We start from the raw sequence: 54,078 nt of genomic DNA, 5'->3' as shown, positions 1-54,078 counted from the left end.
CTAACCTTATCACTTAAACATTAGATTCTTTTTCGTAGTAAGCTTTAATCCCTGCTACAATCGCATTAGCCAAAGTTTCTTGGTAAGCAGACGTCGTTAAGCGAGCTGCTTCTTGAGGATTTGACAAGAAACCTAGTTCTAGAAGGACTGCCGGCGCTGTTGTTTCTCGCAAGACCGCAAAGGTGCGACGCTTAACGCCCTGATTCTGAGCTCCAGTTGCGTTAATAAGGCTAGACTGAATAGCATTTGCCAGGGTATCACTCATGCTCAAACGAGTCGGATTGGCATGATAAGCCGCATTAATACGTGAAGGATATTCCGCAAAAGGTTGGTAATAATAAGTCTCGATACCTTGTGCTGCTGAACTTCCTGAAGCATTGATATGGATACTGACGAAAATATCTGACTCAGATGCATTGGCTGCACGAGAACGATCTGTTAGGTCGACAAAGGTATCACTTGTGCGTGTGGTGACTACTTGATAGCCTTCTGCTTCTAGTTTAGCTTTCACACGACTTTGGATAGCCAAGGTCAAGCTCTTTTCAGAAATGCCAAAATAAGAAGCCCCTGGATCATAGCCACCATGGCCAGCATCTAGATAAACAATCTTATTAAAGACATCATAGTTTCCTCGAGAAGCTGAACCGATTTTCTTAGGAGCTACCACGTCAACAGAAGTTGCACCAAAACCAACATTCTTACCCGATGCATCTGTCAAATATCCGTGAACGATGTACTTGCCTGAATTCCACTTGTGTTGGCTGGCAGAAACCGTCACCTTATAGGAACCATCCTCCTGTTTTGTAGCATTATGCCAAACAAGATCGTCTTGACCATTTTGGTCAGACCATACAGGGATAACGACACCTGTAATCCCCCCTGGATTGGTGAGATTAGTGATGACAACATCAAAAGTACCTCGATTTTTGTCGTTGTTGGTAATAGTTAAGGTTCCTTGAGTCTTGGTAATATCAAGGGTTACTTGTTTGCCTCCAAGGCCAATGAATTTACCATCATTATCAACCAAGTAGACATGAGAGTTATAGAGACCGCTATCACCTTTATGGTTGCTTGAACGAACGGTTACCTTATAGTCTCCATTAGCTTGTTTAGCTGCCTTGTACCAGATGATATCATCTTGACCATTCTTTTCTGACCAGGTTGGAACTAGGACTTCTTTAAAGCCGTATGGTGCAACCAAATTTGAAATGACAAGATCATAGCTACCAGTAGCATTGTTGAGACCAGTGATGGCAAGGTCTGCTTTTGGATTATGTTGAATTTCTATCGGATTGTCACTGATGTTAATCGCAGTATTACTTTCTTCATCCCACTCGTAGAGCTTATATGCTTCAATCAAACGAATAAGCTTGCCTGCATACCCTGGATCTGTTGCATATCCAGCATTTTTTAGTTCCTGGGCAGCAGTACTATAATCTGTTGCATTGATAACTTTTCTATAATTATTTTTTCGCCACTCTGTACTTGTGAAAAATTTTGCATGATCTACAACACTGTCATTCCACGATGAATATTTTCTAAAGGCAGCGTTAATGGTAATATAACGACCGTTAAGATATTCCTGAGTTGGTACCACTACCGTATCACCACCCCAATCATCCGAATCCTTAATGCCAAAGAGATTATGATTAGGTGCTTGAGCAAGGCTTGAGTTGCCCCAACCACTTTCTAGGATTGCCTGGGCTGCCGTAATTGATGGGAGCACTCCTTCCTTGGCTCCATCCATAGCTCCCTGTTTAATAGCATTAAGAAAATGACTTTGGCTCTCATTGGTACTGTCAACACTATCTGGCCCTTGATAAGCACTCCTAGTCACGGAATTATTGGTCAAATTAGAAGCTGCTATATAATCTGCTTTATCTTGAAATACTGTCTCCGTTGAGTTTTGGTCAACAGTGTTAAATGGAGCCTCAGCTGTCACTATCGTATACGAATTTTCAAAAGTAACTTCTGATGTTTGCTTTTCTCCTTTCGGTACAGTCTCAGAATTTGAAACAGTCGTTGAACTCGTCGTTTGCTCCTTTGATATTGGCTTAGTAGCATTAGCCTTTGAAGGATTTTCCATTACTTCATCAGCTCCTGCTGTCACACCACATGTCCCTAAGAATAACATGGTTAACATAACGCCACATAATCCATAGGTTTTATTCTTCTTAAATCCTAAGACATTTTTTTCTTGCATATTCTTTTCCTTTTCTACTGATATATTTCTGTTAATTCACTTCAAGTCTATTTCAATCTTAAATTAGCTGACGATAGCTCCCAGTATCAAAATGAATTACCAGTTATATATTCGCAAAAAAGCTAGAAACTTAACAAAAGTTCCTAGCTTTTTCAGTCATTAAAGAATATTAGTCAACATCAACAAAACCAAAATGTGACAGAGGGTACAATCGGAAAGAAATAACACCTTTAATTTGGTCTTTTTTAATAAGTCCGAACTTACGACTATCTTTTGTATTTCGACGATTATCGTTTAATACTAGGTATTGTCCCTTTTCAATCTTCGTTTGCTTGTTATCGGTCAACGTTGCAATTGAAAAATCATCTGTGAAAAAATTCCCAGGCGAAACAGTAGCCAAATAAGCTGATTTATCGTGGCTAATATAATTTTCTTCAATTGGCTTATCATTGACATAAAGAAAATCATCCATAGCTGTTACGCTCTTTCCTTCACCGGCAATAACACGTCCAATGTATTCCTTGCCATTAACGGTATAAAGGATAAAATCTTTTTTCTTCGGTTCAACGTTTTTATTGAAGGTAACATAATCACCTGCATGGATATAATTATTTGCCTGATTTTCAGTCACACGATGCGTTGAAAAAACAAAAGACCTCAGTAACAAGATCACTACGATGGCAAGAACTGCTATAATAATATTTCGAATTAAATCTCTCTTAACCATATCTACTCCTTATGGGTTCTAATAAAATCATAACATAAATAGACAAATAAAAAAAGAGGAAGTGAACAGACTTAACTTATCACATCCTCTATTGAGTTTATGCTTTCAAGAGTTTCGAAGACTAATTGTCATCAAGAAAGGTTTGCATATTAACATCATCTGGAACCAAGGAAAGATATTTTTCCGCCGTAACACGCGCTTGATCTCTGTAGCCAAATTCGCGCAAGATATAAGCGTAATCCTGTAAAAATTCAGGGTTATCAGACAAATCAGTAGATAGGTCTTGATAAATTTGAAAGGCTTTCTCTTCATCATCAAGTGCTTGATAAGCCTTGGCAATGTTCCAACGGGCCAAGACAGAATCAAATTCGTAATCGGCTAAAGCCACGAGATCATCGTAACGTTCTTCTTCCAAATAGAGAGTACTTAAGCGTAAAACAATCTCATCCTGATCCTCAGCTAGCGGCAAGGCTTGCTTCAAATAGGATTCAGCAGACTGAGTATCGTGCAATTCGTAGGATAACTGTGACGCTAACAAAAGTAATTGCACATTAAAGGCATTTTTAGAAATTCCTTGTTGTGCTATCCGTAAAGCTTCTTCGGTTTTATGTTCAGCATGTAACGATAAGGCGTAAATATACTCATACCCCTCAAAGTCTGCAGACATGGTTTCAATCTGTTTGAAGTAAAAATTAGCTTTTTGATACTCTTCCTGATCGTAAAGTAGTGTCGCTAATTCAAAGGCAATAGTATCATCGTATTCAATTTCAATAGCTTTTTCCAAAAATTCTCGAGCAGCTTCAAACTTACCAAGACTAGCATAAGCTTTACCAATACGTTCATAAGTAGAAGTCCCCGTAGCTTCAAGAAGCTCACGATTATCAAGTTTAGCATAATAATGAATAGCCTGCTCAAAGTTTCCAAGTTCAAACTCCATTTCAGCCAAACCGAAAATGATAATGGAGTCATCTGATAGTTGACTCGCCTCTAGCAACTTGTCACGGGCTACATCTGTTAACCCCTCCATTTGGTATAGATCTGCCTTCACAACTAAAGCAGACAAATAATCCTCGGAGTCCTCAGGAATAGCATCTAAATAGAGAAAAGCCTTCTCAATATCACCATCTTCAGCAGCAATTTGAGCTAGATTGACATTAACCTCTGGAAAATCAAAGCGAACTTTTTCATAAATTTCTTGAGCCTGTGGTAAAAAACCGATAGATTCAAGGTACTCAGCTAACTCTACGAGAACTTCAGCTGGATCTTCTTGCAGAGCTTTCTTAAAATATTTATCCGCATGATCTAAATCTTGGTTACCAATAGAGGCAACCATTTTCTCACTATTTAACATCTTCTTTTTGTCCTTCAATTTCTTTGTCATCATGGTAAAGATTACTTACTGACCGGTACCAATCAAAAATCTCTTTAACAACAACCTTGACGGAAGCATAGATTGGGATTCCTAATAATACGCCCCAGACGCCGTAAAGAGAACCTGCCGTCAGAAGAATAAACATAATAGTAATAGGGTGAATACTGAGTTTGTTACCCAAAACAAGTGGAGAAACAAAACGTCCTTCAATGGTTTGCTCAATGACAAAAATAATGAGAACCTTGATTAACATTGCGGGACCTTGTACCAACCCCATAATAACAACTGGTACCATGGCAAGAAAACTTCCAAGGTAGGGAACCATATTTAAGAAACCTGCCATAATACCAAAAGTCACCCCATATCGAAGACCCACAATTTTAAACATGATACAAAACATAATGGCCACAACGATAGCAACTGTAACTTGGCCTTGAACATAACCTTCTAACTGATTATTGATATCTGACAGCATTCGAACAGTCGTTTCACGAAAACGAGTGGGTAACACTGACACAAAGCCCTGCTTCATCTTTTGACTATCCCTTAGGAGATAAAAAAGAATGAAAGGAGCCAAAATAATAGCAACCGTAACCCTAGCCACAGTACTAGCAAAGGTTCCTACCCAAGTCAAAGCTGATGAAGAGAAATTTTCAGCATAGTTAACCATTCTCGCTGAGAAATCACTGAGCATAGCTTCTAAATCTCCACGGTAATTGGAAAGAAAAGGGAGATTTAGCCAGCGTTCGGCTTCACTATTAGCTCGGGCAATATAAGACGGTGTATTTCTAATCAAAATCAAAATCTGATTTTGCAAACTAGGAATAGCTGTTGAAATTCCCAAAACTAAGAGTAAGGCGAGAATAGCATAGATGACCAAGATAGACATCGTTCTACTTAAACCAGTTTTTTCTACTAAGAGAACCAAAGGTTTTATCAAATAGTAAAGGAGCGTAGAAATAACCAGAGGCAACATGATGATTGTCAAAAAATCAATGACTGGTGAGAAAATAGGACTAATCTTGGTAAAAATCAAAACCGTCAAACCAATCAACAGTAATATTAAAAAGGCCACTACAGCCTGATTATTCAAAACCCATTTAAAAAACCAAGTTTCTGAAAAATTTTCTGTCTTTTTTCGCTTCATAGTTCCTCCCTATTTATCATAAAAGGTCACAGTCTTGTCTACCAAGTTCTGGTTGGAATCATAAACAAACTTAGCAGAGAAGAAGGGTTTGTCTTCAAGAATCCACTTAAAGATCTCATAGTCACCTTCCCAAGTTGGCTTAGACAAAACCTTATCATAAGGAACCCACTCAAGCGTTCCCTCACGAGATTCCTCATCTGAAATGAGTTCTCCTTCAAAACCAGTCACCTTAAAGACATAGGTATACCAATCATGTCCCGGTGTAAATTCAGGGAAGGTAATCATCCCCTTGAAATCCATCTCTGTCACTGTAAAATGTGTTTCCTCGAGAATTTCACGACGGGCACACTCATCAGGTGTCTCTCCAGCTTCTAGTTTTCCCCCAACAGAAATCCACTTTCCTTCATGAACATCATTAGGCTTTTTATTACGGTGTAAAAGCAAAAGCTCTTTTCCATTATCAATATAACAAATGGTAGCTAACTTTGTCATAATGCATCTCTTTTCCAATGTTTTTTAAATATTATACCAAATCTGAGATTGGTTTTGGTCTTTGAGCCATGATTTTGAGATAAAGCTAGAATTTAGGTGTCATGAAGCATTCTGGATCGAAAAAAGAGAACCAAAATAGTTCTCCTTTAATCTCTTAGTATTTCAAATAACGGCGCATTGCCATACGAGACCCAACTGAACCGATAATAATACCGACTGCAAAGAGGGTTCCGATAACAGCGTAGACAAACCATTCTGGATCATACATAGAGACACCACCCTTAACAAAATCAGGATTTAAGGTTGAATAAACCATGTGGTACAAAAGATAGATGAGGCCAGAAGGAATGATGGCGCCTAATGCACCAATCCAAGCACCTTCCATCAAGTAAGGACGGCGAATATAGGAATTCTTAGCACCGACCAAACGCATGATGTGAATTTCAGTCGCACGTGACATGATGGTGATACGAATGGTATTAGAAATCAAGAGTACAGCCACAACAGTTAAGAGAGCTGTCGCAATAATTCCCCACAATTGAACACGTTTCATGGTAGACATCAGAATTTCACTATCTGAGCCACCAAAGTTAGAATTATCAACCCCCTGAATAGCCTTAGCTTCCTTAGCAACACGACTCACATCATCTGGTGTTTTAGTTTGAATAATGTACACATCTGATAGAGGGTTCCCATCTCCAGTAGCTGTTTCGAAACTTGACCCCATTGTTTTGATGAGTTCTTTCTTTTGTTCTTCTTTACTAGAGAAAGTAACCTTATCGACACCCTTTATCTTGGTCAATGCATCATAAACTTTATGGTAGTCTTTATTGGCAACAATTTGACCAGATATCTCTTTAACAGTTTTTGAAGCATCCGTCGAATCAGGCTGCAAGTACACATTGACCTGAATATTTTTTTCAATATCAGAAGCCAATTTTTGAGTGTTAAGAATAACAGAACCAAAAACACCTAAAAGTGACAGCACAATCATTACTGAGAATACCGCCGTAAGAGTAGACAATAGATTACGTTTGAGGTTCTTAATAGATTCTCCTAAATGGCGGAAAAAGCGTCTAATCATGGTAACCGTACTCTCCTTCCTCTTCATCACGAACAATACGTCCCTCTTCAATCGCTATGACACGATGACGAAGGTTATTAACGATAGTTGAGTTATGGGTTGCCATTAAAATGGTCGTTCCCTGCAGATTAATACGTTCAAGAACTTGCATAATTTCCCAAGAAATCTCAGGGTCCAAGTTCCCTGTTGGTTCGTCCGCAATCAAAACTTTTGGATTATTTACGATAGCACGCGCAATAGCGACACGTTGCTGCTCACCACCAGATAATTGGTTAGGGAAAGAACGCATCTTGTGCTTAAGTCCAACCAATTCGAGAACCTCTGCGACACGTTTTTTTATGTGACGAGGGCGCTCACCGATGACCTCCATCGCATAAGCAACATTTTCAAAAGCTGTTTTCTTTGGAAGAAGTTTATAATCCTGGAAAACAACCCCGATAGAACGTCGCAAGAGTGGAACATCTTTTTTACGAAGATGGGTTAAATCAAACTCCCCTACCTTCATAGAACCACTCGTTAATTTTTCTTCTTGGTAAAACAAGCGAATTAAACTTGATTTACCGGCACCAGAAGGTCCAACTAAGTAAACAAATTCCCCTGAGTTAACAGACAAATCAATGTGTCTTAGGGCAGTTGTCGACTTATCATACTTCTTAGTAACATCTTTTAATTCAATAAGAGCCATAATGTCAGTATTCAACTACTAAAATAGCTGAATGCCTTCCTTTCATTGAGATAAAGTATCTAAATACTTAAAAATAGTATATCATTACTATTCTTCCATACGCCACTTGAGGTAGGCATCGATGAAGCCTTCAATATCTCCATCCATTACCTTATCAACCTGGGCAACTTCATAGCCTGTACGATGATCCTTAACCATAGTGTATGGGGTGAAAACGTATGAGCGAATTTGGCTTCCCCAAGTGATTTCTTTCTTATCACCTTTCAAAGCATTCACTTCTTCTGCTTTCTTTTCTTGCTCCATTTGATAGAGTTTCGCTTGAAGCATCTTCATCGCACGGTCACGGTTTCCATATTGTGTACGGTCGACCGTTGAAGCTACAACAATACCTGTTGGAATGTGGGTCAAACGCACACCGGTAGAAACCTTGTTGACGTTCTGACCACCTGCACCACCTGAACGGAAAGTGTCCATCTTGATATCATCATCACGAATATCAACTTCAATGGTATCATCCAATTCAGGCATGACTTCCACAGAAGTAAATGAGGTATGACGACGTTTGGCAGAGTCAAAAGGTGAAATACGAACCAAACGGTGGACACCCATTTCTGACTTGAGGAATCCGTAAGCATTAGGACCTTCAAAAGCAAGGGTTACAGATTTAATACCAGCTTCATCACCCGCCTGATAATCCAAAGTTTCAACCTTGAAACCTTTGGCATTTCCATAACGTTGGTACATACGGAGCAACATATCAGCCCAGTCTTGAGCCTCTGTTCCACCAGAACCTGGGTGAATTTCCAGAATGGCATTGTTATGGTCATATGGTTCAGACAAGAGTAAGGTCATCTCGTAACTTGTCATAATCTTATCAAGTTTTTCGAGCGTCTCTTCGAGTTCCTCTTGAACACTGCTATCTTCTTCCAACATCTCCAAATATAGTTCTGTCTCGTCAGAGAGTTCTTGCATATTGTTGAAAGTTTCGTATTTCATTTTGAGCTCGTTCAACTCTTGAGAAGTTTTTTGAGCCGCAATATTATCATTCCAAAAATCAGGCTCAGTCATTCGGTTTTCAAGGAGCGCAATGTCCTCTTCCAAACAATCTAAGTCAAAGAGACCTCCCGAAGCTCACGAGCTTCTCTTGATTTTCAGAGATTTTTTGGCGAATTTCTGCCACTTCCATGGATAGGTTTCCTCCATTTTATAGTATTATGCTTAATTCTAGCATAAATCGCCTAAATTTGCCATTTTGCACATACAAGCTCCCACTCAGCTTGGGCTTCTTTATCTTTGGGTGAAAGTCCTCTCATATAGTCTAACATAGCTTGATCTGGCTTCTTAACTATCTCACCGAGAGCCCAAATAGCCGTTGCCGTATGGATGGGATTATTATTCTTATCAATAATCTCCATCAGTTTGACAATGGCGTTGCGATCATGTAAGTTGGCCAAGGCAATAATGGCATTTCGCTGAAGAATATTCTTACCACGCCAAGAACCGGCGATCATTCCAAACTTCTCTTTAAAAGACTTATTAGTCAGCTCTAGAAATGGGAGCAATTCAGGCATGGCAAGCTCAGGGTCAATATCTGAAGCTAAAGGATTGTCAATACCTCTGTTATATGGACAGGAAATCTGACAAATATCACAGCCATAGATAACAGTCTTGATCTTCTTTCGAAACTCCATATCCATCATGCCCTTATCTTGGGTTTGGAAGGAGAGGCAACGACGAGCATTCATAGTCCCATCACCAATGAGACAAGATGTCGGACAGGCATCCAGACAACGACGGCAATCCCCGCAACCATAGTCTACCTCATGATCAGGTTCAATCTCTAGATTCGTGATAAGCTCCCCAAGATACATGTAGGACCCGTATTCTTTCGAGATAACCAGTCCATTCTTACCAATAAAACCAATTCCTGCTCGCTTGGCTACTGCAGTATCGACCAAGGCTCCAGTGTCCACCATACCTTTATATTCGAAGTTTTCTGTCAGTTTTTCAATGCCTTCTGCCAGGCGTTTTAGTTTATCCTGCAAAACATAGTGATAATCTAGACCCCATGAATTTGGAGTGATTTTGCCACGCTTATACTCTGTTTTTTGGGGTTGTTGTGGCAACTTATGCGGATAGGCAACTGCAATGGAAATGATGGTTTTAGCTGATTCCAAGCTCAATTTGGGGTAAATACGCTCTTCAATATTTTTATGCTCAAATCCTGTCGTTCGCCCTTCTTCAACGCCCAGTCGAAGGGACTTTTCCAGATAGGCGAAATCATCGGCTGTTGTAAAACCAATTTTTGAAATGCCAATCTCCTTGGCCATCTTTTGTATTTCTAACTTGATATCCATATTCTTATCATAATGAAAATGTAGCCCTAGGGCAAGTATTTTCCACTATCTTCGTTTAAAGACAAGACACGACCTTTTTGTTACAATGTTTCTATGACAAGACTTGCAGTAATGAGTGATTTACATATTGATTTGAATCACTTTGAGACATATGAAATTGATACTCTTATAAAATGTCTAAAAGATCAAAAAATCAGCCACCTTCATATTGCTGGTGACATTTCTAATCATTATTTTAGCGACACTAAACCATTTCTACAAAAGCTTTCCAAGGAGGTCAAGGTCACCTATAATTTAGGCAATCATGATATGCTAGATTTAGAGGATGACCTTATTGATAAGCTTGATTTCCAGCTGATTGATTTAGGTAGTAAGACATTATTGGCTTTTCATGGCTGGTATGATTATTCCTATTCAGATGAAAAGTTGGATAAAATTCTCAGGCGTAAGAGACAGCTTTGGTTCGACAGACGTCTCAGACGATTGGGGACTGATCCAGAAATCTGTCAAACTAGTCTCAAGAAGCTAGATAATGTTTTAAGCGAATTAGATACGAGCAAACTCATTGTTGCCATGCATTTTGTTCCTCACAGCCGTTTTACCATGACGCACGAACGTTTTAAACCTTTTAATGCTTATTTGGGATCAGAAGAGTTCCATCAGATTTTCGTCAAACACGACGTTAAAGATGTTGTTTTTGGTCATGCCCACAGGAGTTATGGGGCGGTAAAGATTGACGGTGTAACCTATCACTCGCGTCCTCTTGGATACCGTCGAGAATGGGATTTAACCATTAACTTTGTTTCCAATCACCCTGAACTCAATCCAACTGGAACATGGAACCTCTCCAAACGTTACAACCTAGTCAAGAAACTCCCAGAGTTTTTAGAGTATGAAAAAAAGGAACTAGCAAATGAGTTCCTTTCATCCATGACATTATTAGATATATAGAACGGCTCTATGGGAGTCGTTTTTTATTCGGTGAAGAATCCCTGCTTTTGAAGATCCTTCAAGGTATTTGCACGATTAGCGACAGATTTATCCATAGTCTTTGCAATCTGAGTCGTAAATTCATCAACTCTGTGATTAAGATCGCGAAGGTCATAATACTCATGGACGTCAGCATCGTAGTCTTTAAGTTCTTCCAAGGGATTTTCCAAATCCTGATAGTAATTTTCCATATGGATGACGTGACGTGGCAAACGAGGTTTCAGCTGTGGTTCTTGATCTGGCCAACCAACTGCTAAGCCCACTGCGGGATAAACATACTTAGGCAGTTTAAGAAGCTCTGAAAGTTTAGCATTATCATTTAAGATACTACCCAAGTAAACAGCTCCCATACCCAAACTCTCAGCAGCTACAACCATGTTTTGAGTAGCAATCATAGCATCTGAAAAAGCTGAAATAAAGCGTTCGGGGCTACCTTGCACCAAGGCCTCAGCGCCTTTTGCTTCCGCAATCAAGGTATTACGTCTTTGATCCACAACAACTACAAAAAGATGCCCAGCCTTTGGAATATAGGGTTGGTTGGCAATCTCTGCAATTTGTTCCTTCAACTTTTCATCAGTGATGCTTATAATTGAATAAGCCTGTCTAAAATTACTCGTTGATGTATGTCTGGCAACATCAACCAAGAGATTGACTTCTTCCTGTGTCAGAGCTTTGGGTTTAAACTGACGAATACTACGGTGATTAAGTTGTGTCTTAATGGTTTCGTTCATATGCTTCTCCTTAAACTAGTCATTACTTCCCCTCAATTATAAACAAGACATCTGACGAATTCAAGATGTGATAAGAAAAAGCTCACGACCTAATCTCTGTTCAAAATGTCGAAAAATGTCCTTAAAAAATCTAGTAAACTAAGAAGCTTTACTAAAATCGGAAAAGACTCTTTATTTAGCGACTGTACGGTACATATTCCGAGCCTTTCCGACGTGATAAAAACGACTGAAACATAAGAGTTTCAGTCGTTCGGAAATTTGGAGACTTTAGGCTCGAAACGTAGTCATAGAACTTCGAAGAAGTTCGCTGACGTCCGCTATCACATAAGGAAAGTCTCAAAAATAGACCTTTATCTCTAATAAAAGCCAGAGACCTGTATCTCTGACTTTGTATTTTATATAGCGTCTTTATCCTTGCCAAGGGCACGTTGAGTGGCTTTAACTAATTCAACAAGTACCACAATCAAGAAGGAACCTACAATAACCGCAAGCCATTGTGTTAGACTAAGGTGTGACACATGGAAGAGATTATTAAATCCAGGAACCACGATAGTTGCCATCAGAAGAACAAAGGCTACTGGAATGGCCCAATTGAAAGTCTTGTTTCTGAAGAGACCAACTTTAAAGACTGATTGATACACAGATTTAACGTTAAAGGCATGGAGCAACTGAATTAAGCCAAGTGTTGCAAAAGCCATTGTAAGGGCATCTGCGTGAATGGCTCCTTGCGTATGGTGCTCTGGGAAGACAAGACCCCAACCATAAACGGCAAGAACAAGGATAGTTTGAAGAATTCCCTGATAAATAATAGCACCGAAGACACCACCATCAAAGAAGTTTGATTGACGTCCACGAGGTTTGTGAGTCATAATACCTGGTTCAGCTGGCTCAACCCCAAGTGCGATGGCTGGAAGGGTATCAGTTACTAGGTTAATCCAGAGAAGATGAACTGGTTGAAGCACATCCCATCCAAACAGTGTAGCGAAGAAGATAATGAAGACTTCGGCCATATTGGCTGACAAGAGGTACTGGATTGATTTTTGGATGTTTGAGAAGACCTTACGACCTTCTTCTACAGCGACGATAATTGTAGCAAAGTTATCATCGGCAAGAACCATGTCAGAAGCTCCCTTAGAAACCTCTGTACCAGTGATTCCCATACCAATACCAATATCAGCTGTCTTAAGTGAAGGCGCATCATTAACCCCGTCACCTGTCATGGCAACAACCTTGCCATCATTTTGCCATGCCTTAACAATACGAACCTTATGTTCAGGAGACACACGCGCATAGACAGAGTATTGTTTGAAGACTTTTTGGAATTCTTCATCAGAAAGTTCATTCAGCTCAGCACCAGTGAAGACATGGTCTTCTGTGTCATTTGGATCGATGATACCAAGACGTTTAGCAATAGCTTCTGCTGTATCTTGGTGGTCACCTGTAATCATGATTGGACGAATACCCGCTTCTTTCGCCACACGAACAGCTTCTGCTGCTTCAGGACGTTCTGGGTCAATCATACCTACCAAGCCTGAGAAAATCAAATCAGACTCAACAACTTCAGATTCCAAAGTAGGAATGTCACTCGTTGTCTTATAAGCCATCATCAAAACACGAAGGGCTTGTTTGGCTAAATCTTTGTTAGTCGTAAGAATAGCTTGTTTATCTGCATCCGTGATAGGACGAATCTCACCATTGATTTCAATACGAGTCACACGTTTAAGCAATTGATCAGGAGCACCTTTAACGGCTACAAAGTAAGACCCATCTGTTTCTTTATGGATAGTAGACATGAGCTTACGGTCAGAGTCAAATGGCAACTCTGCCACACGAGGCTCTAATTTCAAGACGTCACGCACATCAAAGTTGTGGTCCAAACCAAACTGTACCAAAGCAGTCTCTGTTGGGTCCCCAATTAGCTTACCATCTGGGTCCACCTTGGTATCATTGGCAAAGTTCATAATACGAAGGGTCGTATTGTCCGCACCAAGTTCTGTGTCAGCGCTTTGCAATTGACCGTTTGTATAGACTTTTTCAACGGTCATTTGGTTCATTGTCAAGGTACCAGTCTTATCAGATGCGATAATTTCTGTTGAACCAAGTGTTTCAACAGCTGGCAATTTACGCACAATCGAATTGCGTTTAGCAAGTGTCGTTGTTCCCAATGATAAGAGGATGGTTACAATAGCAGGCAAACCTTCAGGAATGGCTGCAACAGCAAGAGCAACGGCAACCATCAAACCTTCAAGGGGCTGTTCGCCACGAATGAAGACACTCACCAAGAATGTCACCAAAGCAATCGCAACAATAAGGTAGGTTAAACTCTTAGATAATTGTTCTAGGCTTTGCTTCAAAGGTGTTTGTGATTCGTCCGCATTAGCCAACATATCAGCAATTTTACCAACTTCAGTATACATACCAGTATTGGTAACAACACCTGTACCACGACCATAAGTCACGTTAGAGTTTTGGTAACCCATATTTACACGGTCACCGATACCTGCATCTGCTGCAACCGTTTCAGTAATATCCTTTTCAACTGGAACAGACTCACCTGTAAGGGCAGCCTCTTCAATCTTGAGTGAGGCAGCTTCAAGCAAACGCATGTCGGCCGGAACAACATCACCTGCTTCAAGCAAGACAATGTCTCCAGGAACCAATTCACGTGAATCAATCTCAACGATATTGCCATCGCGACGAACACGAGCTAGAGGACTTGACATGTTTTTAAGCGCTTCAATAGCAGCTTCTGCCTGTCCTTCTTGATAAACACCAAAAGCAGCATTCAAAACAACGACAGCTAAGATAATGCAAGCGTCTGTCAAACCATGCATACCTTCCGTAATGACAGAAAGGGCAGCAGCGACAAGCAAAATGATAATCATCAAATCTTTAAACTGGTCGATGAATTTTGACAAGAGGCTACGTTTTTCACCTTCATCCAACTCGTTATAACCATAGGCATCTAAACGTTCCTTGGCTTGTGCAGTTGACAAACCATCAACAGAAGTGTCCAAGCTTTTTAGGACTTCTTCCTCTCCTTGTGTGTAAAACAAGGCTTTACTTTGTTCTTTCGACAAAATAATCTCCTCCTTCTATATAGGGAAAAATGGCTATCAAGGCTCTTTTCATATAAAAAATGATACAAAAAGAGACTTGTTTCCTTAAAAACAAGTCTCGCTGTTTAAGAATATGCCGGAAATGTAAAATTTCGTAATGACGACATAATCGCAACCTTTAATCAAATCTATTGACTAAAGTCGCCTGCTACTCCCTTGATATACCCTTACATTTTATCATAATTTAGGGCTTTTTCAAGCCAAATGACTCAATTTTTTCACAAATTAAAACCATGAAACCTCTAATTCATAATCAGCAAAGACGTCTTCCGTTTCTGGATGTTGCAATTGATAATGAATATCAACTGTTTGGCCATCAGGATCATAGGCAAAAAGGCTCGTAACAGTTTGAAAATGCTGAGTACCAAGCGGCGTCGGAATGTGAACCAAGGCAGGTACCTTGGCTGAAAAACGCATGATTGATTTAGGCTGAGAAAAGCGTGTCATAATGAGCTCTTCCTGATTCAATTTTATTACCACTTTTTCTTTCTCGGAATTATGGTGAATAAGATAGAGATAGTCTCCTTTTTCCGTAACCTCACAAGGGTGGATTTCCTCAATGATTTCCGTTTGATCTGCTACTTTAATTTTATTTTTGATTTTAATTTCCATTAATTACTCCTTTTTCCAATTCTAATGTGATACTGACAGCAGACACATTTTCAAATTCTTCTAATAACATTAGTCATTCTTTCTGTTTCAGGTAAACCACTTGGGTTTGTTTGACAAAACCAATCTTTTCATACAAATGCTTGGCTCCCACATTATCATCTTCCACTGCAATTTGGAAGGACTTGTCATTTTGCGCAATGAGCTGATTTACGACTGATTTTGCCAGGTAGCTTCCATAGCCTTGACCACGATAGGCTTCTGCTACAGCAAGCCCGTAAAGGTAGTTGCTATTCCCAGATAAATCAACGGTACAAAGTCCGACTACCTGACCTTCTTTGAGGAGGATGTAAAGTAGGCTATTGGAATCTTTCAAAGCCTCAGCAATATATCTTCGACTCACCTCAAGTGTTTCCTCTGCATCAGAAAAGGCTTGGTGGTGAAGTTGAGCAATTTCTTCAAGATAAGAGGTGTCTGCTAAGAGCACCTCAACATCTGAACGGGAATCCAGAGTATAAGAGGTTCTATCTTTTCCTAGCCAGGTTTCAGTGGCTGCATCTTCAACTAGACCCCAATGACTTGCCAAATCAGGATGACCATCAAGAAAAACACGTTCTGTCTGAAAGGTCACTGATTGAATAGGATAAGATGTCGTTTCCTTCTGAAATTTGTCAAACAAACTTCTCGCAATGCCTTTTCGGCGATAATCTGGGGCAACTAAAATCGCCACTTCAACATCTTCATTGTCCGCATAAACCGATAATAAACCAAGCAACTCTCCCTCTTGATAATAGAGGAAAAAGGCCGGCATGGTGGGATCAAAATTAAGCATATTGGAGAGATAAGGTTCTCGAAAGGTGTGGTCATTAGCTTGACAGCTAGCAATCAATACTTTTGCTTCCTTACGTTCTTTATCGGTCAATTGGTTGGTAAATCGAATCACTCTTGTCTCTCCTTTATTTGTCTGACCTTATTTTACCAATTAAAAAGCATTTGGGCAATTCTTACTAACAAACCGTTCTATACAGTTTGGACTTGGCTTTAATAGTTTTCAATTCACCAATATCATTTTTCTCAGGAAGAACTATGACAAAGCGCCCAAATTTTAGTAAAATAGAAGGGAAACTAACTTAATGAAACAGGTATTTATATGTCTATTAAACTTATTGCTGTTGATATTGACGGGACGCTTTTAAATAGCCAACGTCAAGTCACACCTGAAGTCTTTCAAGCGATTCAAGAGGCCAAGGCTGCGGGTGTTAAAGTCGTTATTGCGACTGGTCGTCCTATTCCTGGCGTGCTTCCACTTCTTGAGGAACTTAATCTTAACCAAGATGGTGACTATGTCATCACTTTTAATGGTGGTCTTGTCCAAGAAACGTCTACCGGTAACGAATTGATTCGTGAAACGCTCTCATACGAGGACTACCTTGATATTGAAGTTTTGGCCAACAAGCTTGGTGTTCATTCTCACGCTATCACTAAAGATGGTATCTACACAAGTAATCGAAATATTGGACGCTACACTGTTCATGAATCTACGCTTGTTCATATGCCTATTTACTATCGTACACCTGAAGAGGTTGCTGACAAGGAATTTGTTAAGGCCATGTATATTGATGAACCTGAAATTCTTGATGCAGCCATTGCCAAACTTCCACAGGAATTTTACGACCGCTTTACCATTGTAAAATCAACACCATTTTACCTAGAAATTCTCAAGAAAACAGCCAACAAAGGAATTGCCGTTACGCATCTTGCCGAGAAACTCGGTCTTTCTAAAGAAGAAACAATGGCTATCGGTGATGAAGAAAATGACCGTGCTATGCTGGAGGTCGTCGGTTCTCCTGTCGTTATGGAAAATGGAAATCCAGAAATCAAGAAAATCGCGAAACACATCACAAAATCAAATGATGAATCTGGTGTCGCTTATGCTATTAGAAAGTGGGTTCTAGACTAATATGTATACCTATAAAACTGGTCTCAGTACTTCTGAGCATGACCGCTTTGTGATTGATAGTCCTCAAACCAACTTATTACAAAGTAGCTCATGGGCAAAAATCAAGGATAGTTGGGGCAATGACCGTCTAGGTTTCTATAAAGATGACAAACTTGTTGCCGTTGCTAGTGTTCTTATTCAACCACTGCCTCTTGGCTTCTCTATGATTTACATCCCACGAGGCCCTATCATGGACTACCACGATAAAGAGTTAGTCGCTTTTGTCCTGGCTTCACTGAAAAAGTATGCCAAAACAAAACACGCCCTCTTTGTTAAATTTGATCCAAGCCTCTTTGTCACTAAAAATTTGATTTCTCAAGAAGTTAGCATCAACGAAGATACTATGGCTATTGCCAAAAACATCCAATCTCTTGGTGTTGAATGGACTGGTCTCACTGAAGACATGGCTGAGAATATTCAACCACGCTTCCAGGCTAATATCCATAAAGAAGATTTCACTGAAGAACAGCTCTCTAAGAGCACCAAGCAGGCTGTTCGTACTGCTCGAAACAAAGGTATTTCGGTTCAATTTGGTGGCACTGAGCTTCTTGAACAATTCGCTTCTTTGATGAAGAAGACTGAAGCTCGTAAAAACATCCACCTTCGTGGCATTGACTATTATGAAAAGTTGTTGACAACTTACCCAGAATCGTCTTACATTACACTCTCAACACTAGATTTGCCAGCCCGTCTTAAAGATCTTAATAAGCAACTTGAAAAGAACATTGCTGATGCTGCCAAGTTCACTGAAAAAACCAAACCTGGAAAAGTTGAGAACAATAAGCAAGAGCACAAACGTCTCAAAGAAGAAATTGCCTTTCTCCAAGAAAAAGTAGATGCTGGAAATCAGACAGTCCCACTCTCTGGTACCCTAGTTCTTGAATTTGGTAAGACGTCTGAGAATATCTACGCTGGTATGGATGAAGACTACCGTCGTTATCAACCAGCTATCCTGACATGGTATGAAACTGCTAATCATGCTTTTGAGCGTGGCGCTGACTGGCAAAACATGGGAGGTATTGAAAATTCCTTGGACGGTGGCTTGTATAACTTCAAATCAAAATTCAACCCCCGCATTGAACAGTTCATCGGTGAATTTAACCTTCCGGTTAGTCCTCTTTATGGCTTAGCTAACTTTGCCTATAAAGTCCGTAAAAAAATAAGAAGCAAACATTAATCATTATACTAAAAACGAGACTTCCAAGAGGAGTCTCGTTTTTTGATACTAGCTTAGTCTTTATCAGGAATAACCTTAAATAAATAATAGGTGATGAAAAGTGTCAGACAGAAGAGTCCAATTTTCACCCAAAGAATAGGAGCAAAAAAGATTGAAATCCCCATCAAGACATAGATTTGAATGATAATCTTTTTCTTTCGTTCTTTAGCAATAGATTTGGTTTCTCGAAAATCAGCTACATAACTTTGATACAATTTAGTGTGATATAACCATTTTTCAAAACGTTTAGAACTTCTAGCAAAGCAAGCAATGGCTAAAAGTAGAAAGGGGGTTGTCGGCAATATTGGCAGAGGGATTCCTAGAATACCTAAACCAAGCGAGATAAAACCTAAGGAGAGATAAATGACTTTCATATAAATAATCCTTTCAAAAAGAGCCACACTAAACTTATTAGTGTAGCTCTTTCACTATTTCTCTAAATATCAGTCAGTGGAGTGGCTGTGTCTGGAGAGGTATCAAAAACCTTAAAGTCAGTACCAACACCAAAGTCCGCACGTGCCAACTGATTTTCCATCGTCATATGGGCCAATTCCTTGATATTATTTTCTTTGGAGAGGTGACCCAGATAGATCTTTTTAGTTTTATTACCGATGGTACGAATCATAGCGTCCGCCCCATCTTCATTACACAAGTGACCTTGATCAGAGAGGATACGTTGCTTGGTTGACCATGGGTAAGAGCCTGCTCTCAAGATTTCAATATCATGATTAGACTCAATCAGATATCCATCAGCATTTTCAATAATCCCAGCCATGCGATCTGATACATAGCCCGTATCCGTCAACATGACAAAGCTCTTTCCGTCTTTCATAAAGCGGTAGAACTGTGGATCTATAGCATCATGACTAACTCCAAAAGATTCAATGTCAATATCACCAAAGGTCATAATCTTGTCACGAGAAAAAACGTGCTTCTGGCTATTATCAACCTTACCTAGCATATTTTTACTGTCCATAATCTGCCAGGTTTTCTCATTTGCGTAGATGTCCATGCCATATTTACGAGCTAGAACACCAACACCATGGATATGGTCCTTATGTTCATGCGTTACTAAGATAGCATCAAGATCACTCGGATCACGATCAATCTCAGCTAGCAAATTTGTAATTTTCTTACCTGACAAACCAGCATCTATTAGAATTTTCTTTTCTGGAGTTTCCAAGTAAAAAGAGTTTCCTGTAGAGCCTGAAGCCAAAATACTATATTTAAACCCTATATCTGAGGTCATTTCTACTACATCTCCCAATCATCAACCATCATAGCATCCTTGTCATATGGAAGAACAATAGTAAAGGTTGAACCCTTACCATATTCACTCTTAGCCCAAATAAAGCCATTATGTTGTTTAATAATTTCCTTGGCAATGGACAAACCTAAACCAGTTCCACCTTGAGCTCGGCTTCTTGCCTTGTCAACACGGTAAAAACGGTCGAAAATCAAAGGCAAATCTTTCTTAGGAATACCTAAACCTTGGTCGGAAATTGAAACGATTAATTGTGCATCTGTTGTCTTCATGGACACTGTAATCTTTCCACCATCGGGTGAATACTTGATGGCATTATTAAGAATATTATCCACGACCTGAGTCATCTTATCTGTATCAATTTCCACCCAAATAGAATTAACAGGATAATCTCGAATAATTTCATAATCCTTGCCAGTATTATTTTCTTGACTTTTGATTTGATCAAAACGATTCAAAATATAGGTCATAAAGGCCGTAAAATTGGTCATTTCAACATCAAGATGTGTGCTCTTATTATCAATATGAGAAAGGGCCAAAAGGTCAGAGATCATCCTCATCATTCGGTTGGTTTCATCCAAAGAAACCTTAATAAAGTTTGGAGCAATCTCTTCATTAAGGGCACCATCATCAAGAGCTTCAAGGTAGGATTTAACGGAAGTTAAAGGCGTCCGCAATTCGTGACTGACATTTGATACGAATAAACGACGTTCACGTTCTTCTTTTTCCTGTTCAGTGGCATCATGAATAACAGCAACTAAACCTGAAATAAAGCCAGACTCCTTACGAATCAGCGCAAAATTAACACGCAAGGTTACAAACTCATCGTTAGCGTCTCTACGTGACAAATGAATTTCCGGTGTCTTAGATAGTAATTCACTATAAGTATAAGGACTTTCACCATCTAACAAATCCAAGATTGACATCTGGGTCGCCGTTTCCCTATCGATATTTAATAAACGCTTGGCTGTACTATTAATCATGGTAATTTGACCACGACGATTGGTCGCAATAACTCCGTCACTCATATAGGAAAGGACTGAAGACAAGCGATTTTTTTCTTGGGCTAGATTTTCATGCGTCAGACGGAAAACGTCTGATAAATCATTCAAGCTATTTGCCAGCTCTAAGAGCTCCGAATCTCCCTTTAAGCGTAACTCTTCATTATAGTTTCCAGCCATCAAAGATTTTACTCGCTTAGTCAACTTCCGAATGTTCTTCACTTGACGGTAATCACGATAAGCAAGAAAAATAAAGTAAAAAGCAACAAATAAGAGAGTAAAGAGTAAGGCTAACTCAAAGCTCGTAATATTTAAGCCAATACTAGTCATAGTTCTTCATGTAGTAGCCAACACCACGGCGGGTCAAAATATACTCTGGACGGCTTGGTGTATCTTCAATTTTTTCACGAAGACGACGAATAGTGACATCAACCGTACGCACATCACCAAAATAGTCATAACCCCAAACAGTTTCAAGTAGATGCTCACGTGTCATGACTTGTCCCATGTGAGTTGCCAAATGGAATAGCAATTCAAATTCACGGTGAGTCAATTCAACTTCATTCCCACGTTTTTTAGCTACAAAGGCATCTGGAACGATAATTAATTCACCAATCGAAATTTCTTTCTTGCCTGAGTTTGAGCTCTCTTCAGCCGCTGCTGTTTCAATAGTCTCTGTTCGACGCAAATGAGCCTTAATCCGTGCTAACAACTCACGATTTGAGAACGGTTTAGTGACATAATCGTCTGCCCCAATCTCCAAGCCAATGACCTTATCAAACTCGCTATCTTTAGCTGAAAGCATGATAATCGGTGTATGACTTGTTTTTCGGATTTCCTTGGCTACTTCTAAACCATCTAGTTCAGGTAACATCAAGTCCAAGATAACTAAATCAGGATTTTCAGCTTCAAATTGCTCCAAAGCTTCACGACCATCAAATGCCGTCACAACTTCGTAACCTTCCTTGGTTAGATTAAACTTGATAATATCCGAAATTGGTCTTTCATCATCAACAACTAGAATTTTTTTCATACAAACACCTCATCGGTTTTCTTAGTTCATTTCAATTTAGTAAAGCAATCCACTTTACGTATCTATTCTATTATACCAAAAATTAGGTTAAGGACCAAGTTTGGGCTATGAGTTTCTAGCCACCATCAAGCTCTTAGGAAATTTTTGGATGGATTGGTGAAAGATCATCATTTGAGAATATTATCTATGATTGAATGTTCATACATTTTTTTCACTATGAAAATATATATTACATTTTCTTATTGTTACATAACATTACAAGATAAGGTATTTCTGACGCAATTACGAAACTATTCAAATCAAGAATAGCACCCTACTAACAAGCAAGTTTAACCATCAACTCATATGGTTAAGTTTTTGAATTTATAACATTAATCCTAAAAATGGAAAGAAGCAAGTAAGAGTGCAATTCTCTGGGAATATTTTTTATTTGTTCACATTTAGAAAAAATTATGGATGATTATGCAGTAAAACACGAACGTTTTTAATAAATTTTCAGAAATTTTTGACATCCAGCTTCACTTATGCTAAAATTTATTGTATGTTAGATTATCTAACAAGAATTCCCCATTAAAGGAGACTCGTATGGCACTCATTGAATTTAAAAATGTGAATAAATATTATGGAGACTATCATGCTCTTCGTGACATCAATTTAGAAATTGAAAAAGGACAAGTTGTGGTTCTCTTGGGACCTTCTGGTTCCGGAAAATCTACCCTTATCCGTACAATTAATGCTTTGGAATCTATTGAGAATGGGACCCTCATCGTTAACGGACATAACGTTACTGAAGCATCTGCCAAAGATTTGGTTGAACTTCGTAAAGAAGCTGGTATGGTTTTCCAACACTTTAACCTCTACCCCCACAAAACCGTCCTTGAAAATGTAACCTTGGCACCTATCAAGGTTCTCGGCATCAGTAAGGCTGAAGCTGAAAAGACTGCTGAAAAATTCCTTCGCTACGTTAACATGTGGGACAAGAAAGATTCTTACCCTGGTATGCTTTCTGGTGGGCAAAAGCAACGTGTCGCTATTGCCCGTGGTCTTGCCATGAATCCTGAGCTTTTGCTCTTTGACGAACCAACATCAGCCCTTGACCCTGAAACTATTGGTGATGTTCTGGCCGTTATGCAAAACCTTGCCAAAGGTGGCATGAACATGGTAGTTGTTACCCACGAAATGGGATTTGCCCGTAGTGTGGCTGACCGTATTATTTTCATGGCCGAAGGTCAAATTCTTGTTGACACTACTGATGTGGATGGTTTCTTTGACAACCCTACGGAACCTCGTGCTGTGCAATTCCTTTCTAAGATTATCGATCACAACTCTGATCGTGTTCAAGTCGACGCCTAAGGAGGTGGCCTATGATTTTCAAAAAAATCTTACGTTACCTGACAGTCGCCACTCTAGCTATAGCAACGGTTTTTCTTATCTCAAGTCATAAAACGGTGGCTGAAGATAAGAGCAAGCTCTTAAATAGTAAAGCAGTTCAAAAAATTGTTAAGCGAGGTACACTTAACGTTGGTGTTAAGCAGGACGTTCCTAACTTTGGTTACTATTCTGCTAAGACCAATACCTACGAGGGTATGGAAGTCGATCTTGCTAAAAAAATTGCCGATGAGCTCAAAGTGAAAGTCAACTATATTCCAGTAACAACACAAACTCGTGAACCTCTTATGGATAACGGAACAATTGACTTACTTATCGGTACTTATACCATCAATGATGAACGTAAGGCATCTTACGCCATCTCAAGTCCCTATTACTATGACCAAATTGGTTTCTTGGTTCTTAAGGATTCAGGTATTAACAAAATCTCTGATTTGAATGGTAAGACCATCGGAGTTTCTCAAGGTGCGTCAACTAAGGCTGCCTTGCAAGAATATGCCTCGGCCCACAATCTTAAGTTCAACTACGTTCAACTCGGTTCTTTCCCTGAATTGGCTGTATCTCTTTATGCTCACCGTGTAAATGCCTTCTCAGTTGATAAATCTATCCTTTCTGGCTATGAAAGCAAGAAGACAAAAACCTTGAAAGAAGGTTTCAAAACTCAAGAATACGGTATCGCTTCAAGTAAGTCTAACCAAGACTTGATTGACTATACCAACGATTTGCTGGCGAAATGGCAAAAGGATGGTAGTCTTCAAAAACTCTACGATAAATATCACTTGAAACCAGCTAAGGCTGAAGACAAATAGAAAGGAGTCCTGAATATATGTATCTTTTAACTGAAACGGCTAGTCCTTTCGCTCTTGAACGTTGGGCTGCTTTCTTCGCTAACTTTGGACAATTTGCTAAAGGCTTCTTCTACACCCTCGGTATTTCGATTGGTGCCTTGATTGTTGCCCTTCTTCTTGGGCTCATCTTTGGTGCCATGAGTTCAACTCATAACAAGGTGCTTCGTGGCATTGCTCGTGTTTATGTCGAAATCTTCCAAAACACACCACTGCTTGTCCAATTCGTGGTTGTCTTCTATGGGATTTCAATCTTGACGGACGGCCATATCATGCTTCCTATTTCATTGACGGCTATCCTCTGTGTGGGTATCTACACTGGAGCCTATATCTCTGAAATTATTCGTACGGGTATTGAGGCTGTTCCTAAAGGTCAAACCGAAGCGGCTTTGTCTCAAGGGTTTACCTATGCCGATACCATGCGTATCATTATCTTGCCTCAAGCTGTTCGTACTATCTTGCCACCACTTACCAACCAAGTGGTTAACTTGATTAAGAACACTTCAACAGTTGCCATCATCTCTGGTGCAGATATTATGTTCACGGCTAAGGCTTGGGCTTATGATACAACCAATTATGTGCCGGCCTTTGCTGGAGCTGCTCTTCTCTACTTTATCATGTGTTTCCCTCTTGCAACTTGGGCACGTCGTAAAGAAGAAGAGAATAAGAAAGCATACTAAGGAGGTCCACTATGTCAGAAGTTTTATCAGCTACTAACCTTAAATTCTTGGCACAAGGGTTGTGGACGACACTTTACTTGTCTTTCTTCATCATTGTGCTATCTACCTTTTTCGGAACCATTCTTGCGGTCATGCGTAACGGCAAAAATCCTATTCTTCGTTGGATAGCTTCTATCTATATTGAGTTTGTGCGTAATGTACCTAACTTGCTTTGGATTTTCATTATTTTCTTGGTCTTCCAACTTAAGTCTACAGCAGCAGGAATTACCTCTTTCACAGTCTTCACGTCTGCTGCCTTGGCAGAAATTATTCGTGGAGGACTCAACTCTATTGACCATGGACAAACGGAAGCTGGATTGTCACAAGGATTTACCAATAAGCAAATCTTTGTTTACATTATCTTCCCACAGGCTATCCGTAAGATGTTACCATCAATTATTTCTCAGTTTGTAACAGTCATCAAGGATACTTCTTTCCTTTACTCTGTTATTGCCTTACAAGAATTGTTTGGTAAGAGTCAAATTTTGATGGGTGGTTACTACGAACCAAGCCAAATTTTTACCTTGTACGGTATCGTGGCTTTAGCTTATTTCGTGGTTAACTTCGCCATCTCTAGCTACTCTCGCTACCTCTCTAAACAATGGGAGCAAGCTAGTGAATAAGAAACTCACCTTCGGGTGGGTTTTTCGTTTTTTGAACTTTAAAAATAACGACCCCAATTGGAGTCGTTATTTCTTTCTCTAATTCACTGTTACTTTACCTGAATAATAATCTAGGGTAATCCCCTCTTGTACATTAGGAACAAAGACATTGAACTCAAGGGATCCGTCAGCTGACTTGGCTTCAAGATGCGTTCCTGATGGTATAAGGTTATCTCCATCATAAATTAAAGTGACACGGTAACGGACACGTTTGTTTTTATCCTGAGCTTTCCGTACAAGACTTTCATAATAGTTCTGTCCTGTAGAATTATCACTATTGGCCTCGTTGGCCCAAGCTGTTTGAACTGCAATATTCTCAGGATTTGAAGTGGAGGCATCAAATCCCTTCAAACCTCCAACTAGTGCATAACCTAACAAATGCCCCCTGTCTACGGCATGACTATACTCTCCTGATAGATTTTGGACCTGGTGCCATCCAGCTGGTGTCCATGATGTTGATCCATTACCTGTTTCTTGACGGTTCTTATACTGTCTTGTCGCTTTACTTAACAAGGCATTGGCTACTGTAGGAACTGTTTGGCCTTGAACCGTTTTGACTTGGTTATTAGCATAGGGTTGGCTAGATACCTTAGCATTTAGATTTGTCTTGTTCCCATTAATAATATAGGCCCCTGCCCCATTCCATTCTATGGAGTTTCCAAGTTGACTCTTGACAGAGCTAGTCATCACTGTCTCAGCAAGCTGCTCTTGTGGTGTAGACTGACCACTTGTTGAACCGTTAGATTTTACGGAGTTATTGGATTTTCCCGAGAGTAGACTGGCTACCTGCTTGATTGGATTATTAGGCGAAAGCTTATTACTCGTCCCAATATAACCTAGAACTACTACCAAGACTGCTATCAGTAATGAGAAAATCTGACGTTTCTGTTTATTCGTTAAAGATGTCTTTCTTTTTGCCATCGTGTTCTTCCTATTTCTATGAATCTGCATAAGTAAAGGAGTAGGACGACAGCCCACTCCCTTTTATTTTCCTGTAAATTTAGCAACGATTGCTTGCCAGGTTTCTGGTTTTAAGATGTTTATTGGATCCTTACCCTCGCCTAAGACGGCATAACCAACCATTAAACCAAGGGCCAGAAAAGCAAGACTAACCAAACAAACGATTAAAACAAGCAATAATTGACGAAAAACATAGCCTTTACCAGTTTCCATACTAGCCCTCACTTACACGTGAAATATTTGCTCCTAGTTTAGCTAGTTTCTCATGGAATTGATAGTAACCACGATCCAAGTGTGTCAATTTACCAACTGTCGTTGTCCCTTCAGCAACCATCCCTGTCAAAATAAGGGCCGCAGATGCTCGAAGGTCAGTAGACATAACTTGAGCACCTTGAAGTGGCAAACCACCGTGAATCATTGCAGTATCTCGAAGAATTTCTGAATGAAGTCCCATACGACGCATTTCTTCCAGATGTTGGAAACGATTTTCAAAGACAGTTTCAATCATCGTTGATTCACCCTTAACCACTGCCATAAGCGCTGTGAATTGGGCCTGCATATCCGTTGGAAAACCTGGATGAGGAAGAGTTTTAACGGTTACTGGTTTCAATTTCGAAACATCAGATGTAACACGAATGCCTCCTTCTTCTTCCTTAACGTCAACACCCATTTCCAGTAATTTAGAAATCAAAGGACGGTTGTGCTCCCAGATGGCATCTTTGATAAGAATATCTCCTGACGTCATAGCTGCTGCTACCATAAAAGTACCTGCTTCAATACGGTCCTGAACAACCGCATGCTGGGTACCATGAAGAGATTTTACTCCTTTAATCACGAGTGTTTCAGTTCCAGCACCTTTGACATCTGCCCCCATTTCATTTAGAAGTAAAGCTAAATCAACAATTTCTGGTTCACGCGCGGCATTTTCAATAGTTGTGACTCCATCAGCCAAAGTCGCTGCCATCATAAGGTTCTGAGTGGCACCGACAGATGGAAAGTCCATATAAATTGTTGCACCTTTGAGTTTATCAGCAGTTGCTGTAATATCACCACCAACCTGGGTAATCTTAGCTCCCATAGCTTCCAAACCTTTGAGGTGGAGGTCAATCGGACGACTACCGATGGTACAACCACCAGGCATAGAAACCTTAGCATGACCATTACGAGCAAGAATAGGTCCAAGTACTACGATGGAAGCACGCATTTTACTAACATATTCGTATGGCGCTTGATCTAGAATCTCACCACTAGCATCAACTACTACAGTATTATTTTCTTCGTCAAAGTCTACAGCAATATCCAAGCCACGAACCACATTATTCATGGTGTAAACATCTGACAAGATTGGAACATTAGTCAAGGTTGTCTGACCTTCAGAGGCTAAAATAGTCGCAGCCAATAATGGCAAAACAGCGTTTTTAGCTCCTTCAATGACAACCTCACCACTTAATCGAGTGTTGCCACCCTGTACAATAATTTTATCCATAAGGATTCCTTTCAAGGGTCAATTCATCTTTTTGTATTATATCAAAAGTCTTTTATAATCACTAATTTAAGATATTGAGCTTGCTAACGATTGACATAGCGTTAAAACATATATAAAGAATGAACTTACTAGAAAACCAATGGCAATACTAATAAAAAGCAAGAATAATCTCAATTTCCCAGTGTTAACAATAACATTCTTGGTTATTTTTTCCCAATCAAAAAGCGTATTCACCATCTGATAAGTTAAACCAATAAAAACCAAGTGGCTCGCTAGAGGAACCATATCATTTAAAATAGTCATCAAACTATTATATCATAGAAGACTTACATAAAACATAAGAAGAATCATTAAAAATACGACTTTTTGCATTTGATTTCTTTATTAGTTTTCACCATTAAGAGCCATTGTTAACCAACTTAAGAACCTTTCAAAATGAGATTTTCCGTGCTCATTCGAGATTAAAATTTAATTTATTTTCAATCATTAGTCGTAAGAAAAAATCTTCCCTAATGCTACTGTTTCCAAATAACAGGTTTAGGGAAGATTTTGAGTCATTAGTTAACTATTACTTAGAAGAATTCCATGGCTACTAAAGTAATAATCGCAGAATCATAGTAATTCTTAACAGGAAGATCCTGCATAAAGACAATCTTATTCTGCTGAACTAATTTCAAGTACTTTTGATCCTTCTCAGCCGCAAAAGCAATTGGTGCTTTAAAACTTGCAGCTTGGTGGTCGTCTAAAAACTTACCAGACAAATTGTAATTTGAAAAGACATTTTTCTGAGTCATAAAGAAATCCAACATCTTATTAAGGACTTTCTGACTCTTTTCATCGTTACTCTGAGTAAGATTGTATGGAAGACGACAAGCATTATAAGAATACGTTGAATCAAACTGATTTGAGATGGTGTAAGGCTTAACCACACGAGCCCCTGATTCATCCACCCAGATAAAGTCTGGAATTAATCCAGTCTTCGTTTTAGAACTGATCGTTTCAAGACTACTTAACATCTTGTTATTAATATCCAACCATTTTTTATCTTTTGTAACTTCATAAAAAGCTTGGAACTGCTTAGGTACAGTATCTGAAGTTCTCATAAGATTATAATATTTGGAATCTTTGTTCGCCCAGTTCCCAACAGTCAAAATTCCAGTATTTTCATTATAGTTATACTTGAGAATATCCTGCAAGAGGGCCTTGGCCTGTGTTTGATACTCATCTTTATGGCTTGGCCATTGTTTTGAAGCTTCAATCAAGGCATAGGCAATATAAAGGTCCCCGTCAGTTGCATTGTGATCATCAACATTTTTAGCACTTTTTTGAACAATTTGTTCCCAAGACATCAATTGATTGCCTTCAATACGATGTGACAAATAATACTTGTAGAGTCTTTCAAAATCTTTTTGATTAGCTAAACCTTTCTTAGCTGCTCGCACAGTGATTAGCATTCCGTAACTTTGTGACTCGGAAAGAACAACATCTTTGTCTTTGTCATTAGTAGTTTTGACATATGCTTCGTTGCCTTTTTTGACCACGAAGTGTTTTTCCCATTTTTGATAAATTCTATCTTGAATATCAGTTTTCGTTTTCATTCTTATGGTAAACATTGAAAAAACAAATAAGCCAAGGATAACTACAAACCATAAATATTTAAAATATTTTGTTTTCATACATACTCCTATTCTGCAAAACGCTTAGTTTTAACCCATGTTGTTCCTTCACGATGAAGAATTTTATCCATGATAATAGACCACAACGAATCTAAAGAAACAATAATGAATAACTGTGCGTAACTAAAATAAGAGAGAATCGCTAACCAAATTTGTTTGCTGGTTGCTTGTCCAAATTGTGAAGCTAGGGCAACGTTGATTTGCAATAAATATAATCCAATCATCAAGAGCCAGTTAAACAACATTAATTGAGCAATGTAAATATTATTTGCATCAAAGGCAAACGGAATCTGCACGGTTGGGAAAAAGATATGTAAAACAATGGCTAAGACATTAGCAAAGAAGATTAAATCAGATAAGACAATTGCACCATTAAACCAGAAGAAAATACAAGAGTAATTCGCTACTTCTAGTTTTACACGCCAATTTCCTTTACCAAACAAATGTTTAAAGTTCGAGATAACAACTTCGTAATTACCTTTTGCCCAACGCTTACGTTGCATATAATAACTTTTAAGCGTTTCAGGTTCTTGTTGGAAGGCTTCAGAATTATATGCCAGGGCAATTAATTTACCACTTTGCATAATCTTGAAGGAAATATCGGTATCTTCGGTCAAGGCACCATTTCGCCAACCACCAATACTTTTAACGAATTCAGTTTGAATAATGAAGTTCGTTCCTGGAATACGACCAATTTTAAATAAATGCCACATTCCAACATGGTGAACACGTTGTGTGACAACAATCTCTTGATTGATACAACGTGTTAAGAAATTTTGTTTTGCATTTCTTGTTTTATTACGGCCAAAGGACGCCACTCTTTGTTCTGGATCCTTCATCACTTCTTTAACTAAGAAGTAAAGTGCATTAGTTTCAGGCATGGCATCCGCATCATAAATACAGATATATTCTCCATCAGCCATTTTAAGGGCATCGTTCAGAACACCTGCTTTACCACCAGTACCCTTACGATTAATAATGGTAATATTACGTCCAGCGTACTCTGGCATGGCTTGAACAGCTAAACACTCTTGGTAAGTATTATCTGAACAGTTATCCGCAAACAAAAGTAGCTCAACCTTGTCATGAGGATAATTCATATTCAAGATAGCTTGAGCCGTTTGAGAGATAACAACATCTTCATTATGGGCTGGAACTACAATCGTAACCTTAGGATAATAAGGAAGTTTCTCCTTATCAACCTTAAAATCACTATGTTTCAACCAAAAATGAACACCTGATACCAGAATAACAACACCCCAAATTAAGGAAATCCAGATGGATATTAGGGTGAAAATCATTAAAAACTGACTAACCATGTTTCACCGCCTTGAAATTATGAGAAACACGTTCATATATTACTGTATAAACAGTAAACAAAACAATGAAAGCAATCGCAAAAATAAGGCTAATACATAAAGCAAATACAAAAAACAAGTTTGTAATAGTCATAACTTCCCCCTAATACTCAACAATAATATCCGTTTCTAACTGACGGTTTAAATTACTCATTAATTCACTATAGTTATCAAATTTTTTGGAATTCTTTTTATCAATGACAAGAAAACCTGATTGAAATTGAATACCTTGATAACTACTTCCCCAAGTGAATGTCATTTCTTTTAGATCTTCTTCAAGACTAGTTTTATAAATCTTTTCTAGATTTCTCGATTTATTTTTTGAAAGGATTAAGTAGCTCCCCTCAGAAACATAAAAGACTTGCTCAAAGCGATCCAGCTTATCTGAAATCTGATGATAGATACTAGTAAGCAAATGGTTATATTCACGAGGACTCAATTCAAAGAATTGTTCTTCATGAGACCAATGTATCAAAAGTGCTTGAACAGGTTTTTTATCCCCTAATAAATCACGATAAGCGTTACTAGCCTTGACTTCTTCAATCTGAACAGATGAAATAAATTTATAGAAGTAATACTTAATCTTTGAAAGTATCCCCATTAACAAAGGAAAACTGAATATAAGAAATAATGTATCATTTAGTGGAAGATAGACAACACCACTAACCAATACAAAGATACTTAAAGCAAAACTTAAAATGATTAGCCAAGTAATCAGAATCTCTGTTAAGAAACATACTGCAGCAATACCTAAAATCAGAAAGAAAGCTTCAAACATGAATAAATTAGGATTGACTTGATTACAGTAGAGAAATAGTAATGCTTCAAAGAAAATCAAACATAAAATCCAATACCAGATTTTTTTATCTCTTTTCACACTCAATTTCCTCCTTCGTGAAACTCTGATACAGAATCTTCCAAATTAAAGTACACTTTAATCGCTTGAACAATTCTCTCAGATGCTTTACCATCACCATAAGGATTAGGAGCTTCAGACATTTCTTTATAAAGAGCTTCATCAGTTAAAAGTGAAGTCATTGCTTCTTTCACCTTGTCTGGATCAGTTCCGACAAGTTTCAATGTTCCTGCTTTAACACCTTCTGGACGCTCTGTTGTATCTCGTAATACTAAAACAGGTTTTCCAAGTGATGGAGCTTCTTCTTGAACACCACCAGAATCTGACATAATAAAGTAACTTCTAGAAGCTAAATTATGAAAATCAAAGACATCTAAAGGTGCAATAAGATGAATTCTATCATGGTCACCTAAAATTTCCTTTGCTGCAGCTTGTACAGAAGGGCTCAAATGAACAGGGTAAACCACTTCAATTTCAGAATGCTCATCTACCATATGACGAAGAGTTTTAAATACTCGACGCATTGGCTCACCTTGATTCTCTCTTCGGTGCATTGTTACTAAGATAATTTTTTTATTCTCATCGATTTTATCGAGAACTTCATGATAATAATTATCTTTAACTGTAAGTTTTAAGGCATCAATCGCTGTGTTACCAGTGACATAAATTGCCTCTTTTTTATGATTTTCCGACAATAAGTTTGCTTTACTTTCTTGAGTAGGTGCAAAATACAAATCAGAAAGGCTGTCAGTCATCTGACGATTCATTTCCTCTGGATATGGTGAATATTTATCATAAGTTCTAAGCCCAGCCTCAACGTGACCGATACTTACTTTATTGTAAAATGCAACCAAACCAGCAGCAAATGTTGTTGTTGTATCACCATGAACCAAAACCAAATCAGGTTGTTCCTTCTTAACAACTGGATCAAAATTAGCCAAGATTTTAGAAGTAATTTCCTGAAGTGATTGGTTTTTTCCCATGATATCCAAATCATAATCAGGAACTATCTCAAAAGTCTCCAAAACTTGGTCAAGCATTTGACGGTGTTGAGCTGTGACTACTGTAATAGTATTAATGGTTTCTTGATGTTTTTTCAACTCAAGAATTAACGGCGCCATCTTAATTGCCTCTGGTCTTGTCCCAAAGACAACCATAATATTTAATTTTCCCATAAGATCCCCCCTATGACCTATACGAAATCAATATAATATTGACAAATAACACTCTACATTATCACTCTATTATCCCCAATAATAAGGAAAATGAGATATTCTTCCTCCAAAAGCATTAAAGGGAATGCCCTGGCTTATTGGTCATATTTCGAAATGATGTAAAGTAGACAAAGAAAAAGGTCTCAATAAAAAGACTATCATTACGTATAAAATTCAAGAAGTTAAGACAAAAGTCAACTCATATCACCCAAGGATATCAATGGTTTTGAGCTATTTAGTCTTCTCCCTCGAATTTAAAAATACACTATTTAATAAATAAAAAAAACTGCAGGAGAAAAAACGCTTTGCTAATAAAAGTGTTTTTGAATCCAGCAGTATTGCTAATTTACATATATTTCATAAAAACTTCTCCCCATTTTTAAAGAGCGTCCCCTTTACTTACGCTCTATCCCTATCTTACAAATCAAAATATCGGTATGATAACCCAATACCATATCAACTAGTACCAAGTACCAACATGTAATCGTTAAATACTCTCCCCAAAAGAGTCAATAGATTACAAACAAGTTGGCTTTAAGTTACTACTACCAATATTCCCCATTCATATAGACGCTATAATTATAACATGTTATTTTTATTTCTCAACCTTTTTTTCAATTTTTTATTATTTTAATGTATGTGATAACCATTATAATGAAGTCGTTTGAATTAAACGTTCCTACTTAACAAATACTAATCAAATGATATTTATCTATATTTTAATAAATAATAATTAAACAGGCTTTTGTATTTAAATGGCTTTGCACATAAAAAAATCAGAATTCCTATTAAAATTCTGATTTTTTATTTCTAATTCTATTTCTTAATGATTGACAGCTTCTTTCAACGCTTCAACCTTGTCCAATTTTTCCCACGGAAGATCAATATCTGTACGTCCCATGTGACCATAAGCCGCTGTTTGACGGTAGATTGGACGCTTAAGGTCAAGCATTTGAATGATACCAGCAGGTCGCAAGTCAAAGAGATCACGGACAGCAGCTTCGAGTTTGCTTTCAGCAACTGTCGCCGTTCCAAAGGTATCAACACGGACAGAAACTGGGTTAGCCACACCAATAGCATAAGCCAATTGCACTTCTGCTTTCTTAGCAAGACCAGCAGCTACGATGTTTTTAGCAATATAGCGAGCGGCATATGAAGCTGAGCGGTCAACCTTAGTAGCATCCTTACCAGAAAAGGCACCACCACCGTGTCTTGAGTAACCACCATAAGTATCAACAATAATCTTACGACCAGTCAAACCAGAATCCCCTTGAGGACCACCGATTACAAAACGACCTGTTGGGTTGATAAAGAATTTGGTCTCATCATCCAAGTATTCTGCTGGAATAACTGTCTTAATAACTTTTTCAATAACATCTTGACGAATTTGATCGTTAGTTGCTTCAGGATCATGTTGTGTAGAAATAACGACTGTATCGACACGTACTGGTTGGTCATTTTCATCATACTCAACAGTAACCTGAGACTTAGCATCTGGACGAAGGTAAGAAATTTCACCAGATTTACGCAAATCCGCCAATTTTTTAACCAATTTATGTGAAAGGCTAACTGGAAGTGGCATCAACTCTGGAGTTTCATCAATAGCGAAACCAAACATCAAACCTTGGTCTCCTGCTCCAATAAGATCAAGTGGATCTTGGTCACCAGCTCCACGCACTTCAAGTGCTTCATTGACACCTTGAGCAATATCAGGAGATTGTTCAATCAATGATGGGTGAACCCCAACAGATTCTGCTGCAAAGCCGTATTCTGCATTGTTATAACCAATTTCTGCGATAGTATCACGAACCACTCGGTTAATGTCCACATAGGCAGTTGTAGAAACTTCACCAAAAACATGGACTGAGCCAGTGTAGACAGCTGTTTCCGCTGCGACGTGTGCATCTGGATCTTCTGCTAAAATCGCATCAAGAATGGCATCTGAAATTTGGTCTGCAATTTTATCTGGATGCCCTTCAGATACTGATTCAGACGTGAAAAGTTTACGTTCTGACATATAAAATGTCCCCCTTTTAATATGAATAAATAATATCAGACAAAGCAAATCACATCGCCTTCTGATAGAAAAAAAGCTGACTCTACTATGAGTCTTACGCCGTTAAAAAGTTACAAAGAACCAACAGCCAAGCTAGGATGACTGCTGCCTTATCGGGACTTAATAACTAAATTCCATTATAACACGTTTTTCTTGTCTAGTCATATAGTTATTAATTATCAAGCCTTATCATTATCTTATAGCAAGCATTTTAGGGTATTTTAGAGTATACTTAAGATATGAAAACTTATGAACGTGTTTATGAAATATTAGCAAAGAGTCCTGATTTTGTTACTGGAGAAAACCTCGCTAAAGAACTTGGTATCTCACGAACAGCCATTTGGAAGGCTATTCAGACCCTTCAGAATCAAGGAATCGTCATTACAAGTGTCCGAAAAAAAGGCTACCGCCTAGAAAAAGGTGATATCCTTCTTCCACAAGACATTTCAGACCAGCTCAACTTTCCTGTCTACTTAAATCCAGATTCCACTTCTACCCAACTTGATGCTAAACATGGTATGGAAAGACAAGACCCTGTTCCTGCCCTTTATCTCGCTCCTAACCAAGGATCAGCCAAGGGACGCTTTGAACGTCACTTTTATACAACCCCTCACGGTGGTATCTATATGAGTATTCATCTTAAACCAAACTGTCATTATACTGAGTTACCACCTTATACCATGATGGTAGCGGCTGCCATTGTCAAAGCCATTCAGCGACTTACAGGCGTAGATACAGACATCAAATGGGTCAACGATATCTATCTGAACAACAAAAAAATGGCCGGTGTTCTTACCGAAGCCATTAGCTCTATCGAATCTGGTCGCATCACAGATGTCATCATCGGGGTTGGGCTTAACTTCTCAATCAGTGATTTTCCTGAAGAGTTAGCTACGAAAGCAACCAGTCTTTTTAATTCTGAAAAACCAAGCATCACTCGGAACCAGCTCATTTCGGAAATTTGGAAGCTCTTTTTAACTATTCCAACTGCGGACTTGGTCAAAGTCTATAAAGAAAAGTCCCTCGTTTTAGACAAACAAGTGACTTTTGAACAGGCTGGAAAATCTTATACTGGTATTGCCAAAGAAATTGGCGACAAGGGGCAACTTCTGGTCCTTACTGACGACGGTCAGAGAAAATGGCTGACCGCAGGCGAAGTTAGCCTTACTTCTTGGTAGACTTATTAGCTGCACGTGCAATACGTGAAACAATATAAGTGGTCCAAAGACGACGTAAGAGTAGATAACCAAAAAAGGCTGTAAAAAAATAATTTCCATGCTGTAAACTGTAATTAAAACAAACCGTTTCAAAGATAGTTTCAAGCGTTATAAACAATATTTGTTGTATCATACGTCCATTATATCAGATAAGCAGAGCCTAGTACAAGTAAACTAGGCTCTTTTCATTTTTACAACTGCTGGAGAGTAAGATATATTGGTTGACGCTTCAAATGTATGAGCAAAATTTTAGCTTTCTCATTTCTGGCTCGGACCTAAAAAGGGCCACTGGTCCTTCCTCGCTTTTGCATTTCTTGGCTCAGACCTAAAAAGGTCCACTGGTCCTTCCTCACTTTCTCATTTCTAGGCTCGGACCTAAAAAGGTCCACTGGACCTTTTTAGTCCTCTATTTCTACCACATCAGAGAGGAACTCAAGTTCTTTTGGGATGTACTCTTCACGATCTTCTTTTTCCAATTCTTCTTTGGATTTTAGGCTTCGTGCGAATTCTGTGCGAAGTTTTTCAAATTCTGCTTTCGGGACAGCCATGATATTAGGTGAAAAACCAGCCGCTGAACTCATAATATTTCCAAAAATAGCGTTAAGATTACTACGTTTCATCACCTGCTCAGCATTAAAAGCCGCATTAAAAGCCAGAATCGCATTTTCTTGGTTGGCAAGAACAGGTTCTGAACCATTCAAAAGCGCTCTATATTGTGGACTGATTGAATCCAAAATTTCAGACCAAGTTGCTTTAAGGGCATCCAAACATTGTCGTGACTTTTGTGGATTTTCCATAGTCTCACGCATGATAGTCAGTATTTTCTCAGAGTCAACCTTATACTGGTAGGTCGGTTTTGCCTTTCGAGTTGGCGCTGCTAGTCCTTGTCCCTGACTTTGACCTTCCTTGAGAGCCTTACGAAGTTCCTCTACCTCATGACGAAGACGGTCTAACTCTTCTTGTAAATTTTCTGGGATTTCTTGTGTGACTTGTGCATGTGTCTCAGACAGTTTAATCGTCAGCATTTCCGCATAAATTTTGGGATGGGTTCCTGTCTTAATTTGAGGTAAGGCGGTTGTCACAGTATCAATCATTTGAAAAAGGTGGTCTTGTCCTAAGGATAAATTTTCTTCAAAAAGAGGACTATGGTGACTATTTTCGCCACCTGCTTGGACAATAAGGAGATCACGGAAATACTCCAAGAGATCAGTCGCAAAACGACTCATGGATTTACCATTATCAAAGAGTGTTTCAAGATTTGACAAGGCTTGTGAGGTTTCCTGATTACGAACATTAGCAACAAAACTATCCAAGGCAGTCAGACCGATAGAACCTGTGATTTCTTCCGCAACAGCTTGACTGACATTATTGTCTGAAGAAAGGCTCAACGCCTGATCTAAAATCGAAAGGGCATCACGCATACCACCCTCTGCACGACGGGCAATGATGGTCAAAGCCTCGTCATCAAAGGTCATCCCCTCTTTCTTAAGAATTGAGGCCAAGTGTTCCTTTATAGCAGCTTGCTTAATAGCCTTAAATTCAAAACGTTGGACACGAGACAAGATTGTAGCTGGAATCTTGTGTAACTCAGTGGTCGCAAGAATGAAAACCACATTTTCAGTGGGTTCCTCCAAGGTCTTCAAAAGCGCATTAAAGGCACCTGTCGACAGCATGTGCACCTCGTCAATGATATAGACCTTGTAAGTGGCACGACTTGGGGCGTAGGTTGATTTGTCACGTATTTCACGAATCTCGTCCACACCGTTATTGGAAGCCGCATCAATCTCAATGACATCTTCGAGACTGCCGTTAGTAATGTCACGACAAATATCACAATGGTTACATGGCTCACCATCGACCTGATTAGGACAATTCATTGCTTTAGCAAAAATTTTTGCTGCACTGGTCTTACCAGTACCACGTGGACCAGAAAAGAGATAGGCATGGCTGATTTTTCCTGACTCTACCGCCTGTTTTAGCGTGGTTGAAATCACCTTTTGACCAACCATCTCGCCAAAAGTTTGACTACGGTATTTACGATATAAGGCTTGATACATTAGTTAACCTCAAACATTGCAAAAGTAAGATTTGTTTTTTCAAGTAGGACTTTGACAAACTGTTCAAGATAGTCTTGATCAACGTCATCGTAGTCTCCTACTTGGTGAGAATCCAAATCAAGGACACCAACTAATTTACCATCCTTAACCATTGGAACAACAATCTCACTTCGAGCAGCAGAATCACAAGCAATGTAATTAGCATGTTTGGTGACGTCCTCTACAATTAAAGTCCTATTTTCAGCTGCTGACTGACCGCAAACACCTTTTTCCAGAGCAATGTGTACACAAGACACTTTACCTTGAAATGGTCCAAGGATTAACTCATTTTTGACATTATCCATCAGATAAAAGCCTGTAAATACTGAGTTGGGCAAAGTCGTATTCAAGAGAGCCGAAGCATTGGCGAAGTTGGCCAGAGCGTTATCTTCATTAGCAAAAAGTGCTTCTGCCTGGGCAATCATTATTTCATAAGCTGAATTTTTTTCTTCTTTAGTCATAGTTATTATTATAGCAAAGATAGGTATTTAAAACTAGGAACCACCTACTCCTATCCTTCCCTTTCATTTAAAAATAAAGCAAGATCTTGAATCACATTTTCAGGATAATCTGGACTAGAAATCTGATAAAACTTAACCGTCATACGATTTCTGAACCAGGTTAATTGGCGTTTAGCAAATCGACGGGTATTTTGCTTGAGCTTTTCTAAGGCCTCATCTAAAGTTTGTTTCCCAGAAAAATAAGGGAATAACTCCTTGTAGCCAATTCCACGCGCCGACTGGGCCTCAGGATAATTATCATAAAGCCACTTAGCCTCTTCTAAAAGCCCAAGTTCAACCATCTTGTCAACACGAGTATTAATACGTTTATAAATCAGAGAGCGCTCATCGTCTAATCCGATAATAAAAGGATCAAAAGTCGTCTCTGTATTTTCAGGATTATCAGAAAAGCGATGCAACTCAAGAGCCCTAATGGCACGACGACGATTAATCTCCTTGATTTCTATACCTAAACTATCGATCTGCTCAAAAAGTTCCAAATCAGAAAGTTGCTCTAACTCAGAGCGATAGGCTAACACCTGAACTTGATCCACTTGACCACCCAGATGATAACCTTCAAGAAGACTTTGCAAATAGAGGCCTGTACCACCAACAATAATAGGAAGTTTGCCACGTTTGACAATATCAGTAATGGCAATTTGCGCCTCAGTCACAAAATCATAGGCTGAATAAGATTCATCAACATCACGGACATCAATCAGATGGTGAACTGCCGCTGCCTGTTCTTGAGGAGTAGCCTTTGCAGTCCCTATATTTAATTGGCGGTAAACCTGTTGGCTATCCCCTGAAATAATTTCGCCATTAAAACGCTGGGCCAACTCTATTCCAAGTGCCGTTTTCCCCACAGCGGTAGGGCCAGCCACTACAATAAGTTTGGTTTTCATAATGTTTTCACTTGCTATTCTAGATATTTTTTTAGATAATATAAGCATATTATAACATATACGGAGGATAGTCTCATGGCTAAAAAACATTCATTTGCTAAAGGTCTTGCTACTGGCGTTCTCGGAACTGCTGCTACTGTTGCAGGTGCCGTTTTCGCAGTTAAAAAAACAATTATCGAACCAGAAGAAAAGAAATTGGCTTTCATCGAAGAAAACCGTAAAAAAGCAGCTCGCCGTCGCGTAAGCCGCTAATAGTTAGGACCAGGGAAACCTGGTTTTTTTATTGAAGAGAGAGATTTCTTTTTCGCAAGTTAGCTGGTGTGATAACCACAGTCAAGAAAAAACTAAAGAAAATCTCAATAGTTTTTTAAGTTGCAGAATGAAATAAAAACACAATCCGCAATTAGTTTTGACCCTTTTCTATTTCAATTTCTAAACTAGATAAAACAATATCTTCTCCAAACTTCCAATCGCCTGTTATTAAAAATATCAGGCCTTTTTATCACAATAAAATGTCCTCAGAAAAGTTTATTTCATACATCAAAAATGATTATTTCTTATTCTTTTCCTATCATCTTTTCTTTAAAACGCAATAAAAAAGCCTCTTTTAAAGAGACTCATTAAACCAGTTTACTTATTGTTATTTAAAGCTTCAATAACTCGGTCAGTATTTGCTGTCACATTTGTATTATTGTAACGATGTTGAATTAGACTTTCAATTGTTTCTTTGCAAGACAAAAGTTTTGACTTTTCAAAAACAACAACACTCAATACATGTGCACCTCCAGAAGTTAGATTCAAAATCAAAAGAGTCTGGAATGCACTTAATACTGTCAAAATGCCATAAGCAGCTAGGATTAATCCTCCTAAAATAGATGAACCCATCATATTAAAGCCAACTAGAGCAAAGATAATTCCCCATGCAAAAGATTTAAAATCTAATCTGAATGAGTCATCAACACTTGAGATATGATCCACTGGAATCGTTTTATTCTGTGCTCCAAGAGGAATAACTTTCAAAATAGTGTTAGGGTTTGATGTCTTGATAAAATCTCCTTCAAGTGCTACAGATGCTTTGAGATAAAATGTTAGATACGAAGTGATGAAGGTTTGTTTCACAATAATCTCCTTTTTCTATAAAAAATTACAAGATTATTATATATATATATATATATATATATATTGTCAAGACCTTACTAAAAAGTTACTTCATAAATTCAAAATAATCCCTTACCTAACGTTAGTAATGAAAATGAACTTATATTGAAACTTTCCACTGTGATGAAAACGCCTGAAACTCAATTAAGTTTCAGGTGTTCGGAAGTTTGGAGACCTAAGGCTCAAAACTTAGTCATGGAACTTCTTTGAAGTTCGCTGACGTCCGTCATCACCTAAGGAAAGTTTCAAATGAAGACTTTGTCTTCAAATCTAAACACCTATCTCGCAACAGGTGTTAATCAACTTTAAATAAAATTTGGGGCAGAATGTGGACAAAACGCTTTAAAACCGCATGGTTAAAGGCTAAAAAATGTCCCCTGCCGGAATCGAACCAGCAACGACTCCTTAGGAGGGAGTTGTTATATCCATTTAACTAAGAGGACTTATGAAAAAATCTGCCACGAGGACAGATTTTTTTGTTGAAATCTGTAAATTATTTACGGATTTCTTTGATACGTGCAGCTTTACCTTGCAAAGCACGCAAGTAGTAAAGTTTAGCACGGCGGACTTTACCGTAGCGTACAACTTCAATCTTTTCAACACGTGGAGTGTGGATTGGGAAAGTACGTTCTACACCGATACCGCTTGAGATTTTACGAACTGTGTACATTTCTGAGATCCCTTGACCTTTGCGTGAAATAACTACACCTTCAAAGATCTGGATACGTTCGCGAGTTCCTTCGACAACTTTCGCGTGAACGCGAACTGTGTCACCAGGACGGAATGATGGGATGTCAGTACGAAGTTGACCTTCTGTCAAACTTTGGATCAATGGATTCATTTTATATACTCCTATCTTACTAATCTTAAGAGCTACCTTTGTGTCCCAGCGGATTAGCCGTTATTTTTGTGCGTCCATTACACACTCTTAGTATCTTATCAAAAAATTACTCGCTTGTCTAGTATCTTATTGCATTTCAAGCATTTTTTGTTGACCATAAATACTAGTCTTATGATTGATGAGATAGGCAAATGCCATAACAATCACATAAGGAAGGACGTTAGCTGGTCCAAAGACTTCAACACCAATAAAAATGGGTGCTAAGAGGGTATTGGTACTACTACCAAAGACAGACAGATAGCCAAGACCTGCTACAAGTGGAATTGGAAGGCCTAGAACTGGTGCTAAAACTGCACCAAGACTTGCTCCAATGGCAAATAAGGGAGTCACTTCTCCTCCTTGGAAACCAAGAGATAGGGTGAAAACGGTCAAGAGTAATTTCAAAAGCCAGTCCCATGAGTAGATGGTCCCACCATTAACACTAAGAGCAATCACATTTGTTCCAAGTCCTGTATAACGGCCTTTCCACAAAATTAAGAGTAGAGCTGTTAACACGATACTTCCCAAAAGAACACGATAGTAAGGATTTGGGAGAATCGTTGCAACCTTCTTTTTAGCCAATGACAACAAATAGGCAAAAAGGTTTCCAGCCAAACCAAAGGCCAGACCTAAAAGAGCTAATTTAATGAAAGTTTCAAGGTCTATCGCCAGACCGTTAGCTACAAAATGGCTAAATTTTTCGAGACCTAAGAGGTGACTGGTAGTACTAGCAACAAACGAAGCTATTAGAGTCGGTATCAAGACTGGAAGGCTTAACTGACCTAAGGTTAAAACTTCGAGGGCGAAAAAAGTCGCAGCAATTGGTGTTTGAAAGAGCCCTCCAAAACCAGCAGCCATCCCCATTGTCAAGCATAGTCGTGAAGCGTTAGGTATCTTAAAGTAACGACTAAAAGCATGGGAAACTGTGGCACCAAGTTGTACTGCTACCCCTTCACGACCTGCCGAACCTCCAAAAAGATGGGTCAGCCACGTTGTCACTGTCACAAGTGGGATTAATCTTAAAGGAACCTGCTTCTCCTCATTGTGACCAACCTTAAAAATTAAGCCCATTCCTTGTGCTGCTTTGCCTGCAAACCTTTGGTATAGGTAAACAATCAAAAGCCCCGCAATAGGAAGCGCTGGAACTAGATAAAAGAGATGGTGGTCCCGATATTCTGAAAGTCCTATAAGAACACGACCAAAAATAGCATCAATCAGTCCAACTATCACTCCTAGAAAGACAGCATAGAGACTCAAGATCACTAGATTGGAGTATGAGAGACCTTGACTCTCACTTAATTGTCTAATTTTCATCCTAGTAGCCTACTTTCCTTCAAGCTTACCTGCTTGATAAGTGCGCGAATGTTTCATAATATCTGCAAAGCTAGCTACGATAGACTTTTGGTACTCAGGATTTACGACACTATCTGCTACCTTACTTAACAAGGCTTTCTCACGCTCTGGGTCATAAATTGCCTTTCCGGTGCTTTGTTTATAAGCACTTACTTGAGTTACTAATTTCATACGTTCTTCCAACAGAGCTACAATGTCTTTATCGACAGCATCTATCTGTTGGCGAATCTCATTTAAGTCCATGATGACCTCCTTTTGTTCTATCCATTATAACAAAAATGACTTGAGGAGAAAAGAGTCTCAAGTCATTGAATTTGCTAGTTAAACAGTTTTCTAATCTGACTGATATGACTTTCATCCGCAACCAGATATAAAGTAGCTCCTGCCTTTAATTGCGTATCCCCGTGAACGATTTCAGATTGGTCCTTATATATCTGAGTTGTAATCAAAACCCCTTCAGGCAAAGTTAAATCCTTAACCAGACGCCCCGCAAGATTGTCCTTAACAGGTAAATCAATCATAGTTGGTGTTTTGTCTACTTTCTTTGGTGTGTGAGCAATCAAATCATGAAGCATGGCTTCATAAACAGGCTCTCCTCCCATGAAATCCATAATCAGATAGGCTATCAAGGTAACTACTCCAATAGTCATCAACTGGTTAAGATTACCGACCATCTCAGTCACCAATATCATAGCCGTAAGTGGAGCCTTAGATACTGCACCAAAATAACCAGCCATACCCAGGACAATAAAAACAGGAAACTGATCAGGATGTATGAGTCCTAGATTTTCAAAACCTACCGCAAATACAGCTCCCGAAAGAGCACCTAAGGTCAAAATCGGAAGGAAAATGCCACCAGGAAATCCTGAACCAAAGGACAACATACTCCAAATGAATCTAATTGCCAAGTAAAGAATTGCTACGGTTAAAACAGGTCGCAGGCCATCTAAGGCTAAAATCAAGGCGTTCCCACCACCGAGAAGATTTGGGAAATAAAGACCCACTGGAATGATAAGAAGCACTGTCAAAAGACCATGAAAATGTGGGGGTAGATGGAACATTTTTCCCAAAACTTGGTAAACTTTGCCAATACGTAAAACGACCCACTCGTAGCCATATCCAAGAACTCCCAGAAATATGCCTAAAAGCAATAGAATCCAATAATCCTTAAGTGGAAAGAAAGGTAATTTCTCTGTCATGGCTAGGACTGGTTCCTGTCCAAAGACACGTAAGGAAACAGCATTAGCCACTAAAGATGCTGTTAAGGCGCTAACCCAAACATGACGGTAGAAATGGTGGTAAACTTCTTCAACAACGAACAAGAGACCGGCAATAGGGGCATTGAAGGCTGCTGACAAACCCGCGGCAGCCCCAGCAGCAATCAAGACACGCTGATCACGGGCTGAAAGTTTGAGGCCTTTGGACAAACCTTTCGCCGTCATAGCTCCCAACTGAATACTCGGTCCTTCACGTCCCAACATCAGACCCATTGAAATGCCAAGAACACCACCTAGGAATTTACGCCATAAAACAGACCACCAAGACGGATGTAAGAGCCCCATCAGTTCCCCTTCAACATGGGGAATACCTGAACCTTTAATATCTTTTTCTTGTTTTATGAGATAACCAATCAAAATGGCAAATATCAAATTGACAAGGACAATTCCTAAAATAAGGACTGGATGGTTCAGGGCGTCTTGGTAAATAGATACCGAGATTTGGGCCCCTTTAGCAATTAACCAACGAAAGAGGCTAACGACTGCACCTGCAGCTACACCGACCAAGAGTCCTCGCCAAACAGACCAAAGAAGATGTTGAGATTGCGTCCTAAAATCTCTTTCTATTTCATTCATAAAAACTCCAAATTTGACTACAATAAAAGCAGAAATAACTCTGCTTGTTCCCTATGCTAATGCCTCTGAAATTTTTTCAGCGAAAGCTTCTAAGTTCTCGATATCTTCATCTTCAGCAGAGAGATCAACTTTTACACTGTCCGCACCTTTAGTCGCACCTGTAAAAGTAAATTGATTTTCAAACTCATCTACTGAATGACAGAAATAATCGTAGAAGGTATCTCCTGAACCTACAACACCGAAAATCTTACCTGACAAGTCAAGGTCAGCCAAATCTTCGTAAAAGTCAACGATTTCATCCGGCAACTCTCCATCACCATAAGTGTAAGTTGCAACAATACAGATATCCGCATCTTCAAAATCAGCGGCATCAACCGTTGTACACTCGTCTACATCAACAGTGTGACCCAATTCTTCCAATTTTTTGGCAACAATATCTGCGATTTCTTCCGTGTTACCGGTCATACTGGCATAAACGATTTTTGCTAAAGCCATAATGTCCTCCAAATTAATAAATTAGCTATATTATACCATATTTTTAAAGAAAATGAACGGGCTAATGAATCAAAAAACTGCCCTGATGGGCAGTTTTAAATTGACATTAATTCTTCTTTTTAGACTTTTCTTAGGTGAGTGCGGACGCTAGCGACTTCCTTCGGAATTCCATAGCTAAGTTTTGAGCCTAGTGTCTCAAAACTTCCGAGTGCCTAAAGCTTTTAAACTTTAGGCACTTTTCTCACAACGAAAAGTCTTGGCTACAGCTCGTTCTGAAATTATTAAAGGAACTATCTCATTTCATCTACAGAAAATAGTCTATGTTTTGATAGCCAAGTCACTTGTTAGAGGAAACTAAAACTGCCCTACTAGGACAGTTTCAAATTTTGTAATAATTCAAAGTGTCGGTAGACTAACCATAGGCCGACACCAATTAACAGAATTAAAATCACTGCTCTCATCAAACCTCTAAGAAAGGTCACCAGCCAAGTTAGAAGCATGGAAATAATCAACCAAGTCCAACCCGAGGTACCATATAGTGTTTGAATACTCTCCATAGAATGACGAGTCACTATTTTAAGCCAGTCAGGAATATAGATCCAAATACCATCTCCTGACAAGCCTAAGCGGTGTGCAATCATAGTTCCCGTTGTTTGCAACCAGGTAAAGACCCCGGTATTAAATAGAAAGAGAAAGGTCTGCATGGGATAACGTCTAGCAAGGCGTTCTAAAAAATGCAATACAAACCTCCTTAATTAGCATAAAGAGCATGAACCCGATCAATATCGGTCTGTTGAATACCGTAATAAGACCCTGCTGACTGCATGACTGAAGCCCTAGAATCATCGTGGTCTAAGCCAATGGCATGGCCCAATTCATGTTCAGCTGTATTGACAATACGTTTATGGGTATAGCCGAAATCAGGGTTCAAAAGGAAATAACGATTGAGTTTGACTTCCACATGGGTAATCCGATTGGTCACAACATTGGTCTGACTATCTGCTAGACCCGCTGCCTGTGAGTTAGCATCCGAATAGTCTGTCGCTACGATATCAGCTTTTGAGGCATCATCTGTAAAGGTAAAGATAAAAGCACCTGTATTATTCCAATTTGTGATAGCCTCCTTATATGCAGCGACCATGGTTTCATCAGTAGACTGAATATAGATGCTGGCTGTATTTTGTGCCCATCTTGCCCCATTTGACTCAGGTATAGTATCTGTCGTTGAGAGATTGGAGACTGATTTTTCAACATCACTAGTACTGTTACCACTAAAACCTAACTCAACTTGTCGAAAGGCTTGATTAATATTGGTAGCTAGTGTGCTTTGAGAGTTGTTTGCATAATAGATAAGTCCGTAACCAACTAAGGCTAGGATAAGGGCAAGTTTAAATAGGCCCCAAATAAGATTCCAAATAAATTGTAAAATGAGTTTGGGAATACGGTAGATTACTCTAACGAATTTTTTCATTATTGAGCCTCCTTTTCGAAGCTTTCCCTAGTATATCAAGCTCTAATAGTTCTGACAAGTAAAAAATATAAGTTTAAGCTTTTATCATCTCTTTGACAAGATGTTACAAGATTGATTAAGACAAACGTTCTTCTTTAACGTAATCAATTGGCAACCATTCTAGGTAAGCTTCCAATTGTTTTTCCCAATAATACCATTCATGTCTTCCATGGTCTGTATGGTAGTCAATATCTAAGCCAAGAGCCTTCAAATCAGCAACTGCTTGCTCTTGAGAATCAAAAAGGAAATCCTCCAGTCCACACCAAGCAAAGAATTTGGTTTTCTTGTCATGTTGTTTAGCTAGATTCACCAGTTTGTGTTGCGCAATGTCTTTTCCTTTCAAGTCGCCAAAAACACCTTGCCAGTATGCCTTAGACTCACTGGTCTCATCTGTCATTATCTCTGCTGATAAACCAAGAGCACCCGAGAATGAACCTGCACAAGCAAAATGATTGGTCGTTAAGGCTAGTTTGAAAGAACCATAGCCACCCATAGAAAGCCCAGCGATAAAAGTCTTTTCACGCTTTTTCGTCATACTTGGGAAGAAACGCTGCATGACTTGTGGAAGCTCCTTGGCAATGGCATCGTAATAGCGAACTCCATAATTCGTATTGGTATACCATCCATTTTCAGAATTAGGCATAATGACGATGAGGTTGGTCTTTCGAAGAAGGCGCTGAATATTGGTACGGAAAGCCCAAGAATTATGGTTTCCCCCCATGCCATGTAGGAGATAAAGCACTGGAATATCCGTATCGCTTTCGGTTTCTGCAATTTGATCACGGTCTGGATAAATGACATCTACTTGGCGGTACTGTCCTAGAACGTCAGATGAATATTCAATTTGAAAAAAAGCCATTTGTCTTTTCCTTTCTTAATGATAGAAAAGCTGGGTTGACCCAGCTTTTGCTTTTTCAAAACAGTCTTATAAGACTTCCTAATATCAATGAATGTAAGTAACACACTCAGACGATAATCATTGATTAACGTACTTCCATAACGACTGGAAGAATTGCTGGGCGACGTTTGGTTTGGTCAAAGAGGAACTTAGCGACATCATCACGAACAGCACTTTTAAGTTCTCCCCAATCAAAACTATCTCCTGCCAAGTAATTTTCAACAGTCGCATTGACAATATCAGCAGACTCACGCAGAATGTCACGACTCTTCTTAACATAGACGAATCCACGTGTGTTCACACGCGCCTTAGAAACGATCTTGCGCTCCTTCTTGTTAACCGTGATGGCTACGATAAAGATACCATCTTCAGACAAGACCTTACGGTCACGAAGGACGATATTTCCAACATCACCGATAGCATTACCATCAATCATAACATCACCAGCTGGGACAGCTCCTTCATGAAGGAAACCTTGATCCTCAGACAAGTGCATGATATCACCACGTTTGACAATGTAGATATTCTCAGGAAGAAGACCAACTTCCAAAGCCAACTCAGCATGAGCTTGAAGGTCACGATACTCACCTTGGATAGGGAATAGATACTGTGGGCGAAGAAGGTTAATCATGAGTTGAAGTTCACGGGCGTTGGCATGGCCAGACACTCGCAGACTTTGCGTAATCATCTTAACAGAACCACCAGCCTTATAAATAGCATTGTTGACACGTGCTACTATTGCTTCTTTGGCAATACTTGGTGTGGTTACGATATAAACCAAATCGCCTTCTTTGATTTGAACGTAGCGGTGACGACCAACAGCCATCTTTTGAAGGCCATCAATAGGTTCACCCATACGACCATTTTCAAGGATAATCAACTCGTGATCTTCAAACTTGTCCATATCTTTAGGTTTGACAATCAGTTTTTCATGATTAACGGTCAATTTTTTAAGACGTATGGCTGTACGGACAATATTTTCAACGTCAAAACCAGTAAGGACAACACGACGTCCATGGTCAGCTGCTGAGTCAAAGACTTGTTGGATACGAACCAAGTTTGAGGCAACAGCAGCAATAATCACACGGCCTTCAGCATCGGCAATCACATGGTCCATTTCTTGACCAACTTCAGCTTCAGACGCTGTTTGTTCAGTGCTTGTCGCATTCGCTGAGTCAGACAATAGAGCCAAAACGCCATCACGACCGATTTCAGCCAAACGTCCCAAATCAGTTTTGTAGTAAGGACGGGCTGCTTGGTCAAATTTGAAGTCCCCAGTATAGACGATATTGCCTTGGTCTGTACCAATAACAACACCCATTGATTCTGGGATAGAGTGGGTTGTCTTGAAGAATGAGACTACTGCATCTTCAAATTCAATTTCAGTTTCTGCATCAATAACATGGAAGTTATTGAATTTCTTAACGCCAGCATTTTTCACAAATAGCTTAGCCAACTCAATAGTGAGTGATGATCCAAAGACTGGTGCCTTAACTTCTTGCAAGATATAAGGTAGGGCTCCAATAGCGTCAGCATGTCCGTGCGTCAAGAAAATCCCTTGAATACGGTCTCTATTTTCAATTAAGTAGTCTAAGTTAGGGATGACAAAGTCAACACCCAGTTGTTCATTTTCAGGATACTTTAGACCAGCATCCAAAATAAAGATAGAGTCGTTAACCTCAACAATATAGAGGTTTTTAGCATTTTCACGAACTCCACCTAGGGCAATAATTTTAATATCGCTCATGCTTGTTTTTCTCCTTTTTAGTTTGACTCTCTTCTAGAGCCTATTTTTACAGACGGTCCAAGAAGCTGAACGTTCGTGCGAACAGTCTCCTTGTCGATTTACAGGCCACAACAAAAAGTTGCATACCCTTTAAGTATACAACTTTTTGGCTTATTTTACAATTTAGAGTCAGGCTAGACCTACTCGAACATAGCGTAGTAGTCTGTGATATCCAACTGACCTTTTTCTTCCTTTTTGAGGTCTTTGATGATTTGACCATCCTTCATTACAATTAGACGATTTCCGTATTTAAGGGCATCTTCCATATGGTGGGTAATCATAAGGGCAGTTAAGTGGTCACCCGTTACAAACTCATCAGTCAGCTCCATAAGAGCCACGCTGGTCTTGGGATCCAAGGCTGCGGTATGTTCGTCTAAGAGCAAGAGCTCAGGACGTTTAAGGGTCGCCATTAAGAGACTGAGGGCTTGGCGCTGACCACCTGAGAGAAGACCTGCTGGTGTTTCTAAGTGTTTTTCCAGACCATTACTGATCCGTTCAATCAGACCTTGAAATTCCTCTGTGTAGAGATGAATTTGGCGTGATTTAAGGCCTCGTTTTTCGCCACGGTATTTGGCAATCAAAAGGTTTTCCGCAACGGTCATACGAGGAGCTGTTCCCATTTTAGGATCTTGGAAAACACGTGAGAGGTACTTGGCACGCTTCTCAGCAGGAAGAGCCGTAACATCCTCACCCATGATAAAAATCTGACCACTGGTCAACATGAGGGTTCCTGCAATGACATTAAAGAGTGTTGATTTTCCGGCACCATTTCCACCGAGAATAGTAATAAAATCACCTTCCCTAATAGTGAGATTAACATGGTCCAGAATTGTTTTTTCGGTGTCAAAACCGTTATTAACCTTAACAGTCGCATCTTTGAGTTCTACAATTGCTGTCATCGTGATAAGGTCACCCCCTTAAAGAATTTTCGGCGTAGGACAGGCGAAATCAAGCAGAGGGCAAGAACAATCGCACTGAAGAGTTTCAGGTAGTTGGTGTTAAAGCCAAGAGCAATAACACCAGTCAAGAGGAATTGGTAGAGGATAGAACCAATACAGATGGCAATCAAGCGTTCCAACAAGGTCAAGTTGGTCGCATACAAGACCTCACCAATGATAATGCTGGCAAGTCCGATAACGATAACCCCAATCCCTTTGGAAACGTCGGCATACCCGTCCTGTTGACTAATCAAGGCTCCTGAGAGAGCAATAATACCATTTGAGATGACAAGTCCCATCACTTCCATATTGTCTGTGTTAATACCAAAAGATTTGGCCATGTCTCGATTATCACCAGTAGCAATATAGGCTTGCCCTAGGCGCGTGTTAAGAAAGACAATCAAGGCAGCAATGACTATGGTTACGGCTAAGAGACCAACAATCAAGAGGTTGTAGTCCTTACTGAAAGGAAGTAAATCTTGGATCGTTTTAATATCAAGAAGACCAAGATTGGCTCTACCCATAATCATAAGCATGACTGAATTAAGTGAGGTCATAACCAAAATCCCTGCCAAGATAGTAGGAATTTCACCCTTAGTATAGAGGAGACCAGTCACAAGTCCAGCACCACATCCAGCCAGGACAGCAACCAAGGTCGCAAGAATGGGGTTCCAACCAAAATTCATAAGGGTTACTGCTACTGCCCCACCTAGTGGGAAAGAACCTTCTGTTGTCAAATCAGGAAAATCCAAGATACGGAAGGTCATGTAAATCCCAAGACCTAGGATACCGTATAGAAGCCCCTGATAAATAGATGAAATAATCATAAGTCCTCCTTATTTATCAGCCTTGACAGCAATGTCTGACTGCTTAAGCACATTTTCAGGGATAGTGATGTTGAGGTCTTGAGCTACTTTGAGGTTAAGGGTCGGTGTTCCATCATCAATCACATCAACTGGGACATCCTTCACTTTTTTACCTTTAAGAACCTTAACGGCACTACGGGCTGTGGCTTTTCCAAGCTCATATTGGCTTTGAGCAACTGAAGCCAGACCGCCTTCTTTAACCATAGTATCAACAGTCGTATAAACTGGAATCTTAGCTTGGTTTGCTTGGGAAACAACTGTAGAAAAGGCTGAGGCAATGGTATTATCCTGAGGTGTCCAAATAGCATCTACCTTACCAGTCATGACTGACATGGTTGTGTTGATTTCATTGGTTGATGGGACGGCATATTCAACCACATTTAAACCATCTTTTTCAGCGTATTTCTTAAAGCTTTCAACCTGTGATTTGGAGTTATCCTCACTAGAAGCATAGAGAATACCAATGGTTTTGGCATTTGGCGTCAAGGACTTAACCAACTCCACTGTTTGTTTAATAGGCACTTGATTGGATGTACCCGTAACATTGCCTTCTGGATGTTTAAGGTTTTTAACCAATTTGGCCCCAACAGGGTCTGAGATAGCTCCCATAATGACTGGAATATCCTTGGTAGCTGCCGCTAGCCCTTGTGCTGCTGGTGTAGCAATACCGATAACGACGTCATTCTTGTCATTAACCAATTGTTTAGACATGGTTTGGATTTTAGATTGGTCCCCTTCAGCATTTAATAAGGTGATTTGAACCTTGTCTCCCTTATAACCAGCTTCTTTAAGACCATCTTCGACACCTTTTTCAATTTGATCCAAGGCCTCGTGCGTCACGAACTGGAGGATTCCAACTTTGACAACTCTATTAGCATTTTGATGTTCTTTTTTGAAAAGATCTGTTCCAATAGAACCGAGCGTCAAGATAGCTAAGAAAACCAAAGTCCAAATTAAACGCTTGTTTTTCATATTTATCTCCTTCTATAAATTCTTCTTTTCTATTGTAAGTCATTTTCAGTCAATTAGCAATATTCTTAATTTATAAAAATTGTCTTGTAGAAAAAAAGAACCGGAACGTAATGTCCGATTCTGTTTATTGGTATTGACTTAAGTCTAGCTTCATTATGTAGAAATAGAGTTCACCGTAAGGTCCCTTAAAGTCAATATCATGACCATTAATAGTTACCTTGGTTACTGGTGTTGAATCAGGAAGTTCAATCCAACAGGCCTGCTGCGCTCGTACAAACTCATTGTAATTTTCATAAGAAACATGTTTTTCTTGCTTAGCTGTATTTAGATAAGTGACTTCAATCATAGATAGACCTCCTTTATTTAACTTCTAGCTTACGCTTCTAGGGAGGCAAAGTCAACTTTGACGACTTGAAATAAAAGCTTACAAGAGCATACAAATAGCCCTCCTGTCATTTTGACAGGAGAGCTATTTTTGCTTTGACTTCGAAAAACCTTGATATCTTTACGAACAAAGCTTATTTTAGCGTTTACGACGTTTCGTGCCGTAAAGTCCAAATCCTGCAAGAAGACTTGCTAAACCAAAGATTGCAAGGTTTGAATCTTCACTACCAGTTTTTGGAAGTTGAGCATTTTCATCAGTTGGATTGATGAAGCTTGCTTCTTCTTTTGTTTCTGGAAGAACAGATTCTTCTTGTTTTGCTTGTGGAGTTGGCTGTGGCTCTGGTGTCGGTGTTGAATCCGGTACTGGTGTTGGAGTCACGGTCTTCTTGTAGATGTGTTGGGTATTACCATTTTCATCTACAACTGTCTTCACAAATTCATAACCTGGAATATCTTTCTTAGGTTGTTGGCCTTCTTCTGTTGGGTAACCTGGAATTGGAGTGCCATTTTCGTCCACATAAGAAGTTGTCACTTTTTCGTAGACGTGTTCGAAATCACCATTTGGCAATTTCTTGGTTTCGACGAAGCGGTAACCAGAAATCTCAGCTTTTGGTTGTTCACCATCAAGAGCCGGATATCCTTGGATTTCCTTGCCTTCTTTGTCCACAAACTTAGTGATTGGACGTACAGTTGGTGTGTAGGTTGCAGAAGCTTTGGTTCCATTCACATCTTCACGAACCACTGTTACTGCTGGTGCAGTTCCTGTGAATTCAGCTTCTGGTGTGAAGGTTACAGTACCGTCTGCTGCTACTGTGTAGGTACCAACACCTGGGATAGTCTTGGTTGTTGAGCCATCGTCAAAGGTTGCTGGAACCTTGTCATTCATTGGAACACGGCTATCGCCTTCGGTAAAGACTGGTTTACCTGTTTGGGTTTGGCCCTTGTTTCCAATTGAAGTTGTAGATTCTGCTGTTGGAGTTACTGGTGTCACAGTTGGGGTGTAAGTTGCGGCAACTG

Annotated in this window: 54 protein-coding genes and 1 tRNA gene; 9 read left to right on the top strand and 46 right to left on the bottom strand. The window is 39.3% G+C overall.

Translation table 11 applies throughout. From position 1 onward, the window contains the following. Positions 1–13: 13 nt before the first annotated feature. The 9 genes from HMPREF0848_RS02935 to queG form a co-directional block, all read right to left on the bottom strand. Positions 14–2,203, bottom strand: a complete 2,190-nt coding sequence (locus HMPREF0848_RS02935; RefSeq protein ID WP_008534514.1) for a GBS Bsp-like repeat-containing protein — start codon at positions 2,201–2,203, stop codon at positions 14–16. A gap of 169 nt (positions 2,204–2,372) precedes the next feature. Continuing rightward, a complete protein-coding gene (lepB, locus tag HMPREF0848_RS02930; RefSeq protein WP_008534513.1) occupies positions 2,373–2,930 on the bottom strand; it encodes a signal peptidase I in 558 nt (185 codons plus the stop codon). 121 nt (positions 2,931–3,051) lie between these two features. Further along, on the bottom strand, positions 3,052–4,281 hold the full coding sequence (locus HMPREF0848_RS02925; protein WP_008534512.1) for a tetratricopeptide repeat protein: 1,230 nt from the start codon (positions 4,279–4,281) through the stop codon (positions 3,052–3,054). Beyond that, positions 4,271–5,449 (bottom strand): AI-2E family transporter, encoded by a 1,179-nt coding sequence (locus tag HMPREF0848_RS02920; protein ID WP_008534511.1) that lies wholly within the window; start codon positions 5,447–5,449, stop codon positions 4,271–4,273. Before HMPREF0848_RS02920 ends, HMPREF0848_RS02925 begins: the two co-directional genes overlap by 11 nt. 9 nt (positions 5,450–5,458) lie before the next feature. Continuing rightward, positions 5,459–5,941 (bottom strand): NUDIX hydrolase, encoded by a 483-nt coding sequence (locus HMPREF0848_RS02915; RefSeq protein ID WP_008534510.1) that lies wholly within the window; start codon positions 5,939–5,941, stop codon positions 5,459–5,461. 154 nt (positions 5,942–6,095) lie between these two features. Then, the gene (gene ftsX / locus HMPREF0848_RS02910; protein WP_021151940.1) at positions 6,096–7,025 is read right to left on the bottom strand and encodes a permease-like cell division protein FtsX; all 930 of its coding nucleotides are present in this window, start codon (positions 7,023–7,025) and stop codon (positions 6,096–6,098) included. Continuing rightward, on the bottom strand, positions 7,018–7,710 hold the full coding sequence (gene ftsE / locus HMPREF0848_RS02905) for a cell division ATP-binding protein FtsE (RefSeq protein ID WP_008534508.1): 693 nt from the start codon (positions 7,708–7,710) through the stop codon (positions 7,018–7,020). Before ftsE ends, ftsX begins: the two co-directional genes overlap by 8 nt. A gap of 87 nt (positions 7,711–7,797) precedes the next feature. After that, positions 7,798–8,896 (bottom strand): peptide chain release factor 2 gene (prfB, locus tag HMPREF0848_RS02900; RefSeq protein ID WP_156780984.1). Its coding sequence is split into 2 segments (ribosomal slippage): positions 7,798–8,823 and positions 8,825–8,896, totalling 1,098 coding nucleotides; the frame shifts between segments, so codons are not numbered across the junction. Between the two features lie 52 nt (positions 8,897–8,948). After that, positions 8,949–10,067, bottom strand: a complete 1,119-nt coding sequence (gene queG / locus HMPREF0848_RS02895; RefSeq protein ID WP_037608839.1) for a tRNA epoxyqueuosine(34) reductase QueG — start codon at positions 10,065–10,067, stop codon at positions 8,949–8,951. Between the two features lie 93 nt (positions 10,068–10,160). Here queG and HMPREF0848_RS02890 point away from each other — a divergent pair, with 93 nt between their 5' ends. Further along, the gene (locus HMPREF0848_RS02890) at positions 10,161–11,018 is read left to right on the top strand and encodes a metallophosphoesterase (RefSeq protein ID WP_037608837.1); all 858 of its coding nucleotides are present in this window, start codon (positions 10,161–10,163) and stop codon (positions 11,016–11,018) included. Positions 11,019–11,041: 23 nt separating this feature from the next. Here HMPREF0848_RS02890 and HMPREF0848_RS02885 read toward each other — a convergent pair whose 3' ends face one another. From HMPREF0848_RS02885 to HMPREF0848_RS02870, 4 genes are all read right to left on the bottom strand, one after another. Further along, positions 11,042–11,788 (bottom strand): NADPH-dependent oxidoreductase, encoded by a 747-nt coding sequence (locus HMPREF0848_RS02885; RefSeq protein WP_008534505.1) that lies wholly within the window; start codon positions 11,786–11,788, stop codon positions 11,042–11,044. Between the two features lie 395 nt (positions 11,789–12,183). After that, a complete protein-coding gene (locus HMPREF0848_RS02880; protein WP_008534503.1) occupies positions 12,184–14,868 on the bottom strand; it encodes a cation-translocating P-type ATPase in 2,685 nt (894 codons plus the stop codon). A 264-nt stretch (positions 14,869–15,132) separates the two neighbouring features. Then, the gene (locus tag HMPREF0848_RS02875) at positions 15,133–15,519 is read right to left on the bottom strand and encodes a DUF1934 domain-containing protein (RefSeq protein WP_008534501.1); all 387 of its coding nucleotides are present in this window, start codon (positions 15,517–15,519) and stop codon (positions 15,133–15,135) included. A 73-nt stretch (positions 15,520–15,592) separates the two neighbouring features. Continuing rightward, positions 15,593–16,459: a GNAT family N-acetyltransferase gene (locus HMPREF0848_RS02870; RefSeq protein ID WP_008534500.1), complete on the bottom strand. Its 867-nt coding sequence runs from the start codon at positions 16,457–16,459 to the stop codon at positions 15,593–15,595. A 207-nt stretch (positions 16,460–16,666) separates the two neighbouring features. Between HMPREF0848_RS02870 and yidA the strand changes: the two genes are divergently transcribed. Continuing rightward, positions 16,667–17,476, top strand: coding sequence for a sugar-phosphatase (gene yidA / locus HMPREF0848_RS02865; protein ID WP_002889483.1), 810 nt, complete (start codon positions 16,667–16,669; stop codon positions 17,474–17,476). Between the two features lies 1 nt (position 17,477). Further along, entirely contained in the window at positions 17,478–18,692 is a 1,215-nt protein-coding gene (locus HMPREF0848_RS02860) for an aminoacyltransferase (RefSeq protein ID WP_008534497.1), read from the top strand. A 53-nt stretch (positions 18,693–18,745) separates the two neighbouring features. Here the strand turns inward: HMPREF0848_RS02860 and HMPREF0848_RS02855 are convergent, their stop codons facing one another. The 4 genes from HMPREF0848_RS02855 to yycF form a co-directional block, all read right to left on the bottom strand. Next, entirely contained in the window at positions 18,746–19,105 is a 360-nt protein-coding gene (locus tag HMPREF0848_RS02855) for a YbaN family protein (RefSeq protein ID WP_008534495.1), read from the bottom strand. A 62-nt stretch (positions 19,106–19,167) separates the two neighbouring features. Then, positions 19,168–19,980 carry an MBL fold metallo-hydrolase gene (locus HMPREF0848_RS02850; protein WP_008534493.1) on the bottom strand — a complete coding sequence of 271 codons (813 nt, stop codon included), beginning with the start codon at positions 19,978–19,980 and terminating at the stop codon, positions 19,168–19,170. A gap of 5 nt (positions 19,981–19,985) precedes the next feature. After that, positions 19,986–21,326 carry a cell wall metabolism sensor histidine kinase VicK gene (gene vicK, locus HMPREF0848_RS02845; protein ID WP_008534492.1) on the bottom strand — a complete coding sequence of 447 codons (1,341 nt, stop codon included), beginning with the start codon at positions 21,324–21,326 and terminating at the stop codon, positions 19,986–19,988. Then, positions 21,319–22,029, bottom strand: a complete 711-nt coding sequence (gene yycF, locus HMPREF0848_RS02840) for a response regulator YycF (RefSeq protein WP_002889489.1) — start codon at positions 22,027–22,029, stop codon at positions 21,319–21,321. Before yycF ends, vicK begins: the two co-directional genes overlap by 8 nt. Before the next feature lie 585 nt (positions 22,030–22,614). Here yycF and HMPREF0848_RS02835 point away from each other — a divergent pair. The 4 genes from HMPREF0848_RS02835 to HMPREF0848_RS02820 are packed head-to-tail and all read left to right on the top strand — an operon-like array spanning position 22,615 to position 25,605. Beyond that, positions 22,615–23,382, top strand: a complete 768-nt coding sequence (locus HMPREF0848_RS02835; RefSeq protein ID WP_008534491.1) for an amino acid ABC transporter ATP-binding protein — start codon at positions 22,615–22,617, stop codon at positions 23,380–23,382. An 11-nt stretch (positions 23,383–23,393) separates the two neighbouring features. Then, positions 23,394–24,227 carry a transporter substrate-binding domain-containing protein gene (locus HMPREF0848_RS02830; protein WP_008534489.1) on the top strand — a complete coding sequence of 278 codons (834 nt, stop codon included), beginning with the start codon at positions 23,394–23,396 and terminating at the stop codon, positions 24,225–24,227. A gap of 17 nt (positions 24,228–24,244) precedes the next feature. Beyond that, positions 24,245–24,943, top strand: a complete 699-nt coding sequence (locus tag HMPREF0848_RS02825; protein WP_008534488.1) for an amino acid ABC transporter permease — start codon at positions 24,245–24,247, stop codon at positions 24,941–24,943. 11 nt (positions 24,944–24,954) lie between these two features. After that, positions 24,955–25,605: an amino acid ABC transporter permease gene (locus tag HMPREF0848_RS02820; protein WP_002889495.1), complete on the top strand. Its 651-nt coding sequence runs from the start codon at positions 24,955–24,957 to the stop codon at positions 25,603–25,605. Between the two features lie 78 nt (positions 25,606–25,683). Here HMPREF0848_RS02820 and HMPREF0848_RS02815 read toward each other — a convergent pair whose 3' ends face one another. The 9 genes from HMPREF0848_RS02815 to metK form a co-directional block, all read right to left on the bottom strand. Continuing rightward, the gene (locus HMPREF0848_RS02815; RefSeq protein ID WP_008534487.1) at positions 25,684–26,565 is read right to left on the bottom strand and encodes a DNA/RNA non-specific endonuclease; all 882 of its coding nucleotides are present in this window, start codon (positions 26,563–26,565) and stop codon (positions 25,684–25,686) included. Positions 26,566–26,628: 63 nt separating this feature from the next. Then, the gene (locus tag HMPREF0848_RS02810) at positions 26,629–26,817 is read right to left on the bottom strand and encodes a DNA-directed RNA polymerase subunit beta (protein WP_008534486.1); all 189 of its coding nucleotides are present in this window, start codon (positions 26,815–26,817) and stop codon (positions 26,629–26,631) included. 1 nt (position 26,818) lies between these two features. Beyond that, a complete protein-coding gene (gene murA / locus HMPREF0848_RS02805; RefSeq protein ID WP_008534485.1) occupies positions 26,819–28,090 on the bottom strand; it encodes a UDP-N-acetylglucosamine 1-carboxyvinyltransferase in 1,272 nt (423 codons plus the stop codon). A gap of 66 nt (positions 28,091–28,156) precedes the next feature. After that, complete coding sequence (locus HMPREF0848_RS10385; RefSeq protein ID WP_004182616.1) at positions 28,157–28,393, bottom strand: DUF1146 family protein; 237 nt, start codon at positions 28,391–28,393, stop codon at positions 28,157–28,159. Positions 28,394–28,662: 269 nt separating this feature from the next. After that, the gene (locus tag HMPREF0848_RS02800) at positions 28,663–29,766 is read right to left on the bottom strand and encodes a glycosyl hydrolase family 8 (protein WP_037608834.1); all 1,104 of its coding nucleotides are present in this window, start codon (positions 29,764–29,766) and stop codon (positions 28,663–28,665) included. Between the two features lie 8 nt (positions 29,767–29,774). Beyond that, positions 29,775–31,085, bottom strand: coding sequence for a glycosyltransferase family 2 protein (locus HMPREF0848_RS02795; RefSeq protein ID WP_008534483.1), 1,311 nt, complete (start codon positions 31,083–31,085; stop codon positions 29,775–29,777). 142 nt (positions 31,086–31,227) lie between these two features. Then, entirely contained in the window at positions 31,228–32,007 is a 780-nt protein-coding gene (locus tag HMPREF0848_RS02790; protein ID WP_008534482.1) for a hypothetical protein, read from the bottom strand. Continuing rightward, a complete protein-coding gene (gene wecB / locus HMPREF0848_RS02785; RefSeq protein ID WP_002889505.1) occupies positions 32,004–33,155 on the bottom strand; it encodes a non-hydrolyzing UDP-N-acetylglucosamine 2-epimerase in 1,152 nt (383 codons plus the stop codon). Before wecB ends, HMPREF0848_RS02790 begins: the two co-directional genes overlap by 4 nt. An 862-nt stretch (positions 33,156–34,017) precedes the next feature. Then, the gene (gene metK, locus HMPREF0848_RS02780) at positions 34,018–35,211 is read right to left on the bottom strand and encodes a methionine adenosyltransferase (protein WP_008534481.1); all 1,194 of its coding nucleotides are present in this window, start codon (positions 35,209–35,211) and stop codon (positions 34,018–34,020) included. Positions 35,212–35,489: 278 nt separating this feature from the next. Between metK and birA the strand changes: the two genes are divergently transcribed. After that, positions 35,490–36,428 (top strand): bifunctional biotin--[acetyl-CoA-carboxylase] ligase/biotin operon repressor BirA, encoded by a 939-nt coding sequence (birA, locus tag HMPREF0848_RS02775; protein ID WP_008534480.1) that lies wholly within the window; start codon positions 35,490–35,492, stop codon positions 36,426–36,428. On the opposite strand, the gene HMPREF0848_RS02770 is transcribed toward birA, so the two are convergent. The 4 genes from HMPREF0848_RS02770 to miaA all read right to left on the bottom strand — a co-directional run bounded on the left by HMPREF0848_RS02770 (position 36,415) and on the right by miaA (position 39,968). Then, positions 36,415–36,600 carry a DUF3272 family protein gene (locus HMPREF0848_RS02770; protein WP_008534478.1) on the bottom strand — a complete coding sequence of 62 codons (186 nt, stop codon included), beginning with the start codon at positions 36,598–36,600 and terminating at the stop codon, positions 36,415–36,417. The genes birA and HMPREF0848_RS02770 overlap by 14 nt on opposite strands. A gap of 265 nt (positions 36,601–36,865) precedes the next feature. Then, positions 36,866–38,524: a DNA polymerase III subunit gamma/tau gene (dnaX, locus tag HMPREF0848_RS02765; RefSeq protein WP_008534477.1), complete on the bottom strand. Its 1,659-nt coding sequence runs from the start codon at positions 38,522–38,524 to the stop codon at positions 36,866–36,868. Further along, the gene (locus HMPREF0848_RS02760; protein ID WP_008534474.1) at positions 38,524–39,024 is read right to left on the bottom strand and encodes a GAF domain-containing protein; all 501 of its coding nucleotides are present in this window, start codon (positions 39,022–39,024) and stop codon (positions 38,524–38,526) included. Before HMPREF0848_RS02760 ends, dnaX begins: the two co-directional genes overlap by 1 nt. Positions 39,025–39,074: 50 nt before the next feature. Next, positions 39,075–39,968, bottom strand: a complete 894-nt coding sequence (miaA, locus tag HMPREF0848_RS02755; RefSeq protein WP_008534472.1) for a tRNA (adenosine(37)-N6)-dimethylallyltransferase MiaA — start codon at positions 39,966–39,968, stop codon at positions 39,075–39,077. Positions 39,969–40,043: 75 nt separating this feature from the next. On the opposite strand from miaA, the gene HMPREF0848_RS10380 reads away from it, so the two are divergent. Further along, positions 40,044–40,220, top strand: a complete 177-nt coding sequence (locus HMPREF0848_RS10380; RefSeq protein WP_003092510.1) for a DUF3042 family protein — start codon at positions 40,044–40,046, stop codon at positions 40,218–40,220. A gap of 378 nt (positions 40,221–40,598) precedes the next feature. Here the strand turns inward: HMPREF0848_RS10380 and HMPREF0848_RS02750 are convergent, their stop codons facing one another. The 16 genes from HMPREF0848_RS02750 to HMPREF0848_RS02675 all read right to left on the bottom strand — a co-directional run. Continuing rightward, the gene (locus HMPREF0848_RS02750; protein ID WP_008534467.1) at positions 40,599–41,087 is read right to left on the bottom strand and encodes a hypothetical protein; all 489 of its coding nucleotides are present in this window, start codon (positions 41,085–41,087) and stop codon (positions 40,599–40,601) included. Positions 41,088–41,497: 410 nt separating this feature from the next. Then, a tRNA-Arg gene (locus HMPREF0848_RS02745) sits at positions 41,498–41,569 on the bottom strand. A 50-nt stretch (positions 41,570–41,619) separates the two neighbouring features. Then, on the bottom strand, positions 41,620–41,967 hold the full coding sequence (rplS, locus tag HMPREF0848_RS02740; RefSeq protein WP_002883489.1) for a 50S ribosomal protein L19: 348 nt from the start codon (positions 41,965–41,967) through the stop codon (positions 41,620–41,622). 126 nt (positions 41,968–42,093) lie between these two features. Next, positions 42,094–43,320: a voltage-gated chloride channel family protein gene (locus tag HMPREF0848_RS02735; protein ID WP_008534466.1), complete on the bottom strand. Its 1,227-nt coding sequence runs from the start codon at positions 43,318–43,320 to the stop codon at positions 42,094–42,096. Positions 43,321–43,329: 9 nt separating this feature from the next. After that, positions 43,330–43,602 carry a chorismate mutase gene (locus HMPREF0848_RS02730; RefSeq protein WP_008534465.1) on the bottom strand — a complete coding sequence of 91 codons (273 nt, stop codon included), beginning with the start codon at positions 43,600–43,602 and terminating at the stop codon, positions 43,330–43,332. Positions 43,603–43,676: 74 nt separating this feature from the next. Then, positions 43,677–45,212 (bottom strand): ClC family H(+)/Cl(-) exchange transporter, encoded by a 1,536-nt coding sequence (locus HMPREF0848_RS02725; protein WP_008534464.1) that lies wholly within the window; start codon positions 45,210–45,212, stop codon positions 43,677–43,679. 51 nt (positions 45,213–45,263) lie between these two features. Then, positions 45,264–45,707: a flavodoxin gene (locus HMPREF0848_RS02720; RefSeq protein ID WP_002888085.1), complete on the bottom strand. Its 444-nt coding sequence runs from the start codon at positions 45,705–45,707 to the stop codon at positions 45,264–45,266. A gap of 368 nt (positions 45,708–46,075) precedes the next feature. Next, positions 46,076–46,447 carry a hypothetical protein gene (locus HMPREF0848_RS02715; RefSeq protein ID WP_008534463.1) on the bottom strand — a complete coding sequence of 124 codons (372 nt, stop codon included), beginning with the start codon at positions 46,445–46,447 and terminating at the stop codon, positions 46,076–46,078. Between the two features lie 11 nt (positions 46,448–46,458). Next, a complete protein-coding gene (locus tag HMPREF0848_RS02710) occupies positions 46,459–47,178 on the bottom strand; it encodes a matrixin family metalloprotease (RefSeq protein ID WP_008534461.1) in 720 nt (239 codons plus the stop codon). 115 nt (positions 47,179–47,293) lie between these two features. Continuing rightward, positions 47,294–48,076 carry an alpha/beta hydrolase gene (locus HMPREF0848_RS02705; RefSeq protein ID WP_008534460.1) on the bottom strand — a complete coding sequence of 261 codons (783 nt, stop codon included), beginning with the start codon at positions 48,074–48,076 and terminating at the stop codon, positions 47,294–47,296. 124 nt (positions 48,077–48,200) lie between these two features. Beyond that, positions 48,201–49,862 (bottom strand): ribonuclease J, encoded by a 1,662-nt coding sequence (locus tag HMPREF0848_RS02700; RefSeq protein ID WP_002888092.1) that lies wholly within the window; start codon positions 49,860–49,862, stop codon positions 48,201–48,203. A 179-nt stretch (positions 49,863–50,041) separates the two neighbouring features. Next, a complete protein-coding gene (locus HMPREF0848_RS02695; RefSeq protein ID WP_008534458.1) occupies positions 50,042–50,800 on the bottom strand; it encodes an ABC transporter ATP-binding protein in 759 nt (252 codons plus the stop codon). Then, positions 50,797–51,666, bottom strand: a complete 870-nt coding sequence (locus HMPREF0848_RS02690) for an ABC transporter permease (protein ID WP_002888096.1) — start codon at positions 51,664–51,666, stop codon at positions 50,797–50,799. Before HMPREF0848_RS02690 ends, HMPREF0848_RS02695 begins: the two co-directional genes overlap by 4 nt. A 9-nt stretch (positions 51,667–51,675) precedes the next feature. Then, positions 51,676–52,677: a tryptophan ABC transporter substrate-binding protein gene (gene trpX, locus HMPREF0848_RS02685; protein ID WP_008534454.1), complete on the bottom strand. Its 1,002-nt coding sequence runs from the start codon at positions 52,675–52,677 to the stop codon at positions 51,676–51,678. A gap of 124 nt (positions 52,678–52,801) precedes the next feature. Beyond that, positions 52,802–53,023: a DUF4649 family protein gene (locus HMPREF0848_RS02680; protein ID WP_008534453.1), complete on the bottom strand. Its 222-nt coding sequence runs from the start codon at positions 53,021–53,023 to the stop codon at positions 52,802–52,804. Between the two features lie 177 nt (positions 53,024–53,200). Further along, positions 53,201–54,078, bottom strand: an 878-nt coding sequence (locus tag HMPREF0848_RS02675; RefSeq protein ID WP_156780992.1) for an LPXTG cell wall anchor domain-containing protein, incomplete at its 5' end; no start/stop codon positions are given.

Source organism: Streptococcus sp. C150, from assembly GCF_000187445.1.
Classification (GTDB): Bacteria; Bacillota; Bacilli; order Lactobacillales; family Streptococcaceae; genus Streptococcus; species Streptococcus raffinosi.
The sequence above is the reverse complement of the archived record's forward strand: the minus strand, read 5'-3'. Positions and strand labels throughout refer to the sequence as shown.

Coding starts and splice junctions, on each gene's coding strand:
- lepB (WP_008534513.1), bottom strand. CDS start 2,930: ATGGTTAAGAGAGATTTAATTCGAAATATTATTATAGCAGTTCTTGCC.
- HMPREF0848_RS02725 (WP_008534464.1), bottom strand. CDS start 45,212: ATGAATGAAATAGAAAGAGATTTTAGGACGCAATCTCAACATCTTCTT.
- HMPREF0848_RS02770 (WP_008534478.1), bottom strand. CDS start 36,600: ATGATACAACAAATATTGTTTATAACGCTTGAAACTATCTTTGAAACG.
- murA (WP_008534485.1), bottom strand. CDS start 28,090: ATGGATAAAATTATTGTACAGGGTGGCAACACTCGATTAAGTGGTGAG.
- HMPREF0848_RS02690 (WP_002888096.1), bottom strand. CDS start 51,666: ATGATTATTTCATCTATTTATCAGGGGCTTCTATACGGTATCCTAGGT.
- HMPREF0848_RS02825 (WP_008534488.1), top strand. CDS start 24,245: ATGTATCTTTTAACTGAAACGGCTAGTCCTTTCGCTCTTGAACGTTGG.
- birA (WP_008534480.1), top strand. CDS start 35,490: ATGAAAACTTATGAACGTGTTTATGAAATATTAGCAAAGAGTCCTGAT.
- HMPREF0848_RS02885 (WP_008534505.1), bottom strand. CDS start 11,788: ATGAACGAAACCATTAAGACACAACTTAATCACCGTAGTATTCGTCAG.
- HMPREF0848_RS02695 (WP_008534458.1), bottom strand. CDS start 50,800: ATGACAGCAATTGTAGAACTCAAAGATGCGACTGTTAAGGTTAATAAC.
- HMPREF0848_RS02835 (WP_008534491.1), top strand. CDS start 22,615: ATGGCACTCATTGAATTTAAAAATGTGAATAAATATTATGGAGACTAT.
- HMPREF0848_RS02815 (WP_008534487.1), bottom strand. CDS start 26,565: ATGGCAAAAAGAAAGACATCTTTAACGAATAAACAGAAACGTCAGATT.
- HMPREF0848_RS02730 (WP_008534465.1), bottom strand. CDS start 43,602: ATGGACTTAAATGAGATTCGCCAACAGATAGATGCTGTCGATAAAGAC.
- HMPREF0848_RS02920 (WP_008534511.1), bottom strand. CDS start 5,449: ATGAAGCGAAAAAAGACAGAAAATTTTTCAGAAACTTGGTTTTTTAAA.
- ftsE (WP_008534508.1), bottom strand. CDS start 7,710: ATGGCTCTTATTGAATTAAAAGATGTTACTAAGAAGTATGATAAGTCG.
- HMPREF0848_RS02795 (WP_008534483.1), bottom strand. CDS start 31,085: ATGGTTAGTCAGTTTTTAATGATTTTCACCCTAATATCCATCTGGATT.
- yycF (WP_002889489.1), bottom strand. CDS start 22,029: ATGAAAAAAATTCTAGTTGTTGATGATGAAAGACCAATTTCGGATATT.
- HMPREF0848_RS02890 (WP_037608837.1), top strand. CDS start 10,161: ATGACAAGACTTGCAGTAATGAGTGATTTACATATTGATTTGAATCAC.
- wecB (WP_002889505.1), bottom strand. CDS start 33,155: ATGGGAAAATTAAATATTATGGTTGTCTTTGGGACAAGACCAGAGGCA.
- HMPREF0848_RS02850 (WP_008534493.1), bottom strand. CDS start 19,980: ATGACCTCAGATATAGGGTTTAAATATAGTATTTTGGCTTCAGGCTCT.
- metK (WP_008534481.1), bottom strand. CDS start 35,211: ATGTCAGAACGTAAACTTTTCACGTCTGAATCAGTATCTGAAGGGCAT.
- HMPREF0848_RS02820 (WP_002889495.1), top strand. CDS start 24,955: ATGTCAGAAGTTTTATCAGCTACTAACCTTAAATTCTTGGCACAAGGG.
- miaA (WP_008534472.1), bottom strand. CDS start 39,968: ATGAAAACCAAACTTATTGTAGTGGCTGGCCCTACCGCTGTGGGGAAA.
- HMPREF0848_RS02925 (WP_008534512.1), bottom strand. CDS start 4,281: ATGTTAAATAGTGAGAAAATGGTTGCCTCTATTGGTAACCAAGATTTA.
- HMPREF0848_RS10380 (WP_003092510.1), top strand. CDS start 40,044: ATGGCTAAAAAACATTCATTTGCTAAAGGTCTTGCTACTGGCGTTCTC.
- HMPREF0848_RS02830 (WP_008534489.1), top strand. CDS start 23,394: ATGATTTTCAAAAAAATCTTACGTTACCTGACAGTCGCCACTCTAGCT.
- HMPREF0848_RS02915 (WP_008534510.1), bottom strand. CDS start 5,941: ATGACAAAGTTAGCTACCATTTGTTATATTGATAATGGAAAAGAGCTT.
- vicK (WP_008534492.1), bottom strand. CDS start 21,326: ATGACTAGTATTGGCTTAAATATTACGAGCTTTGAGTTAGCCTTACTC.
- HMPREF0848_RS02860 (WP_008534497.1), top strand. CDS start 17,478: ATGTATACCTATAAAACTGGTCTCAGTACTTCTGAGCATGACCGCTTT.
- HMPREF0848_RS02800 (WP_037608834.1), bottom strand. CDS start 29,766: ATGAAAACAAAATATTTTAAATATTTATGGTTTGTAGTTATCCTTGGC.
- HMPREF0848_RS02710 (WP_008534461.1), bottom strand. CDS start 47,178: ATGAAAAAATTCGTTAGAGTAATCTACCGTATTCCCAAACTCATTTTA.
- rplS (WP_002883489.1), bottom strand. CDS start 41,967: ATGAATCCATTGATCCAAAGTTTGACAGAAGGTCAACTTCGTACTGAC.
- yidA (WP_002889483.1), top strand. CDS start 16,667: ATGTCTATTAAACTTATTGCTGTTGATATTGACGGGACGCTTTTAAAT.
- HMPREF0848_RS02810 (WP_008534486.1), bottom strand. CDS start 26,817: ATGGAAACTGGTAAAGGCTATGTTTTTCGTCAATTATTGCTTGTTTTA.
- HMPREF0848_RS02700 (WP_002888092.1), bottom strand. CDS start 49,862: ATGAGCGATATTAAAATTATTGCCCTAGGTGGAGTTCGTGAAAATGCT.
- HMPREF0848_RS10385 (WP_004182616.1), bottom strand. CDS start 28,393: ATGACTATTTTAAATGATATGGTTCCTCTAGCGAGCCACTTGGTTTTT.
- HMPREF0848_RS02855 (WP_008534495.1), bottom strand. CDS start 19,105: ATGAAAGTCATTTATCTCTCCTTAGGTTTTATCTCGCTTGGTTTAGGT.
- HMPREF0848_RS02935 (WP_008534514.1), bottom strand. CDS start 2,203: ATGCAAGAAAAAAATGTCTTAGGATTTAAGAAGAATAAAACCTATGGA.
- HMPREF0848_RS02680 (WP_008534453.1), bottom strand. CDS start 53,023: ATGATTGAAGTCACTTATCTAAATACAGCTAAGCAAGAAAAACATGTT.
- dnaX (WP_008534477.1), bottom strand. CDS start 38,524: ATGTATCAAGCCTTATATCGTAAATACCGTAGTCAAACTTTTGGCGAG.
- HMPREF0848_RS02720 (WP_002888085.1), bottom strand. CDS start 45,707: ATGGCTTTAGCAAAAATCGTTTATGCCAGTATGACCGGTAACACGGAA.
- HMPREF0848_RS02705 (WP_008534460.1), bottom strand. CDS start 48,076: ATGGCTTTTTTTCAAATTGAATATTCATCTGACGTTCTAGGACAGTAC.
- trpX (WP_008534454.1), bottom strand. CDS start 52,677: ATGAAAAACAAGCGTTTAATTTGGACTTTGGTTTTCTTAGCTATCTTG.
- HMPREF0848_RS02735 (WP_008534466.1), bottom strand. CDS start 43,320: ATGAAAATTAGACAATTAAGTGAGAGTCAAGGTCTCTCATACTCCAAT.
- queG (WP_037608839.1), bottom strand. CDS start 10,067: ATGGATATCAAGTTAGAAATACAAAAGATGGCCAAGGAGATTGGCATT.
- HMPREF0848_RS02875 (WP_008534501.1), bottom strand. CDS start 15,519: ATGGAAATTAAAATCAAAAATAAAATTAAAGTAGCAGATCAAACGGAA.
- HMPREF0848_RS02760 (WP_008534474.1), bottom strand. CDS start 39,024: ATGACTAAAGAAGAAAAAAATTCAGCTTATGAAATAATGATTGCCCAG.
- ftsX (WP_021151940.1), bottom strand. CDS start 7,025: ATGATTAGACGCTTTTTCCGCCATTTAGGAGAATCTATTAAGAACCTC.